The following is a 43,423-nucleotide window of genomic DNA, read 5'->3' as shown; positions in this document are numbered from 1 at the left end:
GGTCCCATTCCGAACCCGGAAGCTAAGCCCTCCAGCGCCGATGGTACTGCACTCGCTAGGGTGTGGGAGAGTAGGACACCGCCGGACTTTACTTCCAAACGGGCCCCGCAGCAGCGGGGCCCGTTTTGGCATGTTGGGGTCTTTTGAAAAGCTGGCTCGACGGTCCACGTAATTCGGTGGACCGCTGGCTCATGGGGCGCGTCAAATCTGGTGCATGGACGTGCAACGACATCTGGATCCTCGCGAGTTCACGGCTCTCGTCTCGCCGTTCTATCGCGTCGACACCCTTCGGCACACTGTCGCGCTCACTGTCATGACCCGGTTCCTGCCGGTCGAGCGGCCTGACCCACCGATCATGGTCACGATCCACGACGGCGGCCGGCTCGTTGGCGTCGCGCTTCGCACACCTCCGTGGCCGATGATCGGCAGTGGGCTGCCCGCCGATCCCGACCTGCTCGACTCGTTCGTCGCACAGTGGCTCTCGTTTGATCCCGAACTTCCCGCGGTCACCGCGCCTCGGGAGAACGCTGAGGCGCTTGCCGCGGCCTGGGTGCGTGCCACCGGCGGGAGTGTGCGCGAAGTCATGGCCAGCAGGCTCTTCCGGCTCGGTGAGCTTCTGCCGCCGACGACCAGTGGTTCTGCCCGGCAGGCCACCGGGGACGACATCGAGCTGCTGGTCGGGTGGCGAGCGGCCTTCGAGCTGGAGGCGCTCGGGCAGGACCGCGCTCCCGAAGAGGGCCGGGCGGCTGTGCGGCGCATGCTGGAGATCGGCTACGGCGTCGTCATCTGGGAGGACCGTGGCGAACCCGTCTCGTGGGCGGTGGCCAGTGCCCCCATCGACGGCATGTCCCGGGTCGGGCCCGTCTACACACCACGCGAGTACCGGGGCCGCGGCTACGGGTCTGCCGCTTCGGCCGCCGCTTCCCTGTGGGCTCGGACTGCCGGTGCGGACGACGTCGTCCTGTTCGCGGATGTGGCCAACCCCACCACGAACTCCATCTACCAGAAGATCGGCTACCGACCGGTGTACGACTCGACGGAGCTGGAGTTCATCCGACTACCCTCGAACACGTGACACCCCCACGCCTGCTCGTCATCGAGCTCGACGAGCAAGATCCACTCGGGCCGCTCGGTGACTGGCTCACGGCCGCGGGCGCCGAGCTCGACCTGCGCCGGCCTGCCGACCTGCCCGCCGACTTCGACGGGTACGCCGGGTTGGTGTGCCTCGGCGGGCACATGGGCGCCTACGACGACGTCGAGTTCCCGTGGCTCGCCGACGTGCGGCGCCTGCTCTCCGCGGCGACCACCCGGCAGCTGCCGACGCTGGCGATCTGTCTCGGCGCGCAGCTGCTGGCGGTCGCCACCGGCGGGCAGGTCACCAAGGGACCGGACGGGCCCGAGGTGGGGCCGCTGCTCGTCGCGAAGCGGGACGTCGGCTGGCAGGACCCGCTGTTCGCGGACATGCCGTTCATGCCGGACGTGATGCAGTTCCACTCCGACATCGTCGAGCGGCTGCCTGGCAACGCCGCGCTGCTCGCGTCCTCGACGCTGTACCCGCACCAGGCGTTCCGGGTGGGGCGCTGTGCGTACGGGCTGCAGTTCCACATCGAGACCACGACCGAACTGGTGGAGAGCTGGGCGGCGCAGGCACCTGACACGGCCGAGTTCGCGCGGCCAGGCGACCTCGACCACGACCGGCTCGTGCAGGCGCACGCCGACCTGGAGGAGACGTGGCGCCCGTTCGCCGCGCTGTTCGTGAAGGTCGCCGCCGGTGAGCTCGCGCCGGCCACCACCCCGCTCCCGCTGATCCAGCACTGAGCCATGCCTGACCCCGTCCGCTCCCACGTCTCCATCGCCCGTTACGGGCTCACTGACGACCGGGCCCGCGAGTTCCTGCAGGCCGCCGGCTGGTGGGGTGCCGACGCGCCGGTGTCCGAGTTCGAGCCGACGCTCGTCGCGTTGTCCCGCGCGCCCGACCCGGACCTTGCGTTGCGTGCCGTCGACCGCATGCGCACCACCGACGACGCCAACTGGTCGGGGCTCAACCAGGCGCTGGCCACCGATCGGGGGCTGCGGGCGCGGCTGCTGTCGGTGCTCGGGGCGTCCAGCGCGCTCGGCGACTTCGTCGTCGCCCGTGGTGGGGAGTGGCGCAGGCTGCTGACCGACCGGCAGACCGAGCCCGTCGACTACCCGGACCGGCTGCTCGCCGCCGTCCAGGACAGTGACCAGCCGGTCCGCGACCTGCGTGCCGCCTACCGGGGGCTGTTGCTGGAGATCGCCGCGGCCGACCTGGCGCACATCGTCGAGCCGGATCTGCCGGCGCTCGAGTACGCGCAGGCGACGGCTCGTCTCACCTACCTTGCCGAGGCGGCTGTCCGTGCCGCGCTGGCCGTCGCCCAGGCCGAGGTGGGGGCGGCAGGCGAGAGGTGTCAGCTGGCGGTCATCGCGATGGGCAAGACCGGCGGGCGCGAGCTGAACTACGTCTCGGACGTCGATGTCCTGTTCGTCGCCGACGGCGACCTCGACGTCGCGACCCGGCTCGCCAGCACGACGATGCGGGTCGCGACCAACGCGTGTTTCGAGGTCGACGCGGCGCTGCGGCCGGAGGGCAAGGCCGGGCCGCTGGTCCGCAACCTCGACAGCCACGTCAGCTACTACAGGCGCTGGGCCCGCACCTGGGAGTTCCAGGCGTTGCTCAAGGCGCGTCCCATCGCCGGTGACGCGACGCTTGGCCAGAGTTACCTCGACGCCGTGCGTCCGATGGTGTGGACGGCGGCCGACCGGGACAACTTCGTCGACGACGTGCGTGCCATGCGCCGCCGTGTCGAGAGCCACGTGCCTGCCGACCTGCTCGACCGGGAGCTGAAGCTCGGTCGGGGCGGTCTGCGGGACGTCGAGTTCGCCGTGCAGCTGTTGCAGCTCGTGCACGGCCGCAACGACGAGGCGCTGCGGCTCGGGTCGACCGTGGACGCGCTCGCCATGCTCGGCGACCGGGGTTACGTCGGCCGCACCGACGCCGCCGAGATGGGGGAGAGCTACCGGTTCCTGCGGATGCTCGAGCACCGGCTGCAGCTTCAGCGGTTGCGCCGAACCCATCTCTTCCCGGCCGACGAGGAGGCCGACGACCTGCGTTGGCTCGCCCGTGCCGCCGGTATCAAGCCCGCGCGTGGCAAGCCGGAGTCGCAGGTTCTGATCGAGGACTTCCGCAGGCACCTGCGGCGTATCCGCAGGCTGCACGAGAAGCTGTTCTACCGGCCGCTGCTCGAGGCCGTCGCGCGGGTGTCGACGGAGGCGTTGCGGCTGACCGCGAAGCAGGCCGAGGCGCGGCTGGCCGCGCTCGGCTATGCGGCGCCCGACGGGGTCCTGCGGCACATCGAGGCGCTCACGGCCGGGGTGTCGCGGCGCGCGGCGATCCAGAGCGCGTTACTGCCCGCGCTGCTGGACATGTTCGCCAACACCCCCGACCCGGACGGTGGTCTGCTCGCGTACCGGAAGGTGTCGGAGGCACTCGCCACCACGCCGTGGTACCTGCGGGTGCTGCGGGACGAGCCCGCCGTCGTGGAGCGGCTCGCCCGGCTGCTGGGTACGTCGAAGCTGGTGCCGGAGCTGATGGTCCGCGCGCCCGAGGTGTTGCAGCTGCTCGGGGACCAGGACAAGCTGGCGGGCCGGGACCCGGACGAGGCGGCGCGGTCGCTGCGGCAGGCGGTGAACCGGCACGGCTACCTGCCCAACGCGGTCACCGCGGCGCGGTCGTTCCGTCGGCACGAGCTGCTGCGGATCGCGGCCGCGGACCTGTTGGGGTTCATGGACACGCCCGCGGTGTGCCGCGCGTTGTCGACGGTGTGGTCGGCGGTGCTGCAGGCGACGCTCGCGGCCGTCGACCGTGCCGAGGCAGTCGCCGCCGGAACGCGGTACGCGACGATCGCGGTCATCGGGCTTGGTCGGCTCGGGGGTGCCGAGCTCGGCTACGGCTCGGACGCGGACGTGCTGTTCGTGTGCGAGCCGACCGACGGCGCGTCCGAGGAGCAGGCGGTGAAGTACGCGTCGCACGTCGCGCAGACGGTGCGGCGGCTGTTGTCGTCGCCGAGCCAGGACCCGCCGCTGCACGTGGACGTGGACCTGCGACCGGAGGGGCGGCAGGGCGCGATCGTGCGGACGCTCGGCTCCTACCGCGCCTACTACGGGCAGTGGTCGCAGGTGTGGGAGGCGCAGGCGTTGCTGCGGGCCTGTCCGATCGCGGGTGACGAGGAGCTGGGTGCGCGGTTCGTCGAGATGATCGACCCCATCCGGTATCCGGCGAACGGGTTGAGTGCGGCCGAGATCCGTGAGGTGCGGCGCATCAAGGCGCGGGTGGACAACGAGCGGTTGCCGCGTGGCGCCGATCCCGCCACCCACACGAAGCTCGGTCGGGGTGGTCTCGCCGACATCGAGTGGACGCTGCAGCTGCTGCAACTGCGGTACGCGCACGAGTACCCGGCGCTGCGCACGACGTCCACGGTGCGTGGTCTGGCGGTGGCCACCGAGGCGGGTCTGGTCGACGCGGATGCCGCGGCGGCGTTGCGGGAGTCGTGGTTGCTGGCCACGCGGGTCCGCAACGCGGCGACGCTGGTGCGGGGCAAGGCGACCGACCAGCCGCCGTCGTCGGGGCGGGAGCTGGCGGCGGTCGCGGCGGTCATCCAGGACGTGGAGGGCGATCCCGGGGAGTTCGTCGACTCGTACCGGCGCACGTTGCGTCGTGCGAGGACTGTGGTGGAGCGGCTTTTCTACGAGGACTGAGGGGGATCGACAGTGGCGTTCAGTACGAGGATCGAGGTGCGCGGGTACGAGCTCGACGCGCTGGGGCATGTGAACCACGCGGTGTACCACCTGTACGCGGAGGTGGCGCGTACCAAGGCGTTCGTGGCGGCCGGTTGTGACCTGGACCTGCTCACGCAGCGGCGGACGGCCCCGGTGCTGCTGACCACGACGGTGAACTTCCGCCGGGAGCTGCGGGCCGGTGACGAGGTCGACGTGTCGTGTGCGGCGAAGTTCGGCGACGGCAAGACGTTCACGCTCGAGCAGATGCTCACCAAGATGGACGGGACGCTGTCCGCGGAGGTGTACTGCGTGCTGGGGATGATGGATCTGGAGGCGCGGCGGCTGCATGCCGACCCGAGGGCCGTGTTGGAGTCGGGTGGTTTCGACCTCGCGAAGATGAACGGCTGAGCGGTGGAGGGAATCCGTGCCGCCATCGCGACGGCGTGTCACCGGCTCGCTCGCGAGGGTTTGGTGGTCGGCACCGCGGGCAACATCAGTGTCCGGCGCGGCGATCTGGTGGCGTTGACGGCGACCGGTGTGACGCTCGCGGACGCGACTGTCGCGGACGTGACCGTCGTGGACCTGGCGGGCGAGGTCGTGGCGGGTGGTTTGCGCCCGACGTCCGAGGCGGAGCTGCATCTCGGTGTTCACCGCCGGTTCGGTGACGGCGCGATCGTCCACACCCACGCCCCGGCGTCGACGGCGTTCGCGTGCGTGTTCGACGAGTTGCCGGTGATCCACTACCAGCTGCTGGAGGTGGGTGGGGCGGTGCCGGTGGTGCCGTTCATCCCGTTCGGGACTCCCGAGCTGGCGGCCGCGGTGGTGGCTGCCATGGCGGACAGGCAGGCCGTGCTGTTGGCGAACCACGGGGCGGTTACGCGGGGTGCGACGCTCGCGGAGGCGATGGAGCGGACGTTCGTCGTGGAGTGGGCGTGCACGCTGTATGAGAAGGCGTCCGTTCTGGGTACGCCGAAGGTGTTGGGGGACGGTCAGCAGCGGGCGGTGCGGGACGTGATGGCGGCGCTGCGGTACGGCAGGCCCCAGCCTCATGGAGACGGCCCCGCCAGTCGCTGACTGACGGGGCCGTTGTCTGCGGGGGACTTACACGTCGTAGTAGAGGGCGAACTCGTAGGGGTGGGGGCGCAGGCGCAGCGGGTCGATCTCGTTCTCGCGCTTGAAGGTGATCCAGGTGTCGATCACGTCCGGCGTGAAGACGCCGCCTTCGAGCAGGAACTCGTGGTCCGCTTCGAGGCTGTTCAGCACCGCGTCCAGTGACGCGGGCACGGTCGCGACGTCCTTGGCCTCCTCGGGCGGCAGCTCGTAGAGGTCCTTGTCGATGGGCGTCGGCGGCTCGATCTTGTTCTTGATGCCGTCGAGGCCGGCCATCACCATCGCGGAGAACGCGAGGTAGGGGTTGCCGGAGGAGTCGGGGCAGCGGAACTCGATGCGCTTGGCCTTGGGGTTGGCGCCGGTGATCGGGATTCGCACGCAGGCGGACCGGTTGCGCTGGGAGTACACCAGGTTGACCGGCGCCTCGAAGCCCGGCACGAGCCGGTGGTAGGAGTTGACGGTCGGGTTGGTGAACGCCAGCAGGCTCGGGGCGTGGTGCAGCAGGCCGCCGATGTAGTGGCGTGCCGTGTCGGACAGGCCCGCGTAGCCGGACTGGTCGTAGAACAGCGGCTCGCCGTTCTTCCACAGCGACTGGTGGCAGTGCATGCCGGAGCCGTTGTCACCGAAGAGCGGCTTCGGCATGAAGGTCGCGGTCTTGCCGTTCTCCCACGAGGTGTTCTTGACGATGTACTTGAACAGCTGCAGGTCGTCGGCCGCGTGCAGGAGCGAGTTGAACTTGTAGTTGATCTCGGCCTGGCCCGCGGTGCCCACCTCGTGGTGTGCGCGCTCGACGGTGAAGCCCGACCCGATCAGGTTCAGGGTGATCTCGTCGCGCAGGTCACCGTAGTGGTCGGTCGGCGCGACCGGGAAGTAGCCGCTCTTGTACCGCGTCTTGTAGCCGCGGTTGCCGCCCTCCTCGTCGGCGCCGGAGTTCCACCAGCCCTCGATCGAGTCGATCTCGTGGAAGGACCCGTTCTCCGCGCTGTCGAACCGGACCGAGTCGAACACGTAGAACTCGGCCTCGGCGCCGAAGTACGCGGTGTCGGCGATGCCGGACTCGGACAGGTACTGCTCGGCCTTGCGGGCGATGTTGCGCGGGTCGCGGCTGTAGGCCTCGCGGGTCAGCGGGTCGTGGACGAAGAAGTTGAGGATGAGCGTGTTCTCGACCCGGAAGGGGTCGACACGTGCGGTCGCCAGGTCAGGCAGCAGGAGCATGTCCGACTCGTGGATCTCCTGGAAACCACGCACCGACGAGCCGTCGAACGCGAGACCCTCATCGATCGTGTCCGCACCGAAGGACTGCACCGGTACCGTGAAGTGCTGCATGATGCCCGGCAGGTCGCAGAACCGGACGTCGATGAACTTGATCTCCTCGTCCGAGATGTACTTCAAGACCTCGTCGGAATTTTTGAACACGCTCGTAGGCTCCTTACCTCTGCTTCGCCGGGGCGCTCGCGGTCAAGCTATGAGTGGGGTGTTGCCCGACCATCACCTTAATGTTTCGGCGATGTTAACGACGCCGAGAATGCGCGAGCCGCTGTTGAGCATGCCAGCTGAATGGCGTATGAGCACAGGGTTCTACCCTGGACAGGTGAGTAGGACGACGGGTTCGTGGCTGTCCGGCGGGGTCGGCGGGTCTGGGGACGCGGCCCAGGAGTGGCCGGGTCAGCGGCTCGGCCTGCCCGAACGGGGGCCGGGCTCGCTCGCCGGCCGGGGCGCCAGGTTCGGCGCGCTGCTCATCGACCTGGTGGTGGCGTCGCTGGTGACCAGCGTGTTCGTGCGGATCGACGTCCAGGCGCCCGAGCAGATGCGGAACTTCAACTACGTCGCGTTGCTGGTGTGGTTCGTGATCACCGTGGTGATGGTGGGGCTGTTCGGGTTCACCGTCGGCAAGCTGCTGCTGGGTATGCGGGTCGTTCGGCTCGACGGCAAGCCGATGGTCAACGTGCTGCGTGCGATTCCTCGGACGTTGTTGGTCGGACTGATCCTGCCTGCCGCGTTCTCCGACGCCGATGGCCGTGGCCTGCACGAAAGGGTCACCGGAACGGGTGTCGTACGTACCCGTTAGGTCGCTGACTGCGCGTAAGCATCCTGTTTACGATGTGCCTTCGAACGGCCCAGATCCACGCTGCCCGAGGAGCCGGACATGCCTGGCCGCCAACATGGGCACGGAATAGCGCTTGCCCTGGCCGCGCTCGGCCTCGGCGCGGCGGTCGCGTCGACCGTCCTCACCCAGAGGGCTGACGCCTGGCACTACTCGGCGTACAACCCGGTTCCGTTGGACATCGCGGTGGCCGTGTTCTTCTCCGCGATGGGCGTCCTGGTGATCTGGCACAGGCCGGGCAACGTGCTCGGCTGGATGATGTTGGTGATCGCCGCGTGGGACGGACTCGCGCTGTTACTGACGGTCCTGACCGGATCATTCTCCTCGCCGTCCGCGCCGGGGGTCGGCGCGCTGATGTGGACGCAGTCGTGGCTGTGGGCGCCGCCGATCTGGGCGATCTCCACGTTCCTGCCGATGATCTATCCGGACGGTCGCCTGCCGAACCGGCGCTGGTGGTGGGCGGTGGGGTTCACGGCCGCTGGTATAGCCGTCTACTGCGTGGGGTTGGCGTTCGAGGACGCGGACTTCGTCGGCCGCTACACGGTGTCCAACCCGCTCGCCCGGCCGTCGCTGGCCGCGCCGCTGCTGACCGTCGGCGAGTACATGCTGCTGGTGGCGACGGCGCTGGCGTTCGCCGGGCTGGTCGCGCGCTGGCTGCGTGCGACCGGTGCGCGCAGGCGGCGGATCTCCCTGCTGTTGCTGGCTGTCGCGTTCGGCACGGTGCAGGCGGCGGTGCGTGACAGCATCTCCGGTGGGCTGCCGCCGGTGCTCGACCGGGGGCTCGAGGTGCTGGCGTTCGTGTTGGTGCCGCTGGCGATCGCGGTCGCGGTGACCCGGGATCGCCTGTACGACCTGGACTCGGCGGTGCGGCGCGCGATCGTCGGTGTCGCGGTGACGGGCACGGTGCTCGCCTGCTACCTCGGTGGGCACGCGGTGCTCGTCGCCCTGCTGCCGTCGCTGGAGCCGGGTTCGGTGCTGGCGGCAGGGCTGGCCGGGGCGCTGCTGTTCCCGCTGACGTTGATGATGGTCCGGCGGGTGCGGGCCACGGTGTGGGGTCGCCGGGTGGACGTCGTGGAGCTGGCGGTCGGCCTCGGCAACCGGATGCGCAACCAGCTGGACGCGACGGAAGTGCCTGCCGCGGTGTGCGAGCAGGTGGTCCGTTCGCTGCGGCTGCGGATGGCCAGGGTCGACCTGTCGACGGAGTCAGAGCCGAGGCGACTGGCGCAGGTCGGGTCGATGGACCGGTCAGGTGGCGCGGACCCGTCCACGTTCGAGCTGCGGCACCGGGGTGTGGTGGTCGGGCAGCTGACCGTGCTGCCGCCGGACGGCCACTGCTACCTCGACGACACCATGGCGCAAGCGCTTGCGTCCCTGGCTGACCAGGTGGCGCCGGTGCTCGCGGCCCTGCGGCTGGACGAGGAACTGCTGCGCTCACGCGAGCAGGTGGTGACGGCCCGCGAGGAGGAGCGGTCGCGCCTGTCGCGGGAGCTGCACGACAACGTGGGCCCGACCCTGGCGGGCACCCGGCTGCAGCTCGAGTCGGTTCGCGGCGCGCTGCCCCCGGACTTCGCAGGCGTCGCGTTGCTGGACCGGGCGGTCAAGGGCCTCGACGAGGCGCTGCGCACCCTGCGACGCGTGGTCCACGGCCTGCGGCCACCGGAGCTGGACGCGCTCGGTCTGTCGGGGGCGCTGAAGGAGCTGGCGGTGTTCCTGTCCGGCCCGTCGCTGCGGGTGGAGACGGTACTGCCGTCGAACCTGGTGATGCTGTCCAAACGGGTCGAGGTCGCGGCGTACCGGATCGTCGCAGAGGCCCTGACCAACGTGGTCAGGCACGCCAGGGCCACCCACGCGGAGATCACGGTCAACGTCGACGACGGCTGCCTGCTGGTGTCGGTGTCGGACGACGGCGTCGGCGTGCCCGCGGACGCCGGCAACCACGGCATGGGCATGCGGTTCATGGCCCAGCGAGCCCGCGAGATCGAGGGCACGTTCTCCTACCGCAGCGACACCACCGGCACGGCCGTGCAGGCGGTGCTCCCGCTGCTCAGACCAGCCGGTCGAGGCTGACCTCGACGGGGAACGGCGTCTTGGTCGTGAAGGTCCCGGTCGCGGTCTGGTCGTCCACGTACCCGAACTCCTCGGTCAACTGACACGCTGTGAGCGAGATCGGCTCGTCGATGTCGACGATCCAGTAGGTCGGGATACCCGCGTCGGCGTAGTCCATCCGCTTGTGCACATGATCCATGCGCTTCGAACTCGGCGAGACGATCTCCACCGCGAGCAACACCTCGGATGCCGCGACCAGGCCCCCCTCGGCCGCGAGCCGGTCGCCGAGTTCTCGCCGTACGACCATGAGGTCGGGGCGACGGCTGGATCCGGGTTCGTCGGGCGAGGCCAGCTCGAGATCGACGTCGAGCTCCAACACCACTTCCAGGTCCTGCGGAGTCTGCTCGATCAGCTGCGTGCACAGTCGCACCATGGCGCGGCTGTGCCGGTACGCAGGACTTGGTGACATCAACAGACGGCCCTCAACGAGTTCGGCGTAGCCGTGCTCGGTCTCGCCGAGTGCGGCGTACTCCCCAATGGTCAGCAGGTGGACGGAGTCCGCCTCTAAGTCGTCCAACGGCTGTGCGGTCATGGCGTTCTCCTTCCTGGTCGCTCACCACGTTCTCACGGGGCACCGACAATTCTGTCCCAGCTGGTCAGCGACGGCGAATCGTGCGCTGGACGTTGCGCATCTTCGCGCCTGCGGGCATCGGGCCCTTCGGCAGCTGGGCGCCGCGGGCCGCGAGGGCCGACAGGCGCTTCTCGATCGTGTCGATCTGGGCCGGCTTCAGGTTGTTCGGCAGCTTCATGATCGACTGCTGGAGCCTGCGCAGCGGGACCTGGTTCTCCTCGTTGCCCACGATGAAGTCGTAGATCGGGGTGTCGCCGATGACCCGGGACACGCGCTTCTTCTCCTGCGCGAGTAGCGCCTTCACGCGGTGCGGCGCGCCCTCCGCGACCAGCACGACACCCGGGCGGCCCAGTACCCGGTGCACGGCGTCCAGCTGCGTGGTGCCCGCGACCGTGGGCGTCACCCGCCAGCGGCCACGCATGTTCTCCAGCGCCCACGCCGCCGCGCCCGGCTGTCCGTCGGCCTTCGTGTAGACGTTCTTCTGCACCCGCCGCCCGAACAGGATCACGGCCGCGAGCAGGCCGAACGCGATGCCGACCGGCAGCAGGAACCACTGGAGACCCCAGATGAAGCCCAGTCCGAACAGCACGCCAGCCACGACGAGGAAGGCGCCCAGCATGATCGGGATGAGGGCCTTGTCCTCCTTGCGTTGCATGTTGAACGCCTGGAAGATCTGCTTTCGCTTGGCCTTGGACGCTTCCTTCCGAGCCTTCTTCGCCTCGGCGGCCGCCGCTTTGTCCACCTTCTGAGCCATAACTACAGGATACGGGGCGCGTCTGGACCCCGACTCGCCGCTCCGCGTGCGTGGTCTCGTGTCCACCGCACGATCCGGATGTCGATCTGTAAGGATGCCCCGCATGGGTGCCTTAGCGATCGCCGGTTCGGACGTCGCCGGACTCGACCCGGAACAGCTGACCGCCATTCAGGCACCCCGGGGACCGGTCTGTGTGCTGGCCGGCGCGGGCACCGGCAAGACCCGCACGATCGTCCACCGCATCTCCCACCTGATCCACTCCGGACACGTCGCAGCTGGTCAGGTGCTCGCGGTCACGTTCACCGCCCGCGCGGCGGGCGAGATGCGGACCCGGCTGCGCGCGCTCGGCATCCACGGCGCCCAGGCCCGCACGTTCCACGCCGCGGCCCTGCGGCAGCTGCGGTACTTCTGGCCCCGCGTCGTCGGCGGGCAGCAGTGGGACCTGCTCGAGGGCAAGCTGCGGCTGGTCAGTCAGGCCGCGCACAAGGCGGGCGCCGGCTCCGAAACCGAGGTGCTGCGTGACCTCGCCGCCGAGATCGAGTGGGCCAAGGCCTCGCTCGTCACTCCCGACGACTACGTGGCCGAGGCGACCCGGCTGCGCCGCCAGCCACCCGTGCCCGCCGAGCAGTTCGTGTCGGTCTACCAGCTGTACGAGTCGATCAAGACCCGTGCCAGCCAGCTCGACTTCGACGACCTGCTCCTGCACACCGCCGCGGCGCTCGAGGAGCACCCGCTGGTCGCCGACGAGTTCCGCGACCGCTACCGCTGCTTCGTCGTCGACGAGTACCAGGACGTCACCCCGCTGCAGCAGCGCGTCCTCGATGCGTGGCTGGGGGAGCGTGACGACCTGACCGTCGTCGGCGACGCCAACCAGACCATCTACTCCTTCACCGGCGCGTCCGCGCGTCCGCTGCTCGGCTTCGCGCGCCGCTTCCCGCACGCGACGATCGTGCGTCTGGAACGGGACTACCGCTCCACCCCGCAGGTCGTGTCGCTCGCCAACCGGGTCATCGGCGCCGCCCGCGACCGGCCGGCCGGGTCGCGGCTCAACCTCGTCGGGCAGCGCAGGCCGGGCCCGGAGCCGGCGTTCGCCGAGCACGAGGACGAGGCCGCGGAGGCCGCCGCCGTGGCGCGCAGGATCTCCGAGCTGCTCGACGCGGGGACTCCCGCCAGCGAGATCGCCGTCCTCTATCGGGTGAACGCCCAGTCGGAGTCCTACGAGCAGGCGCTGTCCGAGCTGGACATCCCGTACCTGGTGCGCGGCGGCGAGCGGTTCTTCAACCGCGTCGAGGTCCGCCAGGCCATGGCCGCGCTGCGCACCGCGGGTGCGCGGAAACCGACGGGTGATCTGCCCATGCTCGTCCGCGAGCTGCTCACCCCGCTCGGCCTGACCGAGGAGCCGCCCTCGGGTGGCGCGGTCCGCGAGCGCTGGGAGTCGTTGCTCGCGCTGGTCGAACTGGCCGAGGAGCTGGCGGCGACCGTCGAGGGCGCCGACCTCGCGCAGTACGTCGTCGAGCTGGACATGCGGGCCCGCGCACAGCACCCGCCGACCGTCGAGGGCGTCACCCTCGCGTCGCTGCACGCGGCCAAGGGACTCGAGTGGGACGCGGTGTTCCTCGTCGGCCTGGTCGAAGGCACCGTGCCGATCCTGCACGCCGAGGGCAACGACGCCGCCATCGAGGAGGAGCGTCGCCTTCTGTATGTCGGGGTCACCCGCGCGCGGCAGTTCCTGTCCCTCTCCTGGGCGATAGCGCGTTCGGAGAGCAACCGCCGGCCTCGTCGCCGCAGCCGGTTCCTCTATGGCCTGATCCCCGAGGACCACCCGACCTCGCGTCTGACCCGTGCCCGGCAGCAGGCCGGTGTCGCGCCTGCCCAGTGCAGGAGCTGCGGCAGCCAGCTCGTCGGCGCGGTCGCGACCAAGCTCGGCCGCTGCTCGTCCTGCCCCGCCGACATCGACGAGGAGCTGCTCGGGCGGCTCAAGGACTGGCGCGCCAAGCGTGCGCGGGGGCTCAAAGTGCCTGCGTACGTGGTGTTCACCGACGCCACGCTGACCGCCATCGCCGAGCAGCGGCCCACCGACACCGCGGCGCTCGTGTCCATCGCGGGCATCGGCGCGAGCAAGCTCGAGAAGTTCGGGTCGGAGGTGCTCGCGCTCCTCGCCGGGCGTGCTCCGACGGGTGATGAGTAACGGATTCTGAAGAAGTCCCGAAAAACCTGTTGCAGAGACCTGACCGGGCCTAATAGCCTGCAGTAGCCGGGCAGGGAAGCGCCCGAGGATCCAGGACAGTGGGGAGGTGGCCATCGTGAGGAACTTGACTCTGATCAAGTGCGCCCTGGGCCGCCACATGTCCTACGCCACCGGTATGCCCACGTTCGTGTGGGGTCACCGACCGGTCATCGTCGAGCGTAAGCGGTTCGTCACGGAACTGCCGGCCGCCCGTATCCAGAACCAGACGACAGATCTCTCCATATATGCGTCCGCTCCACCTCATGAGCGAGGGGCTTGACCGAAAGGTCAGGACCCACACGGCTCACGAAGGCCGCGGACCCGGAAACGGATCCGCGGCCTTCGTGTTTTTTCAGGTAACCGCGACAAGTGAAGAAACCACCAAGGAGTACATCACCATGAGTACCGCGACTGTCCCACTCTCGGGTGGGGCACCACCGGACCTGCTCGGCGTGAGTGAGCTGTTCGACGCGGCCCAGACGGCCGGGCTCGACCTGCCCTGCCGCTCGGGCGACAACCCTGACCTGTGGTTCGCCGACACCCCGGCCGACCTCGAGCAGGCGAAGGGACTGTGCGTGGACTGCCCGGTCCGCGCGGAGTGCCTGGCCGGCGCGCAGGCGCGGCAGGAGCCGTGGGGCGTGTGGGGCGGCGAGATCTTCGAGCGCGGGGTCGTGATCGCCCGCAAGCGGCCGCGTGGCCGTCCGCGCAAGGAGGACGTGGCCCGTGAGGCCGCCGAGCGTGCGGCACGTGCGCAGGAGGCGGCGGCATGAACCCGCAACGAGTCGACCAGCCGATGAACCATCTCGACCTCGTGGTCCCGAAAGGATCCAAGACAATGTTGCTCTACGAAAATCTTGCACGAGAACGAATGCGTGAGGCGGAACAGGACGCTGCCGAGCAGCGCCTGGGCCGCCGGTTGAACTCGGCCAAGCGCTGGCAAAGGCTTTCGGCATGGGCGGCCAGACGCGCCAAGCGCGCTCAGGACCTCCTCTAGTTCAACCAGCACCGAACACTGACCGTCCGCCCCCGGACCTCGGTCCGGCGGCGGGCGGTCGGCTGTCTGTTTAGGTGGTTTTCTCCCCTGGAACGTCCCAGAAACATCATCGTCACCGAAGAACGCGCCCACGGTCGTATCGTCTCGGGTTGGTTCGAAGCCCGAGGCAGCTCCGAACGGGGCGGGAATGACACGAGACGACACAGCTCGAGACGTGACAACCGCCGGTCGCCGGCGCGCGAGGAAACGCACCGCGGGGGTCGGCCGCACCGGCGCCCGCTTCCCCTCGGCGCAGGTCCTGGAAAACACCCGACCCGACGACGTCGAAGATCCATCCGACGGGCACCCCGACCAGGCGGCACCCGCGCCCGGCATCCCGTCCAGCCAGATACCGGACCAGCAGTCCGCCTCCGCCCTGTCGTCCGTCGGCGACTGGCCACCCATCACCGACCCGCACCCACCCGGCGCCTGGAGTGCGGCCGACCACTCAGCCGACGCGCACCGCCCGCCACCCTTCGACTGGACAGCCCCGCGTCGCGTGCCGACCCATGACGGCTTCCCCGGTCCGGCCTCCACCCACGAGACAACGGGCGCCGGCTACGCACCCAGGCATGCATCCAGGCATGCATCCACCGCGGATCACCCACCCGCCACCAGCGGCGGCTCACCGGAAGGTCGCAGCTTGGCCGCGGCCGGCAGACCCGCTGCCGTCGACCGGACCGTGGCCGCCGACCACGGCTCCACCGCTGGTCACCCGCCTGCCGACAGCCGAGCCTCCCAGGCGACAGCCCGAAGGACCTCGGGCAGACACGCGGCCCCCGACGCCCCATCGGGCACAAACCGGCCCTCGGCCGTCCGCCACGGCTTCGTCGCCGAAGCGTCCAGCGACACGTCGACCACGGGACATGCCTCCGCGACCGGACGTGGCGCCAATGTCGTTGCTGCCTCCTCTGGTGGTGTCGGCCTGGCCGCCGTCGGCGGCACGGGTGTTGACGCCTCCGCTCCGCGCGGGACGGAGGACCCCCTCGTCGGTGACGGGGTCGTCGATGACGGTGACGACGCCGGGCCCATCGGGGCTCGGTTCGGCCCTTACTCGGGCCGCAAACCCAAGCGGACCAGGGAGTCTGACACCGGCAGCACACCCGTCGTCGTCGACGAGTGGGTTGCCGTGCCGGACGGGGAGCCCACACCTGAGCAGTCCGCCGAGCGCACCGCGCAGCTGATCATGCCGTGGGCCGGGGCACTGGTTCGGCCCTACGCACACACCGGTGGGCGCACGCGGTCCAGCCACGACCTCGCCATCGAGGCACTCGTGTCCACCAGCGGGCCGTCCGTCGACGTCGTGATCGACGAGGTGCTCACCACCCACCACCGACGCATGATTGTCGACATGTGCCTGCGGCCGCGGTCCGTCGCCGAGGTCGCCGCCCTGTTGGCGGTGCCGCTCGGGGTCGCGCGCGTGCTCCTTGGGGACCTCGCCGTCGCCGGCGTGGTCGTCGTGCACCCGACCGTGGGTTCCACCGGGGACGGTGCACCCAACCTCGAGTTCATGCGGCGCGTGCTCGTCGGGTTGCGCAGGCTGTGACAGCGGTCGTCGTGTGACCTCGTCGTCGCACGCGTCCTTTTTGGGACGCGAGCGCACAGCCCTTCCCGCTAACGTCGCGCGCATGGCGCACACGCACACCCACGACAACATCGACTGGCCGACCCGGCTCGCCGCGCTGCGACGGGCCGACGACCTCGACGCCGAGTCCAACCGGCACGTCGCCGACCGCCTCGTCCGGCTCCTCGGCGCCACTGCCGCGCCGGTCGTCGTCGACATCGGGTCCGGCGGTGGCGGCATGAGTGCCGCGTTCGCCGGTGCGCTCGCCGCGCACGGTGGTGGCCGGGTCGTGCTCAGTGACGCGGTCGTCGAACTGCTCGACGCCGCCACCACGCACGTTCGCGCCGTGGCCGACGGGACACCGGTGGTCGTCGAGTCCGTTCAGGCGGACGCGTCCAGCGACAACCTGGCGGACCAGTTGCCCCAGGCCGACCTGGTATGGGCGTCACGCGTGGTGCATCACCTCCCTGACCAGCAGAAAGCCATCGACGGGTTGGCGCGGATGCTCGCGCCGGGCGGTTGGCTGGCGTTGTCCGAGGGCGGGCTCGCCACCCGGTGCCTGCCGTGGGACCTCGGGATCGGTGAACCAGGCCTTGGCAACCGGCTGACCGCGGCACGCGACCGCTGGTTCGTCGGCATGCGAGCGGAGATGCCCGGCACGCGGTCGCTGCCCGTCGGCTGGAACAAGGCGCTCGAAGCGGCCGGACTCAGTGGCGTGTGCTCCTTCAGCTACGTCGTCGACCACCCGGCACCCGCCTCCGAGGAGGTCCGGCAGTCCGTGGTGGACTGGATGGCCTGGGTGGCGAAGGTCGGCGAGGACCTGCTCTCCGAGAGCGACAGGGCGACCGTGGCCCGGCTCGTCGATCCCCACGACGACGCCTACGTCGGTGGGCGGGACGACGTGTTCATCCTCGGCGCCTCGACTGTCTACCTTGGACAGAACGCTCGCTGACGTAGGCTTGCGCGTCATGGTCGACGAGCCCGAACCGGCGCCCGTGCTCTGCGTGCGATGTGGTCGGTCCCGCGCCGAGGCGACACCAGTCGAGGCGCTCACGTGGGTGATGACCCACGACGAACGCGGTCGCAGCCTGCTGTGTCCGGCGTGTGCCCGCACCCACGTGCGTGACATCGAGGGGAAGCTTCCTGACGAGTACTGGTGAGTCATGTGCATGCTCCGATCAGCTCGCGCGGCGGTGTGCGCCCGCCGCGCCTTTCGCGTAGGCCGCCAACAGTTCGTCCATGACGGCGGAGTGGTTGGTGTACAGGCGTTCCGGGTCCGTGCGCACCAGCGTCACGCCGGCGGTCGCCCAGGCCCTCGGGTCGTGGTGGCGGGCCTGGGGACCCACGTCCCACGCCAGTGAGACGGCGGGCCACCACGCGTCCGGGACGCCGAGCAGCATCCCTGTGTCGTCGTGGACCGGGACATGCCACCGGGGTGGCGGCAGTGCTGTCGTGCGCAGTGCGCGTTTGGCCAGCGCGTCCGTCACCGGGGTGACCTCGTCGGGGTTGGCAAGGTCCTCTGTCAGGAGGGCGCGGACGGCCGCCGATCCGCGTTGGCTGCCCGCGTCGAGCTCGGCCCGCAGCGACGGCACCGTGCACGGGCCGACCGCCGCTGTCAGCAAAGCCTGTTGGTACTCGTGGTCGGCCGCTCGCCTGGCCGCGTCCAAGGTGGCGCGGGTCAGCGGCGCGTACGGGAGGTCGGCCAGCACCACCGGTGCCGGCGGCCGGGTCGTGCGTTCGACCGCCAGGTAGGACGTGCTCGCCAGGCGTCTGCGTGCGGGTACCAGCAACAGCACGTCCGGTGGCAGCGGCACGTCCACGCCGTGGGCGCGCATCGCGTCGATGCCCGAGATCACCGACTCCGGGCCCGCGTAGGCGATCGCCGCACGTAACCGCTGACGGCGGGTCGGGCGGCCGCAGGCCATCAGCACGACACCGCGCAGGAGACGTTGCCACGGCCCGGACGGTCGGCAGCGCACGGCGATCGCGTGGTTGGTCAGTCCGTGTGCCCGCAGCTCGGCGATCGTGATGACCTTGTCCGCGGGGGAGAGGTTGGAGTGCATGCCTGGGTCGTCGGCGTGCGGGCGTGGGGACTGAAGAGGTGGGGGCGGGGTGGGGATGGAGTGTGCGAGCGAATGGGACTTTCGTGCGGAGGGTCAGTCCGCGAAGCCCGGCTGCCAGCGGATGATCAGCTCACGCACGGGCAGCTCCGCTTCCAGCTGGCACAGGATTCCCGTCGACCCGCCGAGCACCCTGTGCAGCAGCAGGTACTGCGGCGGCAGGTTGAGCGAGCGACCGGTGCGGAAGTCCTGGCCGCGCATGTTGCTCACCCGCATCGCCTGCTTCTGCATCCACCGCCGCGTGAAGTGGAACGTCTCGGACTCCAGCGGCTCCACGAACGGCGCCAGGTACGCGTACACGTGCTCGGCCTCGGGCTGCTGGCGTGAGTCCGCCCGGATGAACTGCTCGTCGCGCAGCAGGTCGAGCAGCTCACACGACCTGCCCTCCAGCGCGAGCCGCATCATCCGGCCGTGCGCCGCGGGCAGCCCGTCCGGCAGCTGTGCCACCGCGCCGAAGTCGATCACACACAGCCGCCCGTCGGCGGTCAGCATGAAGTTGCCGGGATGCGGGTCGGAGTGCAGCAGACCGACCCGAGCGGGCGACGAGTAGTGGAACTCGGCGAGCAGGAACCCCGCCCGGTCACGCTCCGCCCGTTCCCCGTCGCGGATGACCGACGACAGCGGCTTGCCGTCGACCCACTCCGTGACCAGGACCTTGGGTGCGCTCGCCACCACCTTCGGCACGATGACGTGCGGGTCGCCGTCGAACGCCTTCGCGAACGCCCGCTGGTTGCGTGCCTCGGACCGGTAGTCGAGCTCCTCGCTCATCCGGTCCGTCAGCTCCTGCAACAGCGGCTTGACCTCCGTGCCCGGCACCAACGCCTGGAACAGGCGACTAAAACGTTGCAATTGCCGCAAATCAGACATCAGTGCCTGGTCTGCGCCTGGGTACTGGACCTTCACCGCCACCGCGCGGCCGTCGTGCCACACGGCCCTGTGGACCTGGCCGATGCTCGCGGCAGCCGAGGGCGTGTCCTCGAACGAGGCGAACCGCTCGGTCCACTTGCGGCCGAGCTGTTCGGCCAGCACGCGGTGCGTGGTCTGGCTGCTCATCGGCGGCGCTGCCGCCTGGAGCTTGGTGAGGGCCTCCCGGTAGGGCTCGGCCATGTCGTTGGGGATCGCCGCCTCGAACACGGACAGTGCCTGGCCGAACTTCATCGCGCCGCCCTTGAGCGTGCCGAGCACCGCGAAGAGCTGCTCGGCCGTCCTGGCGGACAACTCGGCACTCACCTGGTCCGCATCCTGCCCGACCAGGCGTTTTCCCCAGCCGCCGACCGCTCGGCCGGCTACTCCGAGCGGGATGCTGGCGAGCCGCGCCGTGCGTGCGGCCGTTTTACGAGGCATCTCCGTCACGACGTGATTGTCTCAACTACGTGGCATCGTCCGCAGCAACTTTGGGGCAGACCTCATGTTCGTCCTCCGCATGCGCCTGCGCCGCCCCGCAGGCGCAGTCCACGTGCGGTGGCCAGCCACGCTGCATCACGGTCGCGTCGCGCAGGTCGAGCTCGACGGTCGCGTCGCAGGTCACCGGCGCCATCCTGCCGCCGTGGAGCCAGTTGGCCGCGTCCAGCGCCTGGGCGACCGCGAACGCGGCGGTCGCGTGGGTGCCGGCGAGATCGGTCATCTGCGTCTGTCCCGCGAGCTGTGCGGCGATGTGGGGCCAGCACTCGTCGCGTTCGCTGCGGAACAGGTCCGCGCAGCGCAGGCAGCTCGTGTCACCCGGCACCACGAACGGGCCGACGATGCCGAACGTGTCCCTGGTGCGGACCAGCAGGTGCGGGATGCCCGAGGACATCAGCGCGTCGACGTCCTGCGGTCTCGGCACCAGCGCGTCGGTGAGTACCACCAGGTCAGGGGTGTGCGCCGGGCCGAACTGGGCGGCACGCACGTTCGGGTTCGCCCTGCGGACCGCCCGCCGCGCGGCCACCAGCCGGGGCAGGCCGATCTCGTCCGGCCGGTAGCCGGTGCCCGTGTCCTCCGGCTGGACCGTGCCCGTCGCGGACACGTGGACCCAGCCGACGCCGGCACCCGCGAGCAGCCCGGCGACCGTCACGGCCAATCGCCCGTCCCCCCGAACGGCTATCGCGATGCAAGACCGCTCAATCGGGTGATCTTTGGTGTGAAGTGTGTCGATCGCGGTCGTCCACGCCTCGCCCGGATGGCCGGTCTGCGGCGTACCTTCCTCGAGAAACCCCTGGTGGAGGAGGATCTCGAGCAGTTCGACCAACCCGGCCCGCTCGGACGGCGCCACGCTGCGCAACAGCTCGCACATCGTGTGGTGACCGGTCAGCCGCTTGGCCGCCGCCATCGTCTCGTCCGACACGTCCCTGACCACCACCGCGTGCCTCGGATCGAGGCCAATCTGCAGCTCACCGGGCTTGCGACGCAGTACGGGCAGGCCCGCGACCACGCGCGGCCGGGCCGGCAGGTGTTTCGTCATGTGGACAGAGTCGCCCAAGATCGGCCGGCGACGAAATCGTTATCCACAGGCTTGCGCAGGTACCGAAGGCCATGTCGGGGAAGCCACTCCGAATTGTCGGTGCGGAGTCGTAACGTGGCAGCCGTGGTCGAATCCAGAGTCGAGGTGCGGCGCAGCAAGCGCCGCACGCGCACCGTGACCGCGTATCGCGATGGCGACACGTTGGTCGTGTTGATCCCTGCCCGGCTGTCGAAGGCCGAGGAGGCGCATTGGGTCGCCGAGATGCAGCGCAAGCTGCTGAAGGGCGAGCCGCGGAAGCTGCCGTCGGTGAAGCCGTCGGACGAGACGCTGTTACGTCGTTGCGCGGAGCTCTCGACCAGGTACCTGCGTGGTCGAGCCGTGCCCAGGAGCGTGCGATGGGTGCCCCCGATGCGGACGCGGTGGGCGTCCTGCACGCCGGCCGACGGGACGATCCGGGTCAGCGAGCACCTGAAGTCCGTGCCCGCCTGGGTGCTCGACTACGTGCTCGTGCACGAGCTGGCGCACCTGCTGGTGGCCTCGCACAACGCGAAGTTCTGGGAGCTGGTTCAGGAGTACCCGAAGACCGACCGGGCCATCGGCTACCTGGAGGGGCTGTCGGCCGCCGCGGGGCTGGGGATGGTGACCGAGGACTGAGCCCTGCTCGGTACGCGGGGTCTCGTGGGGTGTGGTGCGGGTTGCGGATGCGGTGAACGAGCCCCCGAAAGGGGCCGGATGGGCCTGAAGGGTCCGTCGGTGCGGTGGTTGGGCTTCCGACGGACCCTCCGGGCCTTGTTCCGTCAGTCCTGCTTGCCGGGGTCCTCCGGGGTCTGGTCCTCCCTGGCCTCGGCGTCCTCCCTGGTCTTGGCCTCGCGCTCCAGGGCGGCGATCGGGTCGTCTTCCAGGGCGGGCTTGCGGCCGATGCGGTCGGCGAAGTCCATCGGGTCGTCCAGGTCCTCCGCGGTGGGGACCAGGTCGGGGTGTGCCCAGATGCCGTCGCGGGCCTCCAGGCCGTGCTTGTCGCCCACCAGGCGCCACAGGGCCGCTGCCGCGCGAAGCCGCCTCGGGCGCAGCTCCAGGCCGACCAGGGTGGCGAAGGTCTGTTCCGCCGGGCCGCCGCTCGCACGCCTGCGCCGGAGGGTCTCGCGGAGCGCGTCCGCGCCGGGCAGGCGCTCGGTCACCGCGTCGCCGACCACCACGTCCACCCAGCCCTCCACCAGCGCGAGCAGGGTCTCCAGCCTGTTCAGGGCCGCTTTCTGCTCCGGGGTGGTCTGGGGCTCCAGCATGCCGGAGCGCATGGCCTCCTCGATCGACTGCGGGTTCGCCGGGTCGATCTGGGTCGCCAGCTGCTCCAGCGCGGAGGTGTCGACGCGGATGCCGCTCGCGAACTCCTCAACGGTCGCGAGCAGCCGCTGACGCAGCCACGGGACGTGCGTGAACAGGCGCTGGTGCGCGGCCTCCCTGGCGGCCAGGAACACCATCACCTCGCTGTTCGGACGCTCCAGCCCCTTCGTGAACTCCTCGATGTTCGCGCCGAGCAGAGCGGCCGTCGCCGGTGGGCCCAGCGGCAGGCCGATGTCGGTGGAGGTCAGCACCTCCGACGCCAGCTGCGCGAGCGCGTTGCCCAGCTGCGAACCGAACGCCATCCCACCCATCTGGCCGACCATCGACAGCAGCGGGCCTGCGGCCTGCTTCGCCTCCGCGGGCAGGGCTTCCACCCACGCACCCGCCACGCGGCGGGCCACGGGGTCGCACAGCCGCTGCCACGTCGGCAGCGTGTTCTCCACCCAGTCACGCGGGGTCCACGACTTCACCGTGGTCGCACCCGCCGGGAGGGTCGTTGCCGGGTCGAGCCACATCTCGGCCAGGTGCACCGCGTCGGTCACCGCGCCCTGGTACTCCGTCGACGTGGTGAAACCGATTTCGCCGGAGGTCAGGCGCTGCATGGCGATCTGCTTCGCCAGGTCGTAGTTCACCGGCCCGGACGAGGACGAGCTGCCTGCCTGGCTGAGCATCTGGCCGAGCTGGCTGAGCATCTGGCCGAGCTGGTTGAACGCCTCCTGCGGGTTCTCCTCGCCGGAAGGCTCCTTCTTGCCACGGTCGTCCGGGTTCGGCGGCCCGAAGCCAAACGGAAACTCGGTCATAGGTCCACGGTACGCGGGTGCGCCACGCCAGTAACGCGCGGTGATTCGCTTGTGGAGAACAGGCCGTACGCTGTCATCTCGTGAGTGACTCTCCGCGCCCCCAGGTCGAGGAACCCCGGACGATCGGTTACGAACCGGGCACGGACCGACCGCGCGGGCTGACCCGCCGCGGCTGGACCATGGTGACCAGCTTCGTGGTGGTGGCGGTGCTCGCGCTCGTCGGCGGCTTCATCAAGGTGCCGTACGTGTCGCTCGGCCCCGGCCCGACCTACAACACGCTCGGCAGTGTCGAGGGACAGGTCGTCGTCGAGGTCGACGGCGCCAAGACCTACAAGACGTCCGGCCAGCTGCGGATGACCACCGTGTCGATCAACGACGAGGTCACGCTGTTCGACGCGCTCGGCAAGTGGGTCAGCGGCCGCTACGCGCTCGCACCGCGCGAGGAGTACTTCGGTCCCGGCCAGACGCAGGAGGACCTGGAGCGCGAGAACACCAAGATGTTCCAGGACTCGCAGAGCTCCGCCGAGACCGCGGCGCTGCGTTACCTCGACAAGCCGGTCAAGGTCATCGCGCAGGAGATCACCCGCAAGGCCCCCGTGGACAACATCATCCAGCCGGGTGACCGCCTCTGGGAGGTCAACGGGCGTCCGATCGCCGTGCAGGAGGACGTGCGCGAGGCGCTGACCGGCACCAAGCCGGGGCAGACCGTGAAGGTCACGTTCCAGCACGGGAACGAGGCGAAGAAGACCGTCGACATCAAGCTCGGCAAGGCGAGCGACTACGGCAGCGACGACCGGGCAGAAGGCTTCCTCGGCCTCGCGCCCGCCGATCGCGCGGACGTCGACTTCGAGGTCACCATCCACCTCGAGGACGTCGGCGGTCCGTCGGCCGGCCTGATCTTCGCGCTGGCGATCGTCGACTCGCTCACCCCCGGCGAGATGGAGGACGGCCGCACCATCGCGGGCACCGGCGCCATCGACGTGAAGGGCAACGTGCAGCCCATCGGCGGCATCCCGTTCAAGCTGATCGCCGCGAAGGAGGACGGTGCCACCACGTTCCTGGTGCCGTCGGAGAACTGCGCGGAGGCCAAGTCCAACGCCCCCGACGGCATGGACCTCGTGAAGATCGACACCCTCGCGGGTGCGGTCAAGGCCCTCGACGACATCGACGCGGGCCGCACCCCGCCCCACTGCTGAGTTGTCCACAGCGGGGGCGGTTGTCCACAGCCACGATCCACAACGCCGTCCACCCGTCCCACCTCGATAGACTGGCTGTACCTGGTCTTCAGGGTGGTTGGTCTGCGAGTGCGCGGTGGCGGCGTCGAATGTCGACGCAATCGAACCAGGGGCAAGCGCGGCGGTGAGACACGAGAGCCTCCAGTTGGCGTGGGTCCCGGACATGCCACGCCCAACTGGAGGCTCTCCCGTGTCACCATCTACCAACCCTGCGAGGGGTGGGGCGTTACCACTTGAGGGGCGAGTATTCGCAGTTCAGAGGTGTTGGGTGCCACGGCGGCGTCTTAGGCTTCAGCGGAGCGTGGTCAGCAGGGCGTCGGTCAGGTTCGGGGCCAGCTCGGGGTGTTCGACCACCTCGTCCGGGCCGTCCACACCCCGGATGCGCAGCACGCAGGCCGCCGTTCCGTCGCGTAGCACCGCGGCCACCAGCCGGGCCTCGCGCCGCTGGGGATGTTCGGCGGCGATTCGTTGTAGTACGTCCTCGTCGCCCGAGTCCTCGCCTGCCGGGAGTGTGTCCTCCACCTCGGGCGGCAGGACGACGATCTCCTGGGCGACGGCGCAGCCCTGCACCGCCTCCGGCCACATGATGCCGGCCAACGCCTCCGCGAGGTCGTCGTTCGGCAGGGCGTCCTGGGCGACCGGGGTCAGCGGGGAACCCGCGTCGACCTGCGTGGCGAGGTCGGGCTGGGCCTGCACCAGCTCGTCGGTCGCGACGAGGGCGAACAGCTGCGGGGGTTGGTCCCAACCGGCGGTCGACACGAAGTCCTCGACTTCGCGGGCTGCGGCGGACAGGTGCTGGGCATGGCTCGCGGACATGGATGCCATCCTCACCTATTCTCGCGTTCGACTATTTCGACCTACCCGAACGGGAACCTGACAGGCTCGGAATAGAGTTGGACATCTAGGACAGCGCTCCGCTAAGAACACTGGTCAACACAGGGAGTCACCGTGGCCACCAGGCCCCCGATCGGCATGCCGAAGCTATCCCGTCGTGCGAAGATCCTTCTCAGTATCGCCGGTGTGATCATCCTGGTGCTGATCGTCGGGGCACGGCTCCTCGATACCTACGTCGACTGGCTGTGGTACGGCGAGGTCGACTTCCGGTCCGTCTTCACCAAGATGCTCGTCACCAGGATCATCCTGTTCTTCGCACTGGGCCTGCTCGTCGGCGGACTCCTGGCGGTGAGCCTCGCGATCGCCTACCGGTCGCGGCCCGTCTTCGTGCCCGTCTCCGGCACCGACGACCCGCTCGCGCGCTACCGGTCGACCATCGTGGGACGGGTGCGGCTGTTCGGCATCGGCATCCCGCTCGTCGTCGGCGCCATCGCGGGCGCGGCAGGCCAGGGCGACTGGCAGCCGGTGCAGCTGATGCTCAACGCGGTCCCGTTCGGCGAGACCGACCCCGAGTTCAACAAGGACATCGGCTTCTACGCCTTCACCCTGCCGTTCATCAGCTGGCTCATCACGTGGCTGTTCGTCGCCATCGCGATAGCGGGTATCGGCGCGCTGATCACCCACTACATCTTCGGCGGCATCCGCCTCGGCGTTAAGGGCGACAACTTCTCCGTGCCCGCGCGGGTGCAGCTGTCCGTCACGGCGGGCCTGTTCGTCGTCATCCTCGCCGTCGACTACTTCTTCGAACGATACGAACTTCTCTTCTCCACCCGTAACTCCCTTTTCGACGGCGCCACCTACACCGACCTCAACGCGGTCCTGCCAGCCAAGCTGATCCTGATGTTCATCGCGGGGTTCTGCGCCATCGCGTTCTTCGTCGGCGCGTTCGTCCGAAATCTTCAGCTGCCGGCCATCGCGATCGTGCTGCTCATCCTGTCCAGCATCCTCGTCGGCTGGGCGTGGCCGACCGTGCTGCAGCAGTTCTCCGTCAAGCCGAACGAGGCGGCCAAGGAAGCCAAGTCGATCGACAGGAACATCGCGGCCACCCAGTACGCGTTCGGCATCGGCGACGACAAGGTCAAGTTCACCGACTACGCGGGCGACGCCTCGGTCACGCCCGCCACCGAGGACAAGGTCCTCAACGACACGGGCACCGTCCCCAACATCCGCCTGCTCGACCCCAGCATCCTGTCCCGCACCTTCACCCAGCGCGAGGGCGGCGAGAACTTCTACGGCTTCTCGTCCAAGCTCGACATCGACCGCTACAAGGTCAACGGTGACGTGCAGGACTACATCGTCGCCGCACGCGAGCTGGACTCGTCCCGGCTGGTCGACAACCAGACGTCGTGGATCAACAAGCACCTCGTCTACACCCACGGCAACGGCTTCGTCGCCGCGCCGGCCAACCGCATCAACCGCGCCTACACAGAGGAGAGCGGCGCCGGCAGCGGCGAAGGCGGCTACCCGGTCTTCACCGTGAGCGACCTGCAGGCGCTCAAGAGCGGCCAGAAGATGGACATCCCGGTCAAGGAACCGCGGATCTACTACGGCGAGCTCGCCACCGACTACGCGATCGTCAACGCGCGCGGCGAGTACGACACCTCCATCGACCAGGACTACCGCTACAACGGCAAGGGCGGTGTGCCCGTCGACGGCTGGTTCAACCGGCTCGTCTTCTACGCGCACTACGGTGAGCCCAACATCCTCTTCAACGGGGACATCGGCGCGGGCTCGAAGATCATGTACGACCGTGACCCCCGCACCCGCGTGAGCAAGGTCGCGCCGTGGCTGACCGTCGACGGCGACCCGTACCCGGCAGTCGTGGACGGTCGCATCAAGTGGATCGTCGACGGTTACACCACGCTCGAGAACTTCCCGTACGCGCAGCGCACCCCGCTCGGTGAGGCCACCTCCGACACGCTGACCGGTGTGGCACGGCAGGAGAACCGGGACATCAGCTACATCCGGAACTCCGTCAAGGCCACCGTCGACGCGTTCGACGGCACGGTGACCCTCTACTCGATCGACGACAACGACCCGGTGCTCAAGGCGTGGGAGAAGATCTTCCCGGGCACCGTCAAGCACGGCGAGATCTCGCAGTCGCTCCGGGAACACTTCCGCTACCCGGAGGACCTGTTCAAGGTGCAGCGCGACCTGCTCTCGCAGTACCACGTGACCGGCAAGGACCGTGCCGCGCAGTTCTTCTCCACCCGGACGTTCTGGGACGTGCCGCCGGACCCGACGGGCGGCAACAACGAGGGCGCGGCGACACCGAACCAGCCGCCGTACTACGTGCTCGCGCAGGCGCCGGGTGAGTCCCAGCCGACCTTCCAGCTCACCAGCGCGATGACGTTGCTGAACAGGCAGTTCCTCGCCGCCTGGGTGTCGGTGTCATCCGATCCGGACGACTACGGGCAGTTCAGGGTCCTCCGACTACCGACGCAGGACCAACCCAAGGGTCCGGTCCAGGTGCAGAACGAGTTCGAGACCACCGACCAGGTGACCGAGAACAGAACGCTGTTCCAGAACCCGAACGTCAACGTCAGATACGGGAACCTGCTGACGTTGCCCGTGGCGGGCGGTCTGCTCTACGTGGAACCGATCTACATCGAGCAGAAGGACGAGAACGCCTTCCCCCAGCTCGCGAGGGTCCTCGTGTACTTCGGCGGCAGGGTCGGGTTCGACTCGACGCTGGAGGGTGCGCTGAAGGAGGCGTTCGACAGCAGTCAGGGCGGTGACCAGCCACCACCGGACAACGGGAGCCAGCCGGACACGAGTACGACGACCACGCCGCCACCGAGTAGCGGCACCACACCGCCACCTGACAGCGGCGGTACGAACCCGGCACTCGACTCGGCGGTCGCGGCCATGGGCAAGGCCCTGGACGACCTGAGCGCGGCGCAGAAGAGCGGTGACTTCGCTGCCCAGGGCAACGCGCTCGCCGCGCTGCAGAAGGCCATCACCGACTACAACAACGCGAAGGCCAACCAGCCGGCAGGCGGCTGACCACCGACCGAATACGCGGTCTTCCCGGAGCCCGGGGAGGCCGCGTTTTCGTCTGTCGGGGCCGCGTTTGCCGAACGCAAGTTTCCGAAACGTAAAAAGCACGGTCGCCCCTGATGAGGGGGACCGTGCTTCTCAGCTCGGGGCACCGACGCAATCGCGACAGCGGTCGGGGAGAGCCTTTATCCACTGTGGACGAAATGTGCGCCGTGACACCGTGACGAACGATGTCATTTTGGCGGGCTGTCGAGCGCGGCTCCCGTCCGCGCTCGCCAGCCGTTCAGCTCTTCTTCGCGCGAGTCCGCCGCTTCGGGGCGGCCTTGGCGGTCGCCTTCGCCTTGGTCTCGGCCTGGGCCTCCTTGTAGGCCTCGACCACGTGCGATGGGATACGGCCCCGGCCTGCGAGCTCGTAGCCGTTCTCCAGCGCCCACTCCCGGATCTGACCGGCCTCCCCCGAGCTGGCCGCCTTGCCCGACTGGGCGGGTCGCGTGCCGCGCTTGACCCGTCCACCCGTGCGCCGCGCGGAGTCGACGAACTCCTGGACGCTTTCCCGCAGCCGCTCGGCGTTGGCTTCCGAGAGGTCGATCTCGTAGCTCACGCCGTCCAGGCCGAACAGGACCGTGGAAACGTCCTGCGAACTGGTGCCGTCCAGATCATCGACGAGCTGTACCAATACCTTCTGCGCCATCTGGCTGCTCTCCCTTGGACGCTGATGGACACGACATACGTGCACACCCGTTGGTTTGTGACGGCACACTAGCAAATAGGAACGCGAAGTATGAAACGAACCGGCGTTCCGGGCTCTGTCCGAACACGACTCGGGCACTCGTGCGCGCGTTTTCGAAGTTCGCATTCATATTTCGAAGCCGTCGCATTTCAGGTCTGTCCACTTCGGAGCGCCGGCTGTGACGTGGGGCACGGAGAGGGTCCGAGGTCGCGGCGTGCGGGCGAAATGTGAATTCGCTACGTGCCTGTGGAGGGTCGAATAGCAGAAGGCCCCTGTCCGTGGTGTCGGACAGGGGCCTTCTGGTGTGGTAGCGGGGACAGGATTCGAACCTGCGACCTCTGGGTTATGAGCCCAGCGAGCTACCGAGCTGCTCCACCCCGCGTTGTTGTTATGTGCAGAACTATACAACGGGTTTGAGAGGGGTTTCCACCGGGGGGTCATATGCACTCTGACCTGCGGGAACGTGCCGGTTCGGGGTGTCGGGGACCAACGCGGGAGGACCGAGGCCGCGCTACGGGCCCTGGCGAGCTGGGTGGTTGTGCCCGGCTGCCACCTCCGCCGGCCACTGGATGTCGGTGCTCGCCCGTAGCGTTGAAACCGGGGGCCCCAGGTGCACGAATGGGACTCTCGCTCGGGATGGGTGGGTGGTCTTGCCGCCGGTTGCCGCTTGTGCGGCCCGGACCGTCGGTGCTCCCGCGTAGCGTTGAAACCGGGGGACCCCCTGGTGCACGAGTGGGACTCTCGCTCGGGTTCGGTGGGTGAATCGGCGGGGAAGGTGTCGCGGTTGCCGGGGTGGGTGGGCTGCCGGGTGGGTCGGTTGCCGGGGTGAGTGGACTCGGGTGTCGGCCGGGTGGGCCGGGAGGCCTGTGGGGCCAGTCTCGGGGTGGGATCGGGCCTGCCGAGTCGTGCCGGATGGGCCGCGTTGTCGGTCAGGTCGGGGGGTCCGGGTCGGATGGGCACCTCACAGTCCGAGTTGGTCGGGTCGGGCCGTTCGGTGTGGGTCTCGGCGGGGCTTCGGGTTGGTTGGGGCCGGGGGTTGGCGGCGTTATGGATCCCGCCGTCCGCATTTGAGTGGAAGATTGCTCGCACTTGGGTGGGGGATTGGTCGCCCGTGGGAGAGGCTTTGGCAGGCGCCGTTCGCTGTTCGCGGAGGTCTGAACCACTCGGATGGCCGAGATCAGTCTCACCCGGATGGATCGAGTCTCTCCGGGTGACGCGGTGATCTCGGGGTGGAGTGTCGATTCCGGAAGTCTCGACCTGACGCGGATTTGGTATTCCCGATTTCCGGTCTCCCGTGGACTCGGCGCCCAGTAGGCTGTTTGGCGGCACGGTGATCTGCCGCTTGGCTTCATTCCGTTGTGCACACGGCGCCTGCATGTGCAGTTGGACGTGCCCGGACTGTCCACCTTGTCGTCCACACAGGACTCTTCCGGTCGTCGGGTCCGCTGTGGTGGACCGGATCCGTCGCGAGCGGAGCATTCACTTCTGGCCGTACGCACATCTTTACCCGGATGGAGTAGCGCTATTTTTCGCACTGATCCGGCGCCTCGGAACGGCCGGGGAAGTCCAAAATGTGCGTAGGGATCGAGGGCTGATTCGACGCTCCCGGCGGCCCGCTGAAGTCTCCCCTGGCCTGGGGATTCCACCGTTTCCCCTGGTACGGGCCCTGTCCGGCGAGGTGGTTCGCGCTGCGAAGGATTCGTTGGCTCCCTTGGGGATCGACGCTCGGCCGCTTACTGTGCGACTGGAACACGGCTCAACAGCCCGCCAAATGGCCTACTAGCCACAGTGGACAGATGCTCGGCCACTGTGGACACCGCCGTCCATTCGTGGCACGGTGGTAAGGTGTCTGAACTGAATGCAACCGCGGCTGCCCTCTTGGGGCTGCTGCACGAAGGTCCGGCTACTGGTGGGCAATTGGTCTCGGCTGCCCGTGATCGATTTGGGTCGTTCTTCAGCGTCACTCGGAGTCAGGTTTACCGCGAGCTCCCCGCACTCGCCGACGCCGGCCTCGTCCGGCTCGGCAAGCAGGGGCCGCGGTCCAGCCAGCAGTACCTGGTGACGGCTGCGGGCAAGAAGGCGTTCAAGGCGTGGCTCGGTAGCGAGCCCGGTCCCGACCACCTCCGCAGCCCGCTGATCCTCCGTCTCGTCCACGCGGACGCCCTGACGGCGAAGCAGCGAGCGGCGCTCATCGAGTCGGCCAAGAAGGTCTACTCCGATGAGCACGAGGCGGCCAAGACCGCGGCGAAGACCGCCGACGGGGCCTACTCGAAGGCGATCGCGGAGTTCGGTGTGGCTCGCGCGCGGGCAGTGCTCAAACTGCTCGACTCCATTCCGACCTCCTGAAACACCTCGCCTGAGGCGAACGGCGTGCGGGTTCACGGTAGATTCATGACGTGAACCCGGACGTCGCGGCTGACATCAAGGAACTGTCCGACACCCTCGCCAGCGTCGAGGCGGTGACGGACCTGGACGCTGTGCGTGCCCAGATCGACGATCTGGAGCAGCAGGCGGCCCGTCCGGACCTGTGGGACGACCCGGAGTCGGCACAGAAGGTCACGAGTCAGCTCTCGCACAAGCAGAGCGAGCTGCGACGCATAGAGGAACTGCGTCAGCGCCTCGATGACCTCGGCGTGCTCTACGAGCTCGCGGAGGAGGAAGGCGCCGACGGCGCTGACGCACGCGCCGAGGCGGACACGGAGCGTGACCGTCTCCATGCCGACATCGCGTCCATCGAAGTCCGCACGCTGCTCTCCGGCGACTACGACGAGCGCGACGCGATCGTCACCATCCGTTCCGAGGCAGGCGGGGTCGACGCGGCCGACTGGGCGGAGATGCTGCTGCGCATGTACCTGCGCTGGGCGGAGCGCCACGGCTACTCCACCGAGGTCTACGACACCTCCTACGCGGAAGAGGCCGGCATCAAGTCCGCCACCTTCAAGGTCGACGCGCCCTACGCCTACGGCACGCTGTCCGTCGAGCAGGGCACGCACCGCCTCGTCCGCATCTCCCCCTTCGACAACCAGGGACGCAGGCAGACATCGTTCGCGGGCGTCGAGGTCCTGCCGTTCGTCGAGGCCGTCGACCACGTCGACATCCCGGAGAAGGACATCCGCATCGACGTGTTCCGGTCCTCCGGTCCCGGCGGGCAGAGCGTGAACACGACCGACTCCGCCGTGCGCATCACGCACCTGGCGACGGGGATCGTGGTGTCCTGCCAGAACGAGAAGTCGCAGATCCAGAACAAGGCCGCCGCCATGCGGGTCCTCCAGGCGAAGCTGCTCGAGCGCAAGCGCCAGGAGGAGCGCGCGGAAATGGACGCGCTCAAGGGTGACGGCGGGTCCTCGTGGGGCAACCAGATGCGTTCCTACGTGCTGCACCCCTACCAGATGGTGAAGGACCTGCGGACCGAGTACGAGGTCGGCAACCCGTCCAGCGTCCTCGACGGGGAGATCGACGGTTTCCTCGAGGCCGGCATCCGGTGGCGGCGGACACAGTCGACCGCCTCGTAGTCCTCCGGCACCTGTCCGTGGTGGTCAGGCGACTGTGCGCGGTCGGTGATCTTCGCTGGTCACGAGGTGGGGCTCCCAAGGCAACAGGTCGATAACGGTCGGAGGTACACTCTCGCCTCGTGATCCGGCTCGAGCACGTTTCGAAGGTGTACAAGACCTCAACGCGTCCAGCGTTGGAGGACGTAACTGTCGAGATGGACAAGGGTGAGTTCGTCTTCCTCATCGGCGCGTCCGGGTCAGGAAAGTCGACATTCCTTCGCCTGTTGCTGCGTGAGGAAGTGCCCACCAAGGGCCGTGTCTACGTGGCGAACTTCGACGTCGTCCGGATGTCCCGGCGCAGGGTCCCCCGCCTGCGCCAGTCCATCGGCTGCGTTTTCCAGGACTTCCGGCTGCTGCACAACAAGACCGTCGCGGAGAACGTCGCCTTCGCGCTCGAGGTCATCGGCAAGCCGCGCAACACCATCCGCAAAGTGGTTCCCGAGGTCCTGGAACTCGTGGGGCTCGAGGGCAAGGCCAACCGGATGCCGCACGAGCTGTCGGGTGGTGAGCAGCAGCGCGTCGCCATCGCGCGGGCGTTCGTGAACCGGCCCCTGATGCTGCTCGCCGACGAGCCGACCGGAAACCTCGACCCTGACACCAGCCAGGACATCATGCTGCTGCTGGAGCGGATCAACCGCACCGGCACGACCGTGCTGATGGCGACCCACGACCACTCGATCGTCGACTCCATGCGGCGCCGGGTCGTCGAGCTGTCCCTCGGCCAGGTCGTGCGCGACGACTCACGTGGGGTCTACGGCGTAGGCCGTTAGCAGGACACCCCGCACCAACCCCGCCCTCCCGACCACAAGGACGCCTTCCCCCGATGCGTGCCAGCTTCGTTTTCAGCGAGGTCCTCACCGGCCTCCGCCGGAACGTGACGATGACCGTCGCGATGATCCTCACCACGATGGTCTCGCTCCTTCTGCTCGGGGGCGGCCTCCTGGTTGTGCGGATGATCGACAAGACCCAGGCCGTCTACGAGGACAAGCTGCAGGTGCAGGTCTACCTGACCGACGACATCTCAGCGAACGACAAGAGCTGTGCCGAGGACCCCTGCTCGGGTCTGCGCACCGCCCTCGAGAACAACCCGGCCGTCGAGACCGTCACCTACGAGAACCGCGACGCCGCCTACAAGCGGTTCACCGAGATCTTCTCCTCACAGCCCGAGCTGCTGAAGCTCGCCAGGCCGCAGGCCCTCCCGGCCTCGTTCAACGTCAAGCTGTACAACCCCGACCGGCCCGACGTGATCAAGCAGACCTTCACGGGCCGGGTGGGCGTCGACTCCGTCGCGGACCAGAGCGAGTTCCTCGACAGGTTCTTCGACGCACTCAACGGTGTCCGGAACCTGACGTTCGTGGTCGCGCTCATCCAGGCCGTCGCCGCGTTGCTGCTGATCTCCAACACCGTCCAGGTCTCGGCGTTCACCAGGCGGACAGAAGTCGGCATCATGCGCCTGGTCGGCGCGACCCGCTGGTACACCCAGCTGCCGTTCCTCCTGGAGGCGGTGGTCGCGGGTGTCATCGGCGCGGTGCTGGCGATCGGTCTGCTGGTCCTCGCCAAGCTCTGGTTCCTCGACAAGCTGCTGGCCGGACCGTTCTCCGCGGGTGTGATCAGACCGATCGAGGGCATCGACATCCTGCTGATCTCCCCGTGGCTGTTGCTGACGGCGATCGGCATCTCCGCGATCACCGGCTACGTGACGCTACGTCTGTACGTGCGCCAGTAAAACGGCGTGCGTGCACACGTAGAGTTGTCACCATGTCGAAGGAACGTGGCCAGAAGGCGATCGCGCAGAACCGCAAGGCGCGGCACGACTACACGATCCTGGACACCTACGAGGCCGGGATCGCGCTGATGGGGACCGAGGTCAAGTCGCTGCGCCTCGGCCGGGCGTCGCTGGTTGACGCGTTCGCCACGGTCGACAACGGCGAGGTGTGGCTGCGCAACCTCCACATCCCGGAGTACGTGCTCGGCACGTGGACCAACCACACGCCGCGCCGCACCCGCAAGCTCCTGCTGCACCGGAACGAGATCGAGCGCCTCATCGGCAAGACGCGGGAGGGCGGCCTGTCGCTGGTGCCGCTGTCCCTGTACTTCAAGGACGGCAAGGTCAAGGTCGAGCTAGCGCTCGGCAAGGGCAAGAAGGAGTACGACAAGAGGCAGTCGCTCGCCAAGCGGGACGCGCAGCGCGAGATCTCGCGCGCGCACGGGCGGGCGCTCAAGGGGCGGTATTGATCCCCGAGTCCGACCAGGAGGTCCCGGCGTTCACCTCGGCGCTGGGCCTCCCCGGACTGGCCGACCTGCACGTCCACTTCCTGCCGGAACAGGTGCAGCGCAAGGTCTGGGCCTTCTTCGACCGGGCGAGTGCCGAGTACGGCACCGAGTGGCCCATCAACTACCGGCTGCCGCAGGACGACCGCCTCGCCATCCTGCGTGACCTGGGCGTACGTCACTTCGCGCCGCTCGTCTACCCGCACAAGCCGGACATGGCCGCGTGGCTCAACGAGTGGGTCCGCGACTTCGCCGCACAGACCCCCGAAGCCGTGCCGACCGCCACCTTCTTCGCGGAGCCCGGCGTGGACGACTACGTGCGGCAGGCCCTTGACCTGGGCGTTCGATGTGTGAAGTCCCACATCCAGGTCGGCGGCTACGACCCGCGCGACCCGCTGCTCGACCCCGTCTGGGGACAGCTCGCCGAGGCGGGGGTGCCGGTCGTCATCCACTGCGGACACGGCCCGGTGCCCGGCAAGTTCACCGGCCTCGACGTCTTCGAGGACGTCCTGCGGCACAACCCCCGGCTCGTGGCGGTGCTCGCACACGCGGGCGCACCCGACCACGGCCTGGCACTCGACCTGCTCGACCGGTACCCGAACGCGCACCTGGACACCACCATGGTGGGAGTCCCGTTCAACAGTGCTGACGCCCTGCTGCCCGACGACTGGGCCGCTCGCCTGGCCGGGGCCGCCGACCGGGTGGCGCTCGGCACCGACTTCCCCAACATCCCCTACGACTACGCCACCCAGCTGCGCGCCATCGCGGGCTGGGCAGCCGCCGACGACCGGCTGGGCGAGCCGTTCCTGCGTGCTGTGCTGTGGGACACGCCCCGGCGCCTGCTCGCTGTCGGCGAACAGCAATAGGAAACAACCAGGCCACTCCCGGGGTTGAGTAGGACAGACTCAACTTTGGAGGGTGAACTCATGGCAGAGTCGCTGACGCTCCCGGTGCTGCCGCTGGACGACACGGTGCTCCTGCCGGGGATGGTCGTGCCGATTCGCATGGCCGGCACCGACGGGACCGAGGTCCGCGCCGCGGTGGAGGCCGCGCGGGCGGTCGCCGAGGGGGACAAGCCACGCGTGGCGCTGGTGCCGCGCCTTGACGGGAAGTACTCGCGGTACGGGGTGCTCGGCGTCGTCGAGCAGGTCGGCCGCATGCCGGGCGGTGACATGGCCGCCGTGGTCCGCGGCACCGAGCGCGTACGCATCGGGGCGGGCACCACGGGCCCGGGTGCCGCACTGTGGGTCGAGGCCGAGGTGACCGACGAGGCGCCCGTGACCGACCGCACGCGTGAGCTGGCCAAGGACTACAAGGCGCTGGTCATCACCATGCTGCAGGAGCGTGGTGCGTGGCAGGTCGTCGACTCGGTGCAGTCCGAGGGTGACCCGTCCGCGCTCGCCGACCTGGCCGGCTACGCGCCCTACTTCGACAACGACCAGAAGCTGTGGCTGCTCGAGACGGTCGACGTGACCGAGCGGCTGGGCAAGCTGCTCGAGTGGACCCGCGAGCACCTCGCCGAGCTGGACGTCGCGGAGACCATCCGCAAGGACGTGCAGGAAGGCATGGAGAAGCAGCAGCGGGAGTTCCTGCTGCGCCAGCAGCTGACGGCCATCCGCAAGGAGCTGTCCGACCTGGACGGCAAGCCGGAGACCGAGGAGCAGGACTACCGCGCCCGCGTCGAGGCCGCCGACCTGCCGGAGAAGGTGCGGGAGGCCGCGCTGACCGAGGTCGACAAGCTGGAACGCACCTCGGACCAGTCACCTGAGGTCGGCTGGATCCGGACCTGGCTCGACACCGTGCTCGAGCTGCCGTGGAACACGCGGACCGACGACGCCTACGACATCAAGGGCGCGCGGGAGATCCTCGACGCCGACCACGCGGGGCTCGACGACGTGAAGGAACGCATCATCGAGTACCTGGCGGTGCGCAAGCGCCGTGAGGAGCGGGGTCTGGGTGTCGTGGGCGGTCGGCGCAGCGGTGCCGTGCTGGCGCTCGCCGGTCCTCCCGGGGTCGGCAAGACGTCGCTGGGTGAGTCGGTCGCGCGTGCCATGGGCCGCAAGTTCGTGCGTGTCGCCCTCGGCGGCGTCCGCGACGAGGCCGAGATCCGCGGCCACCGGCGCACCTACGTCGGCGCGCTGCCGGGCCGCATCGTCCGCGCCATCTCCGAGGCGGGCTCGATGAACCCGGTCGTGCTGCTCGACGAGATCGACAAGGTCGGCTCCGACTACCGGGGCGACCCCACCGCGGCACTGCTCGAGGTCCTGGACCCGGCGCAGAACCACACGTTCCGTGACCACTACCTCGAGGTCGAGCTGGACCTGTCCGACGTGGTGTTCCTCGCGACCGCCAACGTCATCGACTCCATCCCGGCCCCGCTGCTCGACCGCATGGAGCTGGTCACGCTCGACGGCTACACCGAGGACGAGAAGGTCGTCATCGCCCGCGACCACCTGCTGCCCCGGCAGCTGGAACGCGCGGGGCTGGGTGCCGACGAGGTCACGCTGACCGACGACACGCTGCGGCTGATGGCAGGGGAGTACACAAGGGAGGCAGGCGTCCGACAGCTGGAGCGGGCGATCGCACGCGTACTGCGCAAGATCACCGCGTCGCTGTCGCTCGGCTCGGCGTCACTGCCGCTGACTGTGGACACCGGTTCGCTGAGGACCTACCTCGGCCAGCCGAAGTTCACGCCGGAGTCCGCGGAACGCACCGCGGTGCCGGGTGTCGCGACCGGCCTCGCCGTGACAGGTGCGGGCGGGGACGTGCTGTTCGTCGAGGCGTCCGTGGCGTCGAAGGACTCCGGCGCGACCGGGGTGACGCTGACCGGACAGCTCGGCGACGTGATGAAGGAGTCGGCACAGATCGCGCTGTCGTACCTGCGGTCGCACGGCGCCGACCTGGAGGTCCCGGTGTCGTCGCTCGCGGAGCAGGGCGTGCACATCCACGTGCCGGCCGGTGCGGTGCCCAAGGACGGCCCGTCGGCGGGCGTGACGATGACGACCGCGCTGGCGTCGCTGCTGTCCGGTCGTCCGGTGCGGTCGGACGTCGCGATGACCGGTGAGGTGTCGCTGACCGGACGGGTCCTGCCGATCGGTGGGGTGAAGCAGAAGCTGCTCGCCGCACACCGCGCGGGCATCACGACGATCGTGCTGCCCAAGCGGAACGAGCCGGACCTCGACGACGTGCCCGCGTCGGTGCTGGAGGAGCTGACCGTCCACCTGGCGACGGACGTGCGTGAGGTGCTGGACGTGGCACTCGCGCCGGTGTCCGCCGCCGCGACGGTCGCCGCCTGACGGTTCCCGGGAGAAGGGCCCTCATCCCGGTGAGGGCCCTTCTCCGCTGTGGACCCAGCGTTGGTAGGCGTCCAGGTCGACGTTGCCGCCGCAGATGACGGTGACGACGTGACGCCCGGCGAAACGGTCAGGGTCCTCCAGAACGGCGGCGACACCGAGGGCCGCTGACGGCTCGACGACCAGGCCCGCGTGCTCCAGGAGCATCCGCATGCCCGCGATGATCGACGACTCGCGGACGAGCACGGCGTCGTCGGCGACCGCGAGGAGGTCGTCGAGGACCTCCGGGATGGGGTACCGGCCGGCGACGCCGTCGGCGATGGTGTCGGCCGACTCGGTGGTGACGACGTGGCGCGCGTGCCAGGAGCGGGTCATCGCCGGTGCACCGAGGGGCTGCACGCAGATCACCTCGACGCCAGGGGCCAGTGTCCTCAGGACGTGACCGACTCCGGTGGCCATCGCACCCCCACCCAGGGCGATCAGGACGCTGTCGAAGGTGGATGCCTCGGCCAGCTCCAGACCGATCGTCGCGGCACCCTCGCAGGTCTCGATGTCCAGGCTGTCCTCGACCAGCCGGATGCCGCGCTGCCCCGCGATGTCCGCGGCTCGGGCGCGTGCCAGCTCGAAGTCGCCGTCCGCCAGTTCCAGCTCCGCACCCAGTGCGCGGATCCGGTCGAGCTTGGCGGCAGGTGCCCGCCGCGACGCCACGACCGTCACGTCGAGCCCACGGCGGCGGCCCGACCAACCGAGCGCCTGCCCGAGGTTGCCGGCACTGGCGCACACCACGGCGTTCTCGCCGCGTTCGGCCAGCAGGCTCGCGACGAGCTCGGTACCCCGCGCCTTGAAGCTGCGGACCGGGTTCGCCGTCTCGAGCTTGACGCTGACCGTGCAACCGAGCACGCGACCCAGGGCATCGCACTGGTACAGCGGGGTTCCCAGGAACACCGGATCGATCATGTCGCGGGCCGCGTGGATCCGGCCGAGATCAAGCCGCGTCTCGAGCACGTCGCGACCATACACACGTGTGACACCTGTGGGTCGAGTGTCTCGTCAAGATCGGCTGCCGCTACGGTGTGGATCTTCCGAATCCTCGAGATTGCCTGGGGGCAATGACATGAAGGTTGTTCGGCGCCTGTGTGCGCTGATGTTGGGACCGGCCGCGGTCGTCATGATGTCCGGCGCGGCGGTGGCCTCGCCGGCTTCCGAGGCGGTCGACCTGCCGGACGGGATGACGGCGAGCTACGCGGTGTTCGACCGGGAGACGGGTGCGTCGTGGGGACACGACGTGCACAAGCAGTACCGGTCCGCGTCGGTGGTGAAGTTGTTCATCGCGTTGGACTACCTGGAGTCCCACGGTCCCGAGTACGTGATCCCGCCAGAGGATCTGGCTCTCCTGGAGCCGATGCTGCGGTCCAGCGACGACGACGCGGCCAGCGTGCTGTGGGTGCGTGACGGTTGGGAGCAGATCGTCGTCCGGATGGCCGCCGAGATCGGCCTGCCGGACACCGCACCGCCTGCCGAACGCGGGAAGTGGGGCTACACCGCGATCAGTGCGGCCGACGTCGTGCGGACGTACCAGTACATCCTGACCGAGGCCCACCCGAACTACCGGGACTTCATCATGGGCAACCTGTACCAGGCCACGAGGTGTGCTGCCGACACGTTCGACCAGTCGTTCGGGATCCCGAGCGCACTGCCGGGCGCGTGGGCCTACAAGCAGGGGTGGTCCGGGTTCGGTGCGGCGCCGGCTCCTGGTGAGGAGTGCGTGGAGCAGAGCCAGGTCGTGCCGGACACCCAGGAGGTGCGGGACGCGATCGCCGCGGTCAACCGCGACCACGCCCGATCGAAGACCGCTCCGGACATCGACCTGACCAGCCGGGCCATGCACACCACCGGCACGGACGACGAGAAGATCGTGGTCGTACTGACACTCGAGCCGACGACGCTGTCCTGGCAGGACTCGGCCGACCGCATCACCGACCTGGCAGAAGCCGTGTACGACGGCGACTCCGACGGACTCTGACCAAAGAGGACCCACAGCCCTGCCGGTTGTCCGTAGGCGCCCAGGTCGATCCACCGTGAGGCGGACCGACCTGGGCGCCCGGCGCTGCGGGAGATTCCCTCACCTGGGTTTGACGAACCATTCGCGGGCCGTGGCGCGGAGGGTGTCCGTCTCCGGAAGCGGATCGCTCGACGCCCAGGCGACATAGGAATCGGGGCGGAGCAGGAGTGCGGTGGCGTCCGTGTCCGCCTTGGCGTGCACGGTCTCGACCCCGTCGATGACCAGGTCGCCGGCGTCGGTGAGGTCGACGAGCAGTGGTTTCGCGTCGCGCACCAACTCGGCGAGGCGGATCGTGCCGTCGGCAGTCCGCAGGTCCAGGTCGGGAGCGGGCCAGCCGGAGAGTGGGTGGGCGTTGCCGCCGACGGGGTAGCGGACGTCCGCCCCGGCGACCATGTCGGCGATGGTCCTGACGGTGTCCCGATGCGTGAGCAGTTCGCCGAACAGGGTGCGAAGCGAGTTGACCTCCTCCCCGGGTGCGAGGAGCGCGGAGATGGCCTGCGCGTAGGTGATCGTCCGCTCGGCGACGGGGCGGCGCTCGGTCTCGTAGGTGTCCAGGACGTCCACCTTGCCGGTGAGCGCCGCGGCGAGTTTCCAACCGAGGTTCATCGCGTCCTGCATACCCGTGTTGAGCCCGGTGCCACCGGCGGCGAACACGTGCGCGGCGTCGCCGACGAGGAACACCCGGCCGTCCCGGTAACGCTCGGCGACGCGAGTGTTGCCGCCACGCAGGCGGCGCAGCACGTGTGGACCGTCCCCTGGCGGCGGTCCGACCGGGACGTCGACGCCGAGCACGCGGGTGATGCTGGCACGCATCTCCTGGAGCGTCATGGGTTCACGGGACTCCGGCTCGTCCCACTCGGTGGTGGCGACCAGCACGGGACGGCCGGGCATCGGCGCGTAGGTGAAGCCGCCGTGGTCGGTGCGGACGGGCAGGAACGGCAGGACGGGTCCGTGGCCGGGAACGTCGAGCGCACCGCTGGTCGCGTCGAGCATGTCGGCCGGAACGGTGACGTGTGCGTGCCGGCTGGTGGTCCGATCGCGCGTGACACCGGGAAACCCGACGCCAGTGGCCTTGCGGACGGAACTGGAGGCGCCGTCCGCGCCGACGAGGTATCGTGTGCGCAGCTCGTAGTTCTCGTCGGGCGTGCGGACGGAGACCGTGACACCGTCCGCGTCCTGGACGAGGCCGGCGAACTCATGTCCGCGCCGGATCTCCGCGCCCAGTTCCCGTGCTCGTTCTTCCAGCACCCGCACGGTCTTCACCTCCGGCACCCCAAGGTTGTAGACGGGGCTGTCGTCGAGGACGCTGAGGTCGAGCGGGAACGCGGCGAACATGAAGTAGGCGTTGTTGGGCACGGGTGGTCCGGGCTGGCCGCCGAGGCGTTCGTACAGACCCCGGCGGTCGACCATCCGCACGACCTGCCCGACGAGCCCGTTGGACTTCGGCTCGGTGCTGGGTGCGGCGAGCCGTTCGAGCACGACCGGCCGCACACCCCCGAGGGCCAACTCGCAGGCGAGCATCAACCCGTTGGGCCCACCACCGATGATGACGACGTCCATTGGCTTTCCCCACTCTGTCATCGCGGCTCGGGCAACCCGGCGCGAATCTGGTCGAACACGTCCCGCAACAGGTCCACGAGGGACCCGGACGGGTGCTGGACCCAGCGCGTCATAGCGGTGCCGAGCCCGGCACTGACCACGGAGGCGACGATCTGGGGGTAGAGGTCGGTGACGGCGGTCCCTGTTCGTGCGGCGATGGCGGCGGTCAGCTGGTCCTGTGCCATGGCGTGGGCGCGGAACACCTCGTGCTGGATCGCTGGCTCGGCAAGGAGTTTCCGCAGCCCGGCCGTAGGTCGGTCACCGGTGGCCTCGAACTAGGTGAGTACCGAGTTGACGACCGCGTCCCAGAGCGGCTCGCTGGTGGGGCGCTCCCGCAACGCGTCGGCCATCCGCCGCGCCCGCTCGACGTGCGTGGCCACCACGGCCTCGGCCTTGCTGCCGAAGTAGTTGCGAAAGGTCCGCTCGGACACGTTCACGGCGGCGGCGATGTCCTCGACGGTGACGTTGTCCCAGCCGCGCTCCACGGCGAGCCGGATGGTGGCGTGGCTCAACGCGAGGCGGGTCTCCCGCTTCTTACGCTCCCGCAGCCCGAGCTCCGGCATGGACTCACCATACAGAAAATTGCCAAAGTGGCAATATTTCCACTCTGGCAAGGTTTCGGGTAAGCCTGGACACGGGACGCCTGGGCCGACTGGTGCGGTCGACTGGGGATTTGTGTGGCGTCGGCTGCGGGCTTGTCTCAGTGTCGCGTGAACTGGTGTAGGGCGTCGAGCACGGCCGGGGCGGGGTGTTCGGGTGGTTGGTGTCGTGGAGAAGGTGGTCCACTCCGGGCAGTGGTATCCGGCCCGGTCGGCCGACGTGCGCGCGACCTAGGGCAACGGTCAGAGCGTCGGTTGTGGCGCAGGGGACTTGGACGTCGTTCGTGCCGCAGGTCAGCAGCACGCTGGTCCCTGGCCGTAGGGTTGCGGCGGTGTCCGGTGGATAGACGTCGTCGTCGCTGTCCACGAACCGGCTGCTCTGCCCTTGGAAGGCCGTGAAGAGCTGCGCGAGAGCGGGCGGTAGGTCGGTGGTGTCGATGGGCCTGTGTTCGCGCAGGGCGGTGACGGCGGCGTCGGTCGCCGTGTCGATCGTGTGTTGCTGCTCTGGGGTGAACTGGCCCTGCTGGGCCGCTTCGGCGGTCTGGGCGTGTAGTTGCAGCGCGACCAGGTCCAGCAGGCGGATCGCTTGCGGTTGCAGCAGGGCCAGACCGGCTGGGCGCGGGTGGACGGTGCCGCCGAGTACCAGCGCCGTCATGGCGCCCTCGCTGTGGCCGACGATCAGCAGCGCGTGCGAGTCGGCCTCGGGCTGTTCGCGCAGCACCTCGTAAGCGGCCGCGGCCTGACGCACGAACGCCGGGTAGTCCAGTGCTGCGGGGTGGTCGCGGTAGGCGCCGAGTCCGGTGTGGCCCGTGCCGTACTTGTCGAACCGCAGCGTGACGACCCGGTCGCCGTCGAGCGCGCCGGCCACCTGCGCCAGGGTGTTCGGGGAGGCGGTCGGCTGGTTGCCGTCGCGGTCGGTGGGGCCGCTGCCGGGCAGCAGCAGGGCGGCGCGCAGGCGGTGCCCTGCCCGGTGGGCGGGAACGTGCAGGGTGCCGTAGGTCGTCGTCCCGTCGACGGTGAAGACGATCTCGCGGTCGGCGGCGGGCACGAGGCAGGGTGTCGGCTCGGCCGGGGTGGCGGTCATCGCGACCAGCGACATCGCGACCGCGGCAAAGTGGGGGAACATCGGCTCAGCGCAGGGCGTTCTCGACCAGCGTCACGGTCGTGCGTGGATCGTCGACCTGGAGGACCAGGCGGGTGTAGCGCTCGTCGGCGAGTTCGA

At 69.2% G+C, this 43,423-nt stretch carries 38 protein-coding genes, 1 tRNA gene and 1 rRNA gene; 25 read left to right on the top strand and 15 right to left on the bottom strand.

Annotated features, from left to right (window positions below; all coding sequences use genetic code 11):
- The 6 genes from rrf to CLV71_RS46580 form a co-directional block, all read left to right on the top strand.
- Window positions 1-87 (top strand): 5S ribosomal RNA (rrf, locus tag CLV71_RS46605); the annotation flags it as partial.
- Window positions 88-313: 226 nt separating this feature from the next.
- Window positions 314-1,075 carry a GNAT family N-acetyltransferase gene (locus CLV71_RS46600; RefSeq protein ID WP_166664544.1) on the top strand — a complete coding sequence of 254 codons (762 nt, stop codon included), beginning with the start codon at window positions 314-316 and terminating at the stop codon, window positions 1,073-1,075.
- Window positions 1,072-1,818: a type 1 glutamine amidotransferase gene (locus CLV71_RS46595; protein ID WP_133909407.1), complete on the top strand. Its 747-nt coding sequence runs from the start codon at window positions 1,072-1,074 to the stop codon at window positions 1,816-1,818. Before CLV71_RS46600 ends, CLV71_RS46595 begins: the two co-directional genes overlap by 4 nt.
- A 3-nt stretch (window positions 1,819-1,821) precedes the next feature.
- A complete protein-coding gene (locus CLV71_RS46590) occupies window positions 1,822-4,776 on the top strand; it encodes a bifunctional [glutamine synthetase] adenylyltransferase/[glutamine synthetase]-adenylyl-L-tyrosine phosphorylase (RefSeq protein WP_133909406.1) in 2,955 nt (984 codons plus the stop codon).
- 12 nt (window positions 4,777-4,788) lie between these two features.
- On the top strand, window positions 4,789-5,205 hold the full coding sequence (locus CLV71_RS46585; RefSeq protein ID WP_133909405.1) for an acyl-CoA thioesterase: 417 nt from the start codon (window positions 4,789-4,791) through the stop codon (window positions 5,203-5,205).
- Between the two features lie 3 nt (window positions 5,206-5,208).
- Window positions 5,209-5,871 (top strand): class II aldolase/adducin family protein, encoded by a 663-nt coding sequence (locus CLV71_RS46580; RefSeq protein ID WP_133909404.1) that lies wholly within the window; start codon window positions 5,209-5,211, stop codon window positions 5,869-5,871.
- A 27-nt stretch (window positions 5,872-5,898) separates the two neighbouring features.
- Here the strand turns inward: CLV71_RS46580 and glnA are convergent, their stop codons facing one another.
- Window positions 5,899-7,323: a type I glutamate--ammonia ligase gene (glnA, locus tag CLV71_RS46575; protein WP_133909403.1), complete on the bottom strand. Its 1,425-nt coding sequence runs from the start codon at window positions 7,321-7,323 to the stop codon at window positions 5,899-5,901.
- A 175-nt stretch (window positions 7,324-7,498) separates the two neighbouring features.
- Here glnA and CLV71_RS46570 point away from each other — a divergent pair, with 175 nt between their 5' ends.
- Complete coding sequence (locus CLV71_RS46570; protein WP_133909402.1) at window positions 7,499-7,975, top strand: RDD family protein; 477 nt, start codon at window positions 7,499-7,501, stop codon at window positions 7,973-7,975.
- A 78-nt stretch (window positions 7,976-8,053) separates the two neighbouring features.
- On the top strand, window positions 8,054-10,078 hold the full coding sequence (locus tag CLV71_RS46565) for a sensor histidine kinase (RefSeq protein WP_133909401.1): 2,025 nt from the start codon (window positions 8,054-8,056) through the stop codon (window positions 10,076-10,078).
- Here the strand turns inward: CLV71_RS46565 and CLV71_RS46560 are convergent.
- A complete protein-coding gene (locus CLV71_RS46560) occupies window positions 10,056-10,649 on the bottom strand; it encodes a Uma2 family endonuclease (protein WP_133909400.1) in 594 nt (197 codons plus the stop codon). The two genes, CLV71_RS46565 and CLV71_RS46560, sit on opposite strands and share 23 nt — an antisense overlap.
- Window positions 10,650-10,713: 64 nt before the next feature.
- Window positions 10,714-11,442, bottom strand: a complete 729-nt coding sequence (locus tag CLV71_RS46555) for a DUF4191 domain-containing protein (protein ID WP_133909399.1) — start codon at window positions 11,440-11,442, stop codon at window positions 10,714-10,716.
- Window positions 11,443-11,545: 103 nt separating this feature from the next.
- On the opposite strand from CLV71_RS46555, the gene CLV71_RS46550 reads away from it, so the two are divergent.
- The 6 genes from CLV71_RS46550 to CLV71_RS46525 all read left to right on the top strand — a co-directional run bounded on the left by CLV71_RS46550 (window position 11,546) and on the right by CLV71_RS46525 (window position 17,426).
- Window positions 11,546-13,630: an ATP-dependent DNA helicase UvrD2 gene (locus tag CLV71_RS46550; protein ID WP_208298067.1), complete on the top strand. Its 2,085-nt coding sequence runs from the start codon at window positions 11,546-11,548 to the stop codon at window positions 13,628-13,630.
- A gap of 437 nt (window positions 13,631-14,067) precedes the next feature.
- Window positions 14,068-14,439, top strand: a complete 372-nt coding sequence (locus CLV71_RS46545; RefSeq protein WP_133909397.1) for a WhiB family transcriptional regulator — start codon at window positions 14,068-14,070, stop codon at window positions 14,437-14,439.
- On the top strand, window positions 14,436-14,663 hold the full coding sequence (locus tag CLV71_RS46540) for a hypothetical protein (protein WP_133909396.1): 228 nt from the start codon (window positions 14,436-14,438) through the stop codon (window positions 14,661-14,663). The genes CLV71_RS46545 and CLV71_RS46540 overlap by 4 nt, the downstream gene beginning before the upstream one ends.
- Before the next feature lie 214 nt (window positions 14,664-14,877).
- Window positions 14,878-16,248, top strand: a complete 1,371-nt coding sequence (locus CLV71_RS49980) for a DUF742 domain-containing protein (RefSeq protein WP_243867527.1) — start codon at window positions 14,878-14,880, stop codon at window positions 16,246-16,248.
- 82 nt (window positions 16,249-16,330) lie between these two features.
- Complete coding sequence (locus CLV71_RS46530) at window positions 16,331-17,218, top strand: class I SAM-dependent methyltransferase (RefSeq protein ID WP_133909395.1); 888 nt, start codon at window positions 16,331-16,333, stop codon at window positions 17,216-17,218.
- Between the two features lie 16 nt (window positions 17,219-17,234).
- Window positions 17,235-17,426 carry a hypothetical protein gene (locus tag CLV71_RS46525; RefSeq protein ID WP_133909394.1) on the top strand — a complete coding sequence of 64 codons (192 nt, stop codon included), beginning with the start codon at window positions 17,235-17,237 and terminating at the stop codon, window positions 17,424-17,426.
- 18 nt (window positions 17,427-17,444) lie between these two features.
- Here CLV71_RS46525 and CLV71_RS46520 read toward each other — a convergent pair whose 3' ends face one another.
- From CLV71_RS46520 to CLV71_RS49975, 3 genes are all read right to left on the bottom strand, one after another.
- Entirely contained in the window at window positions 17,445-18,329 is an 885-nt protein-coding gene (locus tag CLV71_RS46520) for a hypothetical protein (RefSeq protein WP_133909393.1), read from the bottom strand.
- Window positions 18,330-18,422: 93 nt separating this feature from the next.
- The gene (locus CLV71_RS46515; protein WP_133909412.1) at window positions 18,423-19,730 is read right to left on the bottom strand and encodes an ABC1 kinase family protein; all 1,308 of its coding nucleotides are present in this window, start codon (window positions 19,728-19,730) and stop codon (window positions 18,423-18,425) included.
- A gap of 25 nt (window positions 19,731-19,755) precedes the next feature.
- Entirely contained in the window at window positions 19,756-20,826 is a 1,071-nt protein-coding gene (locus CLV71_RS49975; RefSeq protein WP_133909392.1) for a ThiF family adenylyltransferase, read from the bottom strand.
- Between the two features lie 144 nt (window positions 20,827-20,970).
- On the opposite strand from CLV71_RS49975, the gene CLV71_RS49970 reads away from it, so the two are divergent.
- The gene (locus CLV71_RS49970; protein ID WP_166664545.1) at window positions 20,971-21,480 is read left to right on the top strand and encodes a M48 metallopeptidase family protein; all 510 of its coding nucleotides are present in this window, start codon (window positions 20,971-20,973) and stop codon (window positions 21,478-21,480) included.
- Between the two features lie 143 nt (window positions 21,481-21,623).
- On the opposite strand, the gene CLV71_RS46500 is transcribed toward CLV71_RS49970, so the two are convergent.
- A complete protein-coding gene (locus tag CLV71_RS46500; protein WP_133909390.1) occupies window positions 21,624-22,967 on the bottom strand; it encodes a zinc-dependent metalloprotease in 1,344 nt (447 codons plus the stop codon).
- 80 nt (window positions 22,968-23,047) lie between these two features.
- On the opposite strand from CLV71_RS46500, the gene CLV71_RS46495 reads away from it, so the two are divergent.
- Window positions 23,048-24,163 (top strand): YlbL family protein, encoded by a 1,116-nt coding sequence (locus CLV71_RS46495; RefSeq protein ID WP_243867524.1) that lies wholly within the window; start codon window positions 23,048-23,050, stop codon window positions 24,161-24,163.
- A 330-nt stretch (window positions 24,164-24,493) separates the two neighbouring features.
- On the opposite strand, the gene CLV71_RS46490 is transcribed toward CLV71_RS46495, so the two are convergent.
- Window positions 24,494-25,027, bottom strand: coding sequence for a PPA1309 family protein (locus CLV71_RS46490; protein ID WP_133909389.1), 534 nt, complete (start codon window positions 25,025-25,027; stop codon window positions 24,494-24,496).
- A gap of 123 nt (window positions 25,028-25,150) precedes the next feature.
- On the opposite strand from CLV71_RS46490, the gene CLV71_RS46485 reads away from it, so the two are divergent.
- Window positions 25,151-28,102, top strand: coding sequence for a UPF0182 family protein (locus CLV71_RS46485; protein ID WP_133909388.1), 2,952 nt, complete (start codon window positions 25,151-25,153; stop codon window positions 28,100-28,102).
- Between the two features lie 277 nt (window positions 28,103-28,379).
- Here the strand turns inward: CLV71_RS46485 and CLV71_RS46480 are convergent, their stop codons facing one another.
- On the bottom strand, window positions 28,380-28,787 hold the full coding sequence (locus CLV71_RS46480) for a histone-like nucleoid-structuring protein Lsr2 (RefSeq protein WP_133909387.1): 408 nt from the start codon (window positions 28,785-28,787) through the stop codon (window positions 28,380-28,382).
- 344 nt (window positions 28,788-29,131) lie between these two features.
- Window positions 29,132-29,208: transfer RNA gene (locus CLV71_RS46475), tRNA-Met, on the bottom strand.
- Between the two features lie 1,463 nt (window positions 29,209-30,671).
- Here CLV71_RS46475 and CLV71_RS46470 point away from each other — a divergent pair.
- From CLV71_RS46470 to lon, 7 genes are all read left to right on the top strand, one after another.
- On the top strand, window positions 30,672-31,172 hold the full coding sequence (locus CLV71_RS46470) for a PadR family transcriptional regulator (protein WP_133909410.1): 501 nt from the start codon (window positions 30,672-30,674) through the stop codon (window positions 31,170-31,172).
- A 50-nt stretch (window positions 31,173-31,222) separates the two neighbouring features.
- Entirely contained in the window at window positions 31,223-32,338 is a 1,116-nt protein-coding gene (gene prfB, locus CLV71_RS46465) for a peptide chain release factor 2 (RefSeq protein WP_133909386.1), read from the top strand.
- Between the two features lie 119 nt (window positions 32,339-32,457).
- Window positions 32,458-33,147, top strand: coding sequence for a cell division ATP-binding protein FtsE (gene ftsE / locus CLV71_RS46460; protein ID WP_133909385.1), 690 nt, complete (start codon window positions 32,458-32,460; stop codon window positions 33,145-33,147).
- Between the two features lie 53 nt (window positions 33,148-33,200).
- Window positions 33,201-34,103 carry a permease-like cell division protein FtsX gene (ftsX, locus tag CLV71_RS46455; RefSeq protein ID WP_133909384.1) on the top strand — a complete coding sequence of 301 codons (903 nt, stop codon included), beginning with the start codon at window positions 33,201-33,203 and terminating at the stop codon, window positions 34,101-34,103.
- 32 nt (window positions 34,104-34,135) lie between these two features.
- Entirely contained in the window at window positions 34,136-34,612 is a 477-nt protein-coding gene (smpB, locus tag CLV71_RS46450; RefSeq protein ID WP_133909383.1) for an SsrA-binding protein SmpB, read from the top strand.
- Window positions 34,609-35,514, top strand: coding sequence for an amidohydrolase family protein (locus CLV71_RS46445; RefSeq protein WP_133909382.1), 906 nt, complete (start codon window positions 34,609-34,611; stop codon window positions 35,512-35,514). The genes smpB and CLV71_RS46445 overlap by 4 nt, the downstream gene beginning before the upstream one ends.
- Before the next feature lie 60 nt (window positions 35,515-35,574).
- Complete coding sequence (gene lon, locus CLV71_RS46440) at window positions 35,575-37,944, top strand: endopeptidase La (protein ID WP_133909381.1); 2,370 nt, start codon at window positions 35,575-35,577, stop codon at window positions 37,942-37,944.
- Between the two features lie 21 nt (window positions 37,945-37,965).
- Here the strand turns inward: lon and CLV71_RS46435 are convergent, their stop codons facing one another.
- On the bottom strand, window positions 37,966-38,946 hold the full coding sequence (locus tag CLV71_RS46435) for a threonine ammonia-lyase (RefSeq protein ID WP_133909380.1): 981 nt from the start codon (window positions 38,944-38,946) through the stop codon (window positions 37,966-37,968).
- A 109-nt stretch (window positions 38,947-39,055) separates the two neighbouring features.
- Here CLV71_RS46435 and CLV71_RS46430 point away from each other — a divergent pair, with 109 nt between their 5' ends.
- Entirely contained in the window at window positions 39,056-39,964 is a 909-nt protein-coding gene (locus CLV71_RS46430; protein WP_243867521.1) for a serine hydrolase, read from the top strand.
- 99 nt (window positions 39,965-40,063) lie between these two features.
- Here CLV71_RS46430 and CLV71_RS46425 read toward each other — a convergent pair whose 3' ends face one another.
- The 4 genes from CLV71_RS46425 to CLV71_RS46415 are packed head-to-tail and all read right to left on the bottom strand — an operon-like array spanning window position 40,064 to window position 43,300.
- On the bottom strand, window positions 40,064-41,563 hold the full coding sequence (locus tag CLV71_RS46425; protein ID WP_133909379.1) for an FAD-dependent monooxygenase: 1,500 nt from the start codon (window positions 41,561-41,563) through the stop codon (window positions 40,064-40,066).
- 17 nt (window positions 41,564-41,580) lie between these two features.
- Window positions 41,581-41,844, bottom strand: coding sequence for an acyl-CoA-like ligand-binding transcription factor (locus tag CLV71_RS50545; RefSeq protein ID WP_341771729.1), 264 nt, complete (start codon window positions 41,842-41,844; stop codon window positions 41,581-41,583).
- Window positions 41,845-41,877: 33 nt separating this feature from the next.
- Entirely contained in the window at window positions 41,878-42,165 is a 288-nt protein-coding gene (locus tag CLV71_RS50540; RefSeq protein WP_341771728.1) for a TetR/AcrR family transcriptional regulator, read from the bottom strand.
- 4 nt (window positions 42,166-42,169) lie between these two features.
- Window positions 42,170-43,300, bottom strand: a complete 1,131-nt coding sequence (locus CLV71_RS46415; protein ID WP_208298065.1) for an alpha/beta fold hydrolase — start codon at window positions 43,298-43,300, stop codon at window positions 42,170-42,172.
- Window positions 43,301-43,423 lie beyond the last annotated feature (123 nt).

This window comes from Actinophytocola oryzae (assembly GCF_004364325.1).
Taxonomy (GTDB): domain Bacteria; phylum Actinomycetota; class Actinomycetes; order Mycobacteriales; family Pseudonocardiaceae; genus Actinophytocola; species Actinophytocola oryzae.
This window is presented reverse-complemented; position numbering and strand designations above follow the sequence as displayed.

Excerpts from the sequence above, each read along its gene's own strand:
- smpB (WP_133909383.1), top strand. The coding sequence starts at position 34,136 with ATGTCGAAGGAACGTGGCCAGAAGGCGATCGCGCAGAACCGCAAGGCG.
- CLV71_RS46480 (WP_133909387.1), bottom strand. The coding sequence starts at position 28,787 with ATGGCGCAGAAGGTATTGGTACAGCTCGTCGATGATCTGGACGGCACC.
- CLV71_RS46600 (WP_166664544.1), top strand. The coding sequence starts at position 314 with ATGACCCGGTTCCTGCCGGTCGAGCGGCCTGACCCACCGATCATGGTC.
- CLV71_RS46515 (WP_133909412.1), bottom strand. The coding sequence starts at position 19,730 with ATGCCTCGTAAAACGGCCGCACGCACGGCGCGGCTCGCCAGCATCCCG.
- CLV71_RS46590 (WP_133909406.1), top strand. The coding sequence starts at position 1,822 with ATGCCTGACCCCGTCCGCTCCCACGTCTCCATCGCCCGTTACGGGCTC.
- CLV71_RS46500 (WP_133909390.1), bottom strand. The coding sequence starts at position 22,967 with ATGACCGAGTTTCCGTTTGGCTTCGGGCCGCCGAACCCGGACGACCGT.
- CLV71_RS46550 (WP_208298067.1), top strand. The coding sequence starts at position 11,546 with ATGGGTGCCTTAGCGATCGCCGGTTCGGACGTCGCCGGACTCGACCCG.
- CLV71_RS46540 (WP_133909396.1), top strand. The coding sequence starts at position 14,436 with ATGAACCCGCAACGAGTCGACCAGCCGATGAACCATCTCGACCTCGTG.
- CLV71_RS46555 (WP_133909399.1), bottom strand. The coding sequence starts at position 11,442 with ATGGCTCAGAAGGTGGACAAAGCGGCGGCCGCCGAGGCGAAGAAGGCT.
- CLV71_RS46430 (WP_243867521.1), top strand. The coding sequence starts at position 39,056 with ATGAAGGTTGTTCGGCGCCTGTGTGCGCTGATGTTGGGACCGGCCGCG.
- lon (WP_133909381.1), top strand. The coding sequence starts at position 35,575 with ATGGCAGAGTCGCTGACGCTCCCGGTGCTGCCGCTGGACGACACGGTG.
- CLV71_RS46425 (WP_133909379.1), bottom strand. The coding sequence starts at position 41,563 with ATGGACGTCGTCATCATCGGTGGTGGGCCCAACGGGTTGATGCTCGCC.
- CLV71_RS46565 (WP_133909401.1), top strand. The coding sequence starts at position 8,054 with ATGCCTGGCCGCCAACATGGGCACGGAATAGCGCTTGCCCTGGCCGCG.
- ftsX (WP_133909384.1), top strand. The coding sequence starts at position 33,201 with ATGCGTGCCAGCTTCGTTTTCAGCGAGGTCCTCACCGGCCTCCGCCGG.
- CLV71_RS46525 (WP_133909394.1), top strand. The coding sequence starts at position 17,235 with ATGGTCGACGAGCCCGAACCGGCGCCCGTGCTCTGCGTGCGATGTGGT.
- CLV71_RS49975 (WP_133909392.1), bottom strand. The coding sequence starts at position 20,826 with ATGACGAAACACCTGCCGGCCCGGCCGCGCGTGGTCGCGGGCCTGCCC.
- CLV71_RS46415 (WP_208298065.1), bottom strand. The coding sequence starts at position 43,300 with ATGTCGCTGGTCGCGATGACCGCCACCCCGGCCGAGCCGACACCCTGC.
- CLV71_RS46560 (WP_133909400.1), bottom strand. The coding sequence starts at position 10,649 with ATGACCGCACAGCCGTTGGACGACTTAGAGGCGGACTCCGTCCACCTG.
- CLV71_RS46530 (WP_133909395.1), top strand. The coding sequence starts at position 16,331 with ATGGCGCACACGCACACCCACGACAACATCGACTGGCCGACCCGGCTC.
- CLV71_RS46520 (WP_133909393.1), bottom strand. The coding sequence starts at position 18,329 with ATGCACTCCAACCTCTCCCCCGCGGACAAGGTCATCACGATCGCCGAG.
- CLV71_RS46490 (WP_133909389.1), bottom strand. The coding sequence starts at position 25,027 with ATGGCATCCATGTCCGCGAGCCATGCCCAGCACCTGTCCGCCGCAGCC.
- CLV71_RS50540 (WP_341771728.1), bottom strand. The coding sequence starts at position 42,165 with ATGCCGGAGCTCGGGCTGCGGGAGCGTAAGAAGCGGGAGACCCGCCTC.
- CLV71_RS46545 (WP_133909397.1), top strand. The coding sequence starts at position 14,068 with ATGAGTACCGCGACTGTCCCACTCTCGGGTGGGGCACCACCGGACCTG.